This is a genomic window from Lysobacter sp. yr284 (assembly GCF_900107375.1).
Taxonomy (GTDB): Bacteria; Pseudomonadota; Gammaproteobacteria; order Xanthomonadales; family Xanthomonadaceae; genus Lysobacter.
The window spans coordinates 1-57671 of record NZ_FNPT01000027.1 but is presented as its reverse complement, the minus strand read 5'-3'; the positions used below and the strand labels follow the sequence as shown (position 1 = coordinate 57671).

General features: G+C 71.1%; 45 protein-coding genes and 1 riboswitch (1 of these 46 running past the window's edge). Of the genes, 16 read left to right on the top strand and 29 right to left on the bottom strand.

Annotated features, from left to right (window positions below; all coding sequences use genetic code 11):
• Together BLV01_RS23115 and BLV01_RS23110 are read left to right on the top strand one after the other, a co-directional pair.
• Positions 1-54: the end of an acyl-CoA thioesterase gene (locus BLV01_RS23115; protein ID WP_254782744.1), read on the top strand. 327 nt of this gene lie to the left of the window's left edge; only the last 54 of its 381 coding nucleotides appear in the window; the start codon falls outside the window, past its left edge; its stop codon occupies positions 52-54.
• A gap of 110 nt (positions 55-164) precedes the next feature.
• Complete coding sequence (locus BLV01_RS23110; protein WP_091805770.1) at positions 165-1211, top strand: aldo/keto reductase; 1047 nt, start codon at positions 165-167, stop codon at positions 1209-1211.
• Positions 1212-1256: 45 nt separating this feature from the next.
• On the opposite strand, the gene BLV01_RS23105 is transcribed toward BLV01_RS23110, so the two are convergent.
• A complete protein-coding gene (locus BLV01_RS23105) occupies positions 1257-2402 on the bottom strand; it encodes a COG3904 family protein (RefSeq protein WP_175486222.1) in 1146 nt (381 codons plus the stop codon).
• Positions 2403-2847: 445 nt separating this feature from the next.
• Positions 2848-3104: riboswitch (cobalamin riboswitch) on the top strand.
• A gap of 188 nt (positions 3105-3292) precedes the next feature.
• Between BLV01_RS23105 and metE the strand changes: the two genes are divergently transcribed.
• The gene (gene metE / locus BLV01_RS23100) at positions 3293-5572 is read left to right on the top strand and encodes a 5-methyltetrahydropteroyltriglutamate--homocysteine S-methyltransferase (protein WP_091805799.1); all 2280 of its coding nucleotides are present in this window, start codon (positions 3293-3295) and stop codon (positions 5570-5572) included.
• 327 nt (positions 5573-5899) lie between these two features.
• On the opposite strand, the gene BLV01_RS23095 is transcribed toward metE, so the two are convergent.
• Both BLV01_RS23095 and gap read right to left on the bottom strand, forming a co-directional pair.
• The gene (locus tag BLV01_RS23095) at positions 5900-7549 is read right to left on the bottom strand and encodes a diguanylate cyclase (protein ID WP_175486221.1); all 1650 of its coding nucleotides are present in this window, start codon (positions 7547-7549) and stop codon (positions 5900-5902) included.
• 193 nt (positions 7550-7742) lie between these two features.
• Positions 7743-8747 carry a type I glyceraldehyde-3-phosphate dehydrogenase gene (gene gap / locus BLV01_RS23090; RefSeq protein ID WP_091805763.1) on the bottom strand — a complete coding sequence of 335 codons (1005 nt, stop codon included), beginning with the start codon at positions 8745-8747 and terminating at the stop codon, positions 7743-7745.
• A 236-nt stretch (positions 8748-8983) separates the two neighbouring features.
• On the opposite strand from gap, the gene BLV01_RS23085 reads away from it, so the two are divergent.
• The 7 genes from BLV01_RS23085 (at position 8984) to BLV01_RS23055 (ending at position 14848) form a co-directional block, all read left to right on the top strand.
• Positions 8984-9607 (top strand): OmpW/AlkL family protein, encoded by a 624-nt coding sequence (locus BLV01_RS23085; RefSeq protein WP_091805760.1) that lies wholly within the window; start codon positions 8984-8986, stop codon positions 9605-9607.
• A gap of 254 nt (positions 9608-9861) precedes the next feature.
• The gene (locus BLV01_RS23080; RefSeq protein WP_091805796.1) at positions 9862-10713 is read left to right on the top strand and encodes a S1/P1 nuclease; all 852 of its coding nucleotides are present in this window, start codon (positions 9862-9864) and stop codon (positions 10711-10713) included.
• Between the two features lie 237 nt (positions 10714-10950).
• Positions 10951-11847, top strand: a complete 897-nt coding sequence (locus BLV01_RS23075) for an MBL fold metallo-hydrolase (protein WP_091805757.1) — start codon at positions 10951-10953, stop codon at positions 11845-11847.
• 8 nt (positions 11848-11855) lie between these two features.
• Positions 11856-12365, top strand: a complete 510-nt coding sequence (locus BLV01_RS23070; protein ID WP_139179117.1) for a molybdopterin-binding protein — start codon at positions 11856-11858, stop codon at positions 12363-12365.
• Between the two features lie 290 nt (positions 12366-12655).
• The gene (gene modA, locus BLV01_RS23065) at positions 12656-13444 is read left to right on the top strand and encodes a molybdate ABC transporter substrate-binding protein (protein ID WP_091805751.1); all 789 of its coding nucleotides are present in this window, start codon (positions 12656-12658) and stop codon (positions 13442-13444) included.
• Between the two features lie 52 nt (positions 13445-13496).
• Positions 13497-14201 (top strand): molybdate ABC transporter permease subunit, encoded by a 705-nt coding sequence (gene modB / locus BLV01_RS23060; protein WP_091805748.1) that lies wholly within the window; start codon positions 13497-13499, stop codon positions 14199-14201.
• On the top strand, positions 14198-14848 hold the full coding sequence (locus BLV01_RS23055; protein WP_091805745.1) for an ATP-binding cassette domain-containing protein: 651 nt from the start codon (positions 14198-14200) through the stop codon (positions 14846-14848). The genes modB and BLV01_RS23055 overlap by 4 nt, the downstream gene beginning before the upstream one ends.
• 129 nt (positions 14849-14977) lie before the next feature.
• Here BLV01_RS23055 and BLV01_RS23050 read toward each other — a convergent pair whose 3' ends face one another.
• On the bottom strand, positions 14978-16258 hold the full coding sequence (locus BLV01_RS23050) for a TonB family protein (RefSeq protein WP_091805742.1): 1281 nt from the start codon (positions 16256-16258) through the stop codon (positions 14978-14980).
• A complete protein-coding gene (locus tag BLV01_RS23045; RefSeq protein WP_091805739.1) occupies positions 16245-16616 on the bottom strand; it encodes a BlaI/MecI/CopY family transcriptional regulator in 372 nt (123 codons plus the stop codon). The genes BLV01_RS23050 and BLV01_RS23045 overlap by 14 nt, the downstream gene beginning before the upstream one ends.
• Before the next feature lie 92 nt (positions 16617-16708).
• Here BLV01_RS23045 and BLV01_RS23040 point away from each other — a divergent pair, with 92 nt between their 5' ends.
• Positions 16709-18745 carry an acetyl-CoA hydrolase/transferase C-terminal domain-containing protein gene (locus tag BLV01_RS23040; protein ID WP_091805736.1) on the top strand — a complete coding sequence of 679 codons (2037 nt, stop codon included), beginning with the start codon at positions 16709-16711 and terminating at the stop codon, positions 18743-18745.
• 75 nt (positions 18746-18820) lie between these two features.
• On the opposite strand, the gene BLV01_RS23035 is transcribed toward BLV01_RS23040, so the two are convergent.
• The 14 genes from BLV01_RS23035 to BLV01_RS22970 form a co-directional block, all read right to left on the bottom strand.
• Positions 18821-19384, bottom strand: coding sequence for an REP-associated tyrosine transposase (locus BLV01_RS23035; protein WP_254782742.1), 564 nt, complete (start codon positions 19382-19384; stop codon positions 18821-18823).
• 213 nt (positions 19385-19597) lie between these two features.
• On the bottom strand, positions 19598-21595 hold the full coding sequence (gene tkt / locus BLV01_RS23030) for a transketolase (RefSeq protein ID WP_091805733.1): 1998 nt from the start codon (positions 21593-21595) through the stop codon (positions 19598-19600).
• A 913-nt stretch (positions 21596-22508) separates the two neighbouring features.
• Positions 22509-23873, bottom strand: a complete 1365-nt coding sequence (locus tag BLV01_RS23025; RefSeq protein WP_091805730.1) for a dicarboxylate/amino acid:cation symporter — start codon at positions 23871-23873, stop codon at positions 22509-22511.
• A 544-nt stretch (positions 23874-24417) separates the two neighbouring features.
• Positions 24418-26154 carry a BatD family protein gene (locus BLV01_RS23020; RefSeq protein ID WP_091805726.1) on the bottom strand — a complete coding sequence of 579 codons (1737 nt, stop codon included), beginning with the start codon at positions 26152-26154 and terminating at the stop codon, positions 24418-24420.
• Positions 26155-26158: 4 nt separating this feature from the next.
• Positions 26159-27907, bottom strand: a complete 1749-nt coding sequence (locus BLV01_RS23015; protein ID WP_091805790.1) for a VWA domain-containing protein — start codon at positions 27905-27907, stop codon at positions 26159-26161.
• Positions 27904-28917: a vWA domain-containing protein gene (locus tag BLV01_RS23010; protein ID WP_091805724.1), complete on the bottom strand. Its 1014-nt coding sequence runs from the start codon at positions 28915-28917 to the stop codon at positions 27904-27906. Before BLV01_RS23010 ends, BLV01_RS23015 begins: the two co-directional genes overlap by 4 nt.
• 10 nt (positions 28918-28927) lie before the next feature.
• Positions 28928-29389, bottom strand: a complete 462-nt coding sequence (locus BLV01_RS23005) for a DUF4381 domain-containing protein (protein WP_091805721.1) — start codon at positions 29387-29389, stop codon at positions 28928-28930.
• Positions 29389-30285, bottom strand: a complete 897-nt coding sequence (locus BLV01_RS23000) for a DUF58 domain-containing protein (protein ID WP_091805718.1) — start codon at positions 30283-30285, stop codon at positions 29389-29391. Before BLV01_RS23000 ends, BLV01_RS23005 begins: the two co-directional genes overlap by 1 nt.
• A gap of 166 nt (positions 30286-30451) precedes the next feature.
• Positions 30452-31480: an AAA family ATPase gene (locus tag BLV01_RS22995; protein WP_091805715.1), complete on the bottom strand. Its 1029-nt coding sequence runs from the start codon at positions 31478-31480 to the stop codon at positions 30452-30454.
• Between the two features lie 268 nt (positions 31481-31748).
• A complete protein-coding gene (pilQ, locus tag BLV01_RS22990) occupies positions 31749-33791 on the bottom strand; it encodes a type IV pilus secretin PilQ (protein ID WP_091805712.1) in 2043 nt (680 codons plus the stop codon).
• A 75-nt stretch (positions 33792-33866) separates the two neighbouring features.
• A complete protein-coding gene (locus tag BLV01_RS22985) occupies positions 33867-34418 on the bottom strand; it encodes a pilus assembly protein PilP (protein ID WP_091805709.1) in 552 nt (183 codons plus the stop codon).
• Position 34419: 1 nt separating this feature from the next.
• On the bottom strand, positions 34420-35103 hold the full coding sequence (gene pilO / locus BLV01_RS22980) for a type IV pilus inner membrane component PilO (protein WP_091805706.1): 684 nt from the start codon (positions 35101-35103) through the stop codon (positions 34420-34422).
• Positions 35100-35951: a PilN domain-containing protein gene (locus BLV01_RS22975; protein ID WP_091805703.1), complete on the bottom strand. Its 852-nt coding sequence runs from the start codon at positions 35949-35951 to the stop codon at positions 35100-35102. Before BLV01_RS22975 ends, pilO begins: the two co-directional genes overlap by 4 nt.
• Positions 35951-37009, bottom strand: a complete 1059-nt coding sequence (locus BLV01_RS22970; protein WP_057946404.1) for a pilus assembly protein PilM — start codon at positions 37007-37009, stop codon at positions 35951-35953. The genes BLV01_RS22975 and BLV01_RS22970 overlap by 1 nt, the downstream gene beginning before the upstream one ends.
• 611 nt (positions 37010-37620) lie before the next feature.
• Here BLV01_RS22970 and BLV01_RS22965 point away from each other — a divergent pair.
• The 4 genes from BLV01_RS22965 (at position 37621) to BLV01_RS22950 (ending at position 43466) form a co-directional block, all read left to right on the top strand.
• Positions 37621-40188, top strand: a complete 2568-nt coding sequence (locus BLV01_RS22965) for a penicillin-binding protein 1A (protein ID WP_091805701.1) — start codon at positions 37621-37623, stop codon at positions 40186-40188.
• Between the two features lie 373 nt (positions 40189-40561).
• Positions 40562-41215, top strand: coding sequence for a hypothetical protein (locus BLV01_RS22960; RefSeq protein WP_091805698.1), 654 nt, complete (start codon positions 40562-40564; stop codon positions 41213-41215).
• 171 nt (positions 41216-41386) lie between these two features.
• Positions 41387-42394 (top strand): hypothetical protein, encoded by a 1008-nt coding sequence (locus BLV01_RS22955; RefSeq protein ID WP_091805696.1) that lies wholly within the window; start codon positions 41387-41389, stop codon positions 42392-42394.
• A gap of 55 nt (positions 42395-42449) precedes the next feature.
• A complete protein-coding gene (locus BLV01_RS22950) occupies positions 42450-43466 on the top strand; it encodes a hypothetical protein (RefSeq protein WP_091805694.1) in 1017 nt (338 codons plus the stop codon).
• Between the two features lie 106 nt (positions 43467-43572).
• Here BLV01_RS22950 and BLV01_RS22945 read toward each other — a convergent pair whose 3' ends face one another.
• From BLV01_RS22945 to BLV01_RS22900, 10 genes are all read right to left on the bottom strand, one after another.
• The gene (locus tag BLV01_RS22945) at positions 43573-44877 is read right to left on the bottom strand and encodes a citrate synthase (protein WP_250445037.1); all 1305 of its coding nucleotides are present in this window, start codon (positions 44875-44877) and stop codon (positions 43573-43575) included.
• Between the two features lie 593 nt (positions 44878-45470).
• Positions 45471-45716, bottom strand: coding sequence for a type B 50S ribosomal protein L31 (locus BLV01_RS22940; RefSeq protein ID WP_057946400.1), 246 nt, complete (start codon positions 45714-45716; stop codon positions 45471-45473).
• A 225-nt stretch (positions 45717-45941) separates the two neighbouring features.
• Entirely contained in the window at positions 45942-46877 is a 936-nt protein-coding gene (locus BLV01_RS22935) for a nucleoside hydrolase (RefSeq protein ID WP_091805691.1), read from the bottom strand.
• Positions 46874-47341, bottom strand: coding sequence for a DUF4166 domain-containing protein (locus BLV01_RS22930; protein ID WP_139179114.1), 468 nt, complete (start codon positions 47339-47341; stop codon positions 46874-46876). The genes BLV01_RS22935 and BLV01_RS22930 overlap by 4 nt, the downstream gene beginning before the upstream one ends.
• Positions 47342-47478: 137 nt before the next feature.
• Complete coding sequence (locus tag BLV01_RS22925; protein ID WP_175486220.1) at positions 47479-48159, bottom strand: calcium-binding protein; 681 nt, start codon at positions 48157-48159, stop codon at positions 47479-47481.
• A gap of 290 nt (positions 48160-48449) precedes the next feature.
• Entirely contained in the window at positions 48450-50567 is a 2118-nt protein-coding gene (recG, locus tag BLV01_RS22920; RefSeq protein WP_091805682.1) for an ATP-dependent DNA helicase RecG, read from the bottom strand.
• 63 nt (positions 50568-50630) lie between these two features.
• Positions 50631-50969, bottom strand: coding sequence for a hypothetical protein (locus tag BLV01_RS22915; RefSeq protein WP_091805679.1), 339 nt, complete (start codon positions 50967-50969; stop codon positions 50631-50633).
• Between the two features lie 121 nt (positions 50970-51090).
• Positions 51091-53520 (bottom strand): TonB-dependent receptor, encoded by a 2430-nt coding sequence (locus tag BLV01_RS22910; RefSeq protein WP_091805676.1) that lies wholly within the window; start codon positions 53518-53520, stop codon positions 51091-51093.
• A gap of 101 nt (positions 53521-53621) precedes the next feature.
• Positions 53622-54800 (bottom strand): SO2930 family diheme c-type cytochrome, encoded by a 1179-nt coding sequence (locus tag BLV01_RS22905; protein ID WP_091805784.1) that lies wholly within the window; start codon positions 54798-54800, stop codon positions 53622-53624.
• A gap of 18 nt (positions 54801-54818) precedes the next feature.
• Positions 54819-56057, bottom strand: a complete 1239-nt coding sequence (locus tag BLV01_RS22900) for a parallel beta-helix domain-containing protein (RefSeq protein WP_254782741.1) — start codon at positions 56055-56057, stop codon at positions 54819-54821.
• Positions 56058-56226: 169 nt separating this feature from the next.
• On the opposite strand from BLV01_RS22900, the gene BLV01_RS22895 reads away from it, so the two are divergent.
• Positions 56227-57303: an AraC family transcriptional regulator gene (locus tag BLV01_RS22895; RefSeq protein ID WP_091805673.1), complete on the top strand. Its 1077-nt coding sequence runs from the start codon at positions 56227-56229 to the stop codon at positions 57301-57303.
• The last annotated feature ends 368 nt before the right edge of the window (positions 57304-57671 follow it).

Genomic DNA, 57671 nt, shown 5'->3' with positions numbered 1-57671 from the left:
GACGTCGAGGGCAAGCCGACCGCGGTCCCGCCGCTGCCGGCCGCGCAGGCGTAACCAACGCTGCAACACAGCGATCCGGCGCACCGCCGCGCCGGCGCAAGCTGCGGATATTCCGCAGCGCGCGCGGTTTCTACAGTCATCGCACTTCCACCACGGATACCGCGATGCAACTGGACCACTACCGCACCCTCGGCCGCTGCGGCCTGCGCATCAGCCCGATCTGCCTGGGCACCATGACCTTCGGCGAGGATTGGGGCTGGGGCAGCGACGCCACCGAAGCCCGGCGCGTGTTCGACGCCTACCTCGAACGCGGCGGCAATTATTTCGACACCGCGAATTTCTACACCGGCGGCAGTTCCGAAACCCTGCTCGGCCAGTTCGCCCAAGGCCGCCGCGATCGCCTGGTGATCGCCACCAAGTTCTCGCTGTGTACCGATCCCGGCGACCCCAACGCCGGCGGCAACCACCGCAAGAACCTGCGCCGTTCGGTCGAAGCCAGCCTGCGCCGGCTCGGCACCGACTACATCGACCTGCTCTACCTGCACGCCTGGGACGCGACCACGCCGGTCGAGGAAGTCATGCGCGGCTTCGACGACCTCGTGCGCGCGGGCAAGGTCTTGTATGCCGGCGTCTCCGACCTGCCGGCGTGGCAGGCCGCGCGCATGCAGACCCTGGCCGAACTGCGCGGCTGGTCGCCGCTGGTGGCGCTGCAGACCGAATACAGCCTGGCCCAGCGCGACAGCGAACGCGAACTGCTGCCGATGGCGCGCGAACTCGGCCTGGGCGTGAGCGCGTGGTCGCCGCTGGCCTCGGGCGTGCTGACCGGCAAGTACTCGCGCGCCGATCTCGACCCGGCCACCGCCCAGGGCCGGCGCGCGGTGGCGATCGGCAACGGCGCGCTGACCGAGCGCGCGCTCGCGATCGCCGAGGTCGTGGTCGGCATCGCGCGCGAACTCGAACGCCCGGCGGCGCAGGTCGCGCTGGCCTGGCTGCTGCAGCGGCCGGGCGCGATCGTGCCGGTGATCGGCGCGCGCACCGAAGCGCAACTGGTGCAGAACCTGGGCGCGTTGGAGCTCGCTCTGAGCGCCGCCCAGTTGGAACGGCTGGAACGGGCGAGCGCGATCGCGCTGGGGTTCCCGCACGATTTCCTGGCCCTGCCCGGGATCGTCGGCGCGATGTTCGGCGGCGCGCAGGTGCGGCGCGACTGGTAAGCGCCCGCGCCGGCGTCGCCGGCCAGAAGCCGGCGATGCCGGCGTTTACTTCGCGGCCTTCTCGCCCTGCTCCGGCTTGTCGGCGCCCTTGTCCGCGGCGGCGTCCGCCGCGGACAAGGCGGCTTCGTCCAGCAACGGCGGCGGCAGGTCGCGCGCGTACAGGTCGGCCGGGCTCTCGCCGGGGCAGGCCTTGTCGGGGAAGCCGAACTTGGCCTGCAGTTCCTTGGCGCATTCGGGCATCGATTCGAAGCTCTTGCCGGTGCCCATGCACTGCGCGTCGAAGGCGCGGCGGAAGGATTCGCGGCGGCGGACGAAGTCGTCGCCGCACTTGCGCGCCAGGCGGATCCGGTCGAGGTCGTCCTGGGCGGCGTTGGTGCCGTCCAGGCCGTATTGCTTGAGTTCGTCCGGGGTCAGGATGCGCAGGTCGCGGTTGGCCACGGTCATCATCAGGTCCGAGACCGCGGTGGCCACGCCGTTGCGCTCCAGGTAATCGCGCACCTGCTGGTTGATCGCGCGCAGCTCGCGGCTGAGTTCGGCGCGCGAGGTCGCGGTGGAGCGGTCGCGCATCAGCCGGTGGATGCCGACCTTGCCCTCGATCGAGCGGGTGTCGCCGGCCGCCAGCACCAGCACGCAGGCGCTGTGGCAGACCGAGTTCTCGCGCACCCAGATCGCCCAGCCCGACTCGGCGATGGTGTCGCCGGCGCGCAGCGCTTCCTCGACGTGGCCGCCGCTGGAGTCGATGTCGAGGATGCGGGTCGGGATCTCCATGCGCGCGGCCATCGCCGCGACCCGCTGCGCCAGCGCGGTGAAGCCGGCGCCGATCTTGCCCTGGTAGCGCACCCGCACCACCCCGCGCTGCTGGCACGGCGACATCGCGTCGACCAGGCTGAAGAAGTCCAGCGATTCCAGGGTGTCGCCGTCGCCGAAGCGCGGGTAGTCGTATTCGCAGCTGATCCGGGCGGTGCCGCCGTCGAGCTTGGCCGGCGGCCAGTAGGTGCCCTTGAGGATGTCCTCTTCGCTGACCGCCGCCGGCGCCGGCTTGGGCGTCTCGTTCTGGCTGCCCAGGGTCACCGCCGCGGCCGGCGGCGCCGGCGCGTCCCGGCCGCAGGCGGCCAGCGCCAGCGCGCACAGCGAGGCGAACGCGACGGCCAGGAGCCTGCGGGGAAGGAGCGGGGAGCGTTGCGAAAACATGTGTCGAGCCACCGGAGTCGGAATCGCGCGGGACCGTCCTGGCCCGCGCCGCGCGCTGCGCCTGCAAACGTTAGCGGCACGCTCGTCCAAGCTCAACGAGCACAACGCGCGTGGGCGGGCCGGGCTTCATGTTGGCGCGGGGCGGATGAACCTGGGGCGAGGGCGGGCCGGTCGCGCGCGCAACCGACAGGTGCGGCAAAAGCGGCGGAAGCGCGGCGCTCGCAGCGCACAGCGTCCGGCCTGAAAGCCGTTCCGCATGAGCCGGGCGCTTTGCTGCAGGGTGGGACGGCCGCAGGCTCCGGCGGCCGTGCGAGGGCCTTCGGGCCCGACGCTGTGGTCCCCGCTGCGACCGCCCCCGCAGAACGCCGCATGTCATTTGACTTCGCCCGGGCCGCTGCGTACCTTGGCGGCGTCTCGGTGAACATCGCTTCATGCAGATAAAGCGATGGGACACGCCGGCCATGGTTCGCGCCATGGCCGGCCAGAGGGAATCCGGTGCGAATCCGGAGCTGCCCCGCAGCGGTATGGGAAACGAACGGGCCATGGCACTGGGCGGTACGCCTGGGAAGCGGCCTCAGTAGGAGCGGCGAGGCGGTCGAGGCCGGCGCCGGCGCGCGAGTGGATGGACTCGCGCGCCGCACCGGCCACGCCGCCGCGCCCACGTCCCGAGCCCGAAGACCTGCCGCGACCGGAAGGTGCGCCTTCCGTCCGACTCCGGTCCCGCTTCGCCGTCGCGTCCGCGCGGTGCGCGCGGCGGGCCGGCTCGCCCGCGGGGGCGGAGGTCGAAGCCAACGGATCGATCCGCAGTCCGGCGCACCCGCGTGCGGACCGGTGCGGCCGTGGTCTCCTTCGTTGCCCTGCGTCATGCCCACGCATCGCAGGTATTGATCATGATCAGCGTCACCACCCTCGGCTTCCCGCGCATCGGCGCGCGGCGCGAGCTCAAGCAAGCCCTGGAATCGTTCTGGAAGGGCGACCGCGACGCGGCCGCCTTGCAGGCCACCGCCGCCGGACTGCGCGAACGCCACTGGCGCCTGGCCGTCGCGGCCGGCGCCGACAGCGTGCCGTGCAACGATTTCTCGCTGTACGACCACGTGCTCGACACGGCGGTGCTGTTCGACGCCATCCCGGCCTCGCACCGCGCCGCGTTCGAGGACGATCCGCTCACCGGCTACTTCGCCCTCGCCCGCGGCCTGCAGGACGGGCGCCGCGACCTGCGCGCGCTGGAAATGACCAAGTGGTTCGACACCAACTACCACTACCTGGTCCCGCAGTTCGAACCCGGCCAGCGCTTCTGCCTGCGCGCCGACAAGCCGCTGGCCGAACTGGCCCAGGCGCAGGCGCTCGGGCTGGACGCGCGGCCGGTGCTGCTCGGCCCGGTCACCTTGCTCAAGCTCGGCAAGCGCAGCGACGGCGGCGACCCGCGCGAGCTGCTCGACGCGTTGCTGCCGGCCTACGCCGAATTGCTGGCCAAGCTCAAGGCGGCCGGCGCGTCGTGGGTGCAGATCGACGAACCCGCGCTGGCGCTGGACCTCGACGACGCCGACCGCGCCGCCTACCGCCGCGCCTACGACGCCCTGGCCCAGGCCGATTCGCCGCAGCGCCTGCTCGCCACCTACTTCGGCGCGCTCGGCGACAACGCCGCGCTGGCCGCGCAGTTGCCGGTCCAGGCGCTGCACCTGGACCTGGCGCGCGCGCCGCAACAGCTCGAAGCGGTGCTGCCGTTGCTGCCGCAAGACCGCGCGCTGAGCCTGGGCGTGGTCGACGGCCGCAACATCTGGCGCGCCGACCTCGACGCCGCGCTGAGCCTGGCCCGCCGCGCCGGCGCGCGCGCGCGCTGGCTGGCGCCGTCGTGCTCGCTGCTGCACGTGCCCACCGACCTGGAACTGGAACGCAAGCTGCCCGGTCCGCTCAGGCAATGGATGGCGTACGCGAAGCAGAAGATCGAAGAGCTGCGCCTGGTCGCCGGCGCGCTGGCCGGCGACGCCGCGGCCGAAGGCGAACTGGCCCAGGCCGCCAGCGCGCGCGCCGCGCGCCTGGCCTCGCCGCTGCTGCGCAACGCCTCGGTGCGCAAGCGCCTGGCCGCGGTCGAGCCGGCGATGACCCGCCGCGCCAGCGCCTATCCGCAGCGCGCCAGACTGCAGCAGCAGCGCCTCAAGCTGCCGCTGTTCCCGACCACCACCATCGGCTCGTTCCCGCAGACCGCGCAGGTGCGCCAGGCCCGCGCCGAGCACAAGGCCGGGCGCCTGGACGACGCCGGCTACCGCGCCTTCCTCGAAAACGAGACCGTGCAGTGCCTGCGCGAGCAGGAAGCGCTCGGCATCGACGTGCTGGTGCACGGCGAGTTCGAGCGCAACGACATGGTCGAGTACTTCGGCGAACAGCTCGACGGCTTCGCCTTCACCTCGCACGGCTGGGTGCAGAGCTACGGCTCGCGCTGCGTCAAGCCGCCGGTGCTGTTCGGCGATGTGGCCCGGCCCAAGCCGATGACGGTGGACTGGAGCCGCTTCGCCCAGGACCACGCGGCCAAGCCGGTCAAGGGCATGCTGACCGGGCCGGTGACGATCCTGCAGTGGTCGTTCGTGCGCGACGACCAGCCGCGCGCCGACAGCTGCCGTCAGATCGCGCTGGCCCTGCGCGAGGAAGTGCTGGACCTGGAAACCGCCGGTATCGCCGCGATCCAGATCGACGAGCCGGCATTGCGCGAAGGCCTGCCTTTGCGCCGCGCCGACTGGCCGGCGTACCTGGCCTGGGCCGGCGAAAGCTTCCGCCTCGCCGCCAGCGGCGTGGGCGATGCGACCCAGATCCACACCCACATGTGCTACGCCGAGTTCAACGACATCATCGACGCGGTCGCCGCGCTCGACGCCGACGTGATCTCGATCGAGACCTCGCGCTCGCGCATGGAACTGCTCGACGCGTTCGTGCGCTACCGCTACCCCAATGGCATCGGCCCGGGCGTGTACGACATCCACTCCCCGCGCGTGCCCGACGAAGCGGAGATGCGCGAGCTGCTGGACAAGGCGCTGGACGTGCTGGAGCCGGCGCAGCTGTGGGTCAATCCGGACTGCGGCCTGAAGACCCGCGGCTGGCCGGAGGTGCGCGCGGCGCTGCAGGCGATGGTGCGCGCGGCGCAAGGCCTGCGCGAGGCGGCGCGCGCCGAGGCCTGAGCCGGGCGACCCGGCGGATGCGTCGCGCCGCGTGCGCGGCGCATGCGCCGGGGCCGGCGCCACCGACGCGGGCGCTCGCCGATGGGCGGGCGCCCGTCGTTTTTCCTATGGCAGCCACGACATGCGGGTTGCGGCGTCGCCGGGTCGGCGCGGTCGCGGCTTGCGCCGCGCCTGCAGCGGCTGCGGCCGGTTCGTCGCTTCATGCAGGCGCGGCGCGGGCCGCGACCGCGCCAATGCGGCCACGACGAAAACAGCAGCGCCGTCGATACCGCCGCCATTGGCCGCGCAGACCCTCTGCGCTCGCCGCGCCGCGCCACGTCCCCGCGCTCAAAAACAAAACCCGTTGCGCCCGCGCCGCTTGGCCCGGTACAGCGCCTCATCGGCGCGGTCCATCGCCGCGTCCAGCTCGGCCAGGCCGTAGGCCATCGCCATGCCGATACTGCAGCTGAGCCGGCCGTGCTCGCTGTCGCGGTGCTCGATGTCGCGCCGATACAGGCCGAGCAGGATCGCGCGGGCGATGTTGAGCACGCGCGCCCGGCCGACGCCGGGGATCAGCACGCAGAATTCCTCGCCGCCGGTGCGCACCACCGCGTCGTCGCCTTCGCGCACTTCGGCGCGGATCGCCGCCACCGCGGCGCGCAGCGCTTCGTCGCCGGCACGGTGGCCGTAGCGGTCGTTGTAGGCCTTGAAATGGTCGACGTCGAGCAACAGCACCGCGACGCTGCCCACCCGCGCGCCCTGCGCGGCCAGCGCCTGCACGAATTCGTCGCGGCCGCGGCGGTTGAGCGCGCCGGTCAGCGGATCGGTGCAGGCCACCCGGTCGAGTTCGCGCAGCGCCGCGCGCAGTTGCTCGGTGCGCTGGGCCACGTCGTGCTCGCGCTCGGCCAGGCTCTGGCGCAGTTCGGCGTGGGCGTGGTCGAGCCGCGCCGACAGGTCGACGATGGCGGCCAGCACCGGCTGCAGTTCCTCCGGCATCGCCGCCTCGCCGGCGTTGCGGCCCGGCTCCGGCGCGGCGCCGCTGGCCAGCGCGCGCAGCCGCTGCAGCAGCAGCGAGGACGCGCGCGCCAGCGTCCGCGCGTACCACACGAACGCCAGCGCGGCGCCGAGCACCGCCAGCAGCAGCAACTGGCTCATCAGCACCGCGCGCTCCAGCGCCGGGCGCGCGGCCAGCGCCTGCGGCGCCACCGCGTACAGGGTCCAGCCGGCGCGGGTGCGCGCGCCGGCGACGAAGGCGCGGCCGCCGCCGGGCATCACCGGCAAGGCTTGGCGCGCGGCGCCGTGGCCGATCCGGGCCAGCGCGGGCGCGAAATCGCTGTCGGCCGCGCGCTGCATGAACGCCAGGCCGAGGCCGCCGCTGGCGTGGATGACCCGGCCGCTGCGGTCCAGCAGCACGGTCTCGTAGTCGCCGTGGCCGTTCTCGTCGTAGACGTGCGCCGGCGCCAGCGAGGCCTCGATCACGCCGGCGAAGGCGCCGTCGCGGTAGCGCGGCACCGACACCACCACCAGCGGGTCGCGGCCCAGGCCGCGGCCGCGGAAGGCGTTGGAAATATAGTCCCGGCCGTTGCGCGCCGGCTCGCGGAAGTAGTCGCGGTCGGAGACGTCGAGGCCGACCGCGGCCGCGGCCGCGGCGGCCGGCGCGGCGCCGATCACCCGGCCGCGCGCGTCGGTGGCGACCAGGGTCAGGATCGGCGGGTAGCGCCGCTGCAGTTCGGGCAGCTCCACGCTCCAGTCCAGGCGATGGCGCGCGCCGGCCGCGGCCAGCACGTGCAGGCTGGCCTGCAGCGCGGCCAGGCTCTCGTCGAGCTCGTGGGCGAGCACGTGCGCGCTAGCGGCGGTGCGCGCGTCGATCTCGCCCAGTTCGGCGCGATAGCGGGCGAACAGCATCGCCGCGCCGAACGCCAGGCTCGGCAGCACCACCGCCAGCACCAGCAGGCCGAGGAACTGCCGATACAGCCCGCGCCGCATCGCCGGCTGCATGCGATCCGTGCCCGCAGCCGATTTTTTGTGCCTCGCAAAACGAAACAGCCCCGCCGAAGCGGGGCTGTCTGGGTGCGCGGGGCCGGTGCGGAGCCCGCGCCGCCGATCACGGCGACGCGGCGGTGGCGGCGATGGCGGTTGCGGGGTTTCGTCGTCCATGCGCGTCTCGCACGCCCGGGCCCGGTGCGTCGGCTTACTTGCCGACGACCACCTTGACCATTTCCAGGCACTTGTTGGAATAGCCCCACTCGTTGTCGTACCAGCTCACCAGCTTGACGAAGGTGCCGTCCAGGGCGATGCCGGCGTCGGCGTCGAAGATCGAGGTGCGCGCGTCGCCGCGGAAGTCGGTGGCGACGACCTTGTCCTCGGTGTAGCCCAGCACGCCCTTGAGCGCGCCTTCCGACTGCGCCTTCATCTCGGCGCAGATTTCGGCGTAGGTGGCGTCCTTGACCAGTTCGACGGTCAGGTCGACCACCGACACGTCCGAGGTCGGCACGCGGAACGACATGCCGGTGAGCTTCTTGTTGAGCTCCGGGATCACCACGCCGACCGCCTTGGCCGCGCCGGTGCTGGACGGGATGATGTTCTCCAGGATGCCGCGGCCGCCGCGCCAGTCCTTGTTGGACGGGCCGTCGACGGTCTTCTGGGTGGCGGTGGCGGCGTGCACGGTGGTCATCAGGCCGCGCTTGATGCCCCACTTGTCGTTGAGCACCTTGGCCAGCGGCGCCAGGCAGTTGGTCGTGCACGAAGCGTTCGAGACGATCGCCTCGCCCTTGTAGGTCTTGTCGTTGACGCCATAGACGAACATCGGCGTGTCGTCCTTCGACGGCGCCGACAGCACCACCTTCTTGGCGCCGGCGTCGAGGTGCTTCTGCGCGGTGGCCTTGTCCAGGAACAGGCCGGTGGATTCGATGACGACGTCGGCGCCGACCTCGTCCCACTTGAGGTTGGCCGGGTCGCGCTCCTGGGTCAGGCGGATCTTCTTGCCGTTGACCACCAGGGTGTTGCCTTCCACCGCGACGGTGCCCTTGAAGCGGCCGTGGACCGAGTCGTACTGCAGCATGTAGGCCAGGTAGTCCGGCTCCAGCAGATCGTTGATCGCGACGATTTCGATCTCGCCGTCGAAGTTCTGCACGGCCGCGCGCAGCACGTTGCGCCCGATGCGGCCGAAGCCGTTGATGCCTACCTTGATCGTCATTGCGATTAACTCCTGCGGCCGCCGGGGCGGGTCGAAGTGGGGAAACCGCCATTCTAGCAAGGCGGGGCCGGCGTCGCAGTCCGGCGATGCCGCGGCGGAGAGCGTCGGTGAGCCGCGGCGGGACTGCGATGGCAATCAAGGTTTGCAGTTTTCCTGCGCCTTTAGAGTGCGCGGCAGGCTTCGGCCTGTTCAGGAAACCAGGCTTTCCGTACTCATCTGCAAGGGGGACTCAAGGAATGAACCATCGACTGATCGGCGGCCTCGCCGCCGCCGCGCTCGCGTGCGCGGCCCACCCTGCCCTGGCCCAACAGGCCGGGAATTTCACCGTCGGCATCGGCGCCCACCAGGTCCAGCCCAAGTCCAACAACGGCAGCGTGCTCGGCGGCACCGCCCAGCTGGAGATCGGCGACAACGTCCAGCCGACCATCACCTTCGAATACTTCATCCGCGACGACATCGGCATCGAAGTGCTGGCGGCGACCCCGTTCAAGCACGACATCGACATCAAGGGCCTGGGCAAGGTCGCCACCACCAAGCACCTGCCGCCGACGTTTTCGCTGCAGTACCACTGGAACAGCCAGGGCACGGTCTCGCCGTTCGTCGGCGTGGGCGTGAACTACACGACCTTCTTCAGCGAGAAGACCACCGGCCCGCTGCGCGGCGCCAAGCTCAAGCTGGAGGACTCGGTCGGCGTGGCCGCGCATGTCGGCGTGGACTTCATCCTCAACGAGCGCGGCGCGATCCGGGTCGATGCGCGCTGGATGGACATCGGCACCGACGTCAAGCTCAACGGCACGAAGATCGGCAAGGCCAACATCGATCCGTTCGTGTACGGGTTGGCGTACGTCATCAAGTTCTGAGCGGCGCCTGGGCCATGCAGCGGGGCCGCGCCGCTGGGCGGCGCAGCCTCGGCCGTGGCGATCCTAACCAAAAGCGTCGGGGCCCAAGCCCCTCCCACAAAAGCGCAGGCCGGCAAACGCGCAGGCCGCCGCGGCCGGACGGGTGTTGTGGGAAGGGCTTCAGCCCCGACGCTTTAATTGCAGATCGCCATGCCCCCGCGCACCGCCAGCTTCGGACAGCGGCCCGCGCCACCGGCTCCGGTACAGTGCGCGCCATGACCGAACCCCGCGCTTCCGCCCGCCCCGCCCGCCGCCTGCTCGCCGCCGCGCTCGTCCTGATCGCCCTGCCGCTGCCGGCGCTGGCCTGGGGCCCGCAGGGCCACCGTCTGGTGGCCGAACTGGCCTGGGACGAAATGTCGCCCGCCGCGCGCGCCGAGGCGACCAAGCTGCTCGCCGGCGAGCCCGACCCGACCCTGCCCGGCATCGCCAACTGGGCCGACCAGTTGCGCGCCGAAGACCCGGACCTGGGCAAGCGCAGCGCCAAGTGGCACTACGTCAATCTCGGCGAGGGCGACTGCCGCTACGACGCCGCGCGCGACTGCCCCGGCGGCAATTGCGTGGTCGCCGCGATCGCCGCGCAGAGCGCGATCCTGGCCGACCGCCGCAAGCCGCAGGCCGAGCGCCTGCAGGCGCTGAAGTTCGTCGTCCACCTGGTCGGCGACGTGCACCAACCGCTGCACGCCGGCTACGCCCGCGACAAGGGCGGCAACGATTTCCAGATCGCCATTCCCGGCCAGCCCGAGCGCCCCGGCGGCTACGGCGCCAACCTGCACTCGCTGTGGGACAGCCGCATGCTGAGCATGCGCAAGCTCGGCGACGACAAGTATCTGGCCCGGCTGCAGGCGATCCAGGTGCCCGCGGTCAGCGCCCTGGCGCTGCCGCCGCCGGCCGCCGACTGGGCCGAGGAATCGTGCAAGCTGGTGCTGCAGTCTGGGTTCTACCCGCCCACCCACAAGCTGGCGCCGGACTATGTCGCCACCTGGCGGCCGCTGGCCGAGACCCAGCTGCGCCTGGGCGGCGAGCATCTGGCCAAGCTGCTCGACGCCGCGCTGGCGCCGGGGCGCTGACCGCCGCGCCGCGCCGGCCGGCCCGCGACGCCGCTGCCCGACTGCGCCTCGGCGCGACCGCTTAACATGGCCGATCGGCGTTGCGGGTTAACGTTGCGGACCGACGCGACGCGCCGCATCGGATGACGGATCGGCGCGGCGCATCGCGCCGATGACCGCTCGGCACGCCGCCTCGCGTCGGCCGGGCCGCGCGCGAATCGACGAAGAACGCGGCGCCGCCGCACGGAGAGCCGCCCCATGCCGTCCGCCACCGCCGCCGCGCCGCAGGTCAGCGCCTTCCACCACCGCGACACCGGCACCTGGACCTATCTGGTCGCCGACCCGGCCACGCGCGCGGCCGCGATCGTCGATCCGGTGCTCGACTTCGACCCGCGTTCGGGCCGCACCGGCCTGGACAGCGCCGCGCCCGTGCTCGAACGCGCCGCCGCCGACGGCCTGCGCATCGACTGGCTGCTGGAAACCCACGCCCACGCCGACCACCTCAGCGCCGCCCACGCCCTGCGCGAGCGCCTGCGCGCGCACGGCCACGCGCCGCGGCTGGCCATCGGCCGCCGCATCGGCGAAGTGCGGCGGGTGTTCGCGCCGCTGTTCGGCCTGCCCGACGACGCCTCCGACGAACGCCCCGCAGCGTTCGACCACCTGTTCGACGACGACGAAGGCTTCGCCGTCGGCGCGCTGCCGGCGCGCGCGATCCCGGTGCCCGGCCACACCCAGGACAGCCTGGCCTACCTGATCGGCGATGCGCTGTTCGCCGGCGATTCGCTGTTCCTGCCCGACAGCGGCACCGCCCGCTGCGATTTCCCCGGCGGCGACGCGGCGATGCTGTACCAGTCGATCCAGCGCCTGTACCGCCTGGGCGACGCGACCCGCGTGTTCGTCTGCCACGACTACGGCAAGGACGGGCGCGAGCCGGCTTGCGAGACCACGATCGGCGCGCAGAAGCGGGGCAACCTGCACGTGCGCGCCGACACCGGCGAAGCCGAATTCGTCGCCCTGCGCGAAGCGCGCGACCGCACCCTGGCGGTGCCGGCGCTGATCCTGCCGTCGCTGCAGGTCAACCTGCGCGGCGGCGCGCTGCCGCAGCCGGAGGCCAACGGCGTGCGCTACCTGAAACTTCCGCTCGACCAACTGTGAGGATGCGCATGCGCCGCACCGATGCCCGTTTGTTGTCCTTGCCGCTGCTGCTGACCGTCGCTTTCGCCGCGCAGGCGCAGCACCGGCACGGCGACGCCGAATCCAAGGCCGCGCCCGCGCCGACGGGCCCGGTGGAGGTCGCGCTGGACGAAGCGCTGATCGCGCGGCTGCCGCAGGTCAAGGCCGAGGGCGAAGCGCACGGCCGTAAACTCAGCTGCGAAGGCGTGGCCCTGGTCGAACTGCTGCGCGCGTCCGCCGCGATGCCGGCCGCGCCCTTGCGCGGCGCGCAGTTGGCGCGGGTCGCGCAGGTCCGCGCGCGCGACGGCTACCGCGCCGCGTTCTCGCTCGGCGAACTCGACCCGAGCCTGGGCAACCGCCCGGTGGTGCTGACCCGCCGCTGCAACGGCGCCGACCTGCCGGCCGAAGACGGACCGTGGCGCCTGATCGTCCCCGGCGAATCGCGCCCGGCGCGCTGGGTGCGGCAGGTCGAGTCGATCCGGGTCAGCGGCGCCGACTGATCGCGGCGGCCGCTCCCGACCTGATGCCCCGCTCTCGTGGCAGGGCGTCAGGCCCGATGGTCCGCTCTTGTGAGAGCCCTTCAGGCCCGATGCCCTGCTTTTGTGGGAGGGCCTTCAGGCCCGATGCTCTTGTCTCAAATCGCCGCAATCCGGGGGAAAAGCATCGGGCCTGAAGGCCCTCCCACAACAGCCGAGTCCCGCAACGCCCCGGCCCCTGCAGCCACCGTCATCGAACCCTTCCGCCACGCCCTCGGGTTACTCTGCCTCCACCTCCCCGCAGGCCCGCCCCGATGAACCTTCGCCGTCGTTTCCTCGGCGCCCTGTGCGCCCTCGGTCTCGTCTTCGCCGCCGGCGCCGCGCCGGCCCAGGACAAGAACGCGCAGCCGCTGACCGTGTTCGCCGCCGCCAGCCTCAAGGAATCGCTCGACGAGGCCGCCGCCGCTTACCAAAAGCAGACCGGCCAGGCGGTGCGCGCCTCCTACGCCGCCAGCTCGGCGCTGGCGCGGCAGATCGAACAGGGCGCGCCGGCCGACCTGTTCTTCTCCGCCGACCTGGACTGGATGGATTACCTGCAGCAACGCCAGTTGCTCGTCGACGCCAGCCGCCGCAACGTGCTCGGCAACACCCTGGTGCTGATCGCGCCGAAAGACAGCAAGGCCGGGCCGGTCGCGCTCAAGCCTGGCGTGGACCTGCGCCCGCTGCTCGGCGAAGGCCGCCTGGCGCTGGCGCTGACCGCGAGCGTGCCGGCCGGCAAGTACGCGCGCGCCGCGTTCGAGAAGCTCGGCGTGTGGCCGCAGCTGCAGCCGCGCGTGGCCGAAGGCGAGAACGTGCGCGCCGCGCTGATGCTGGTGGCGCGCGGCGAGGCGCCGCTGGGCGTGGTCTACGGCAGCGACGCGCAGGCCGAACCCAAGGTGCGGGTGCTGGCGACCTTCCCCGCCGACAGCCATGCGCCGATCGTCTATCCGGTGGCCGTGGTCAAGGCCAGCCGCCATCCGGGCGCGGCCGCGTTTGCGCAGTGGCTGCGCGGCCCGCAGGCGGCGGCGATCTTCCGCCGCCACGGTTTCGCGCCGCTGCCGTGATCGCGCACGCGACGCCCGCACCGTCCGACGCCGCGATCGCCCTGGCCCGGCGATGAGCGAAGGCTTCGCCGGCTTCAACGCGGCCGAGCTGACCGCGATCGCGCTGAGCCTCAAGGTCGCCGCGGCCGCCACCGTCTGCAGCCTGCCGTTCGGCGTGGCGGTGGGCTGGCTGCTGGCGCGCAAGCGCTTCCCCGGCAAGTTGCTGGTCGACACCCTGATGTACCTGCCGCTGGTGCTGCCGCCGGTGGTCACCGGCTACGCGCTGCTGCTCGGCTTCGGCGCGCAGGGGCCGATCGGGCGCTTTTTGTCCGAACACTTCGGCATCGTGTTCGCGTTCCGCTGGACCGGCGCCGCGCTGGCCAGCGCGATCATGGGCTTCCCGCTGATGGTGCGCGCGATCCGCCTGTCGATCGAAGCGGTGGACCGGCGCCTGGAACAGGCCGCGGCCACCCTCGGCGCCAACCCGTGGCGGGTGTTCTTCGGCGTGACCCTGCCGCTGGCCTGGCCGGGCCTGCTGGCCGGCGCGGTGCTGTGCTTCGCCAAGGCGCTGGGCGAGTTCGGCGCCACCATCACCTTCGTGTCCAACATCGCCGGCGAGACCCAGACCCTGTCGTCGGCGATCTGGGGCCTGATGCAGACGCCCGGCGCCGAGTCGGGCGTGCTGCGGCTGGCGCTGGTCGCGGTGGCGCTGTCGTTCGCCGCGGTGTTCGCCTCGGAATGGCTGGTGCAGCGCCAGCGCGCGGGGACGCAGCGATGAGCGCCGCGGTTTCCGCGCCGGTCGGCGGCTTCGACATCGACATCGAACTGCGCCGCGGCGAGTTCCGCCGCGCGTTCGCGATCCGCAGCGAGCGCCGGGTGATCGCCGTGGTCGGCGACTCCGGCGCGGGCAAGACCTCGCTGCTGCACGCCATCGCCGGCCTGCTGCGGCCGGCGCGCGGCCACATCGTCGTCGCCGGCGAGACCCTGTTCGACCGCGAGCGCCGCATCGACCTGCCGGCGCACCGCCGCCGCATCGGCTACGTGTTCCAGGACGCGCGCCTGTTCCCGCACCTGGACGTGCGCGCCAACCTGCTCTACGGCCTGCGCGGCGCGGCCGCGCGCGAGCGCCGCTTCGAACTGGACGCGATCGTCGAATTGCTGGGCATCGGCCAGCTGCTGGCGCGCGGCACCGCCGGCCTGTCCGGCGGCGAGATGCAGCGCGTGGCGCTGGGCCGCGCGCTGCTGTCGCAGCCGCGCATCCTGCTGCTGGACGAACCGCTGTCGATGCTGGACATGAACCGCCGCGACGAACTGCTGCCGTACCTGCAGCGGGTGCGCGACGAAAGCGGACTGCCGATGATCTACGTCAGCCACTATCCGGAAGAAGTGCGGCGGATCGCCGAGGACGTGCATCGCATCGGTTGAACGCCGGCGCCGTGGCCGGACGCCGCCGCCGCCGCCGCCGCCGCCGCCGCCGGGAGCTTGGGTGCGCGCGCCGAAGCCCGCGCAAGACCGCCGCCACCGCGCCGTGGCCATCGGCGCGGCGACGGGGGCTTACTGCGCGCCGATCCGCAACGCGTCCAGCTCGGGCAGGTCGGACGCCAGTCCCGGCGCATCGCCGCCGGCCGCGGCCGGGTTCGACGTATCGGGCTCGAAATCCACCGGCACCCGCACCCACGACGCGACCGGCCGGCCGCCGACCGTGCGCGGCGTGAACGACCAGTTGCGCGCGGCGGCGATCGCCGCCTGGTCCAACTCGTCGTAGCCGGAGCTGCGCTTGAGCCGCAGGTCGGACACGCGGCCGTCGATGGCCACTTCCAGCTCCAGCATCACCCGGCCGCGATTGCGGCTGCCCTGCGGCCACAGCGGCGGCGCCAACCGCCCGTAACCGACTTCGGTGACGGCGGCGGCCTTGGCGGCGCCGGCCGCGGCCAGCGTCGCCTGCGGCTGCGCCGCCCAGGCCGCCGCCGCGCCGGACAACACCAGCGCGCAGATCGCCATCGCGCCCGCTGCACGACGTCCGCGCGCGGGTTTGTGCTTGGTCAACATCATGATTCGCTCCTTGAGTGGATGGACTTGGCCCCAGTGGCAACTCAGCGGCGCGGGGCCCGGCGCCAGCTGGGTCTTGAACAGCGCCTCGGCATAGGCGCGGCGCGCGCCGGGATGCGCGCGCATCACCCGCTCGTCGCAGGCCAGTTCCTGGTCGTGGTGGAAGCTGCGCGCGCACAGGTGCAGCAGCGGCTGGAACCACAGCAGGCAGCGCAGCGCCGCGGCCGCCGCGCCGGCCCACAGGTCGCCGCCGGCGATGTGCGCGCATTCGTGCGCGAGCATCAGACCGCGCTCGCGCTCGCTGTAGCCGCTGTCGAAATCCACGGGCACGGCGATGCGCGGCCGCAGCAAGCCGAACGCCGCCGGCAGGCCGGCGCGGTGCGGCGCCTGCAGCAGGCCGTCGGCGCGCGGCCGCGCCGACGCCAGCGCGCGCTGGAAACGCCATTGCCGCACGCCCAGCCAGGCCGCCGTCGCCAGCGCGCCCGACGCCCAGGCCAGGGCCCATCCCGCGCCTGCCGTATCGGCGATGCGGTCCGAGGCGCCGGCCAGCGGCGCCCACACCGTCAACGCCGGCAGCACCTCGACATAACCGCGCGGCGCCGCCGGCAGCAGGGTCGCGATCGACGCCGCCGGCACCATGCTCCAAGCGGCATAGGCCGCGCCGGCGCCGAACGCGGCGCGCAGCGGCTTGCGCAGCAGCATCACCGCCAGCGTGGCCGCGCCCGCCGCGACGGCGGCGCGCGCCAGCGCCGGCAACAGCCACGCACACAGTTCAGCGAGCGTCATCGTCGAGTTCCTCCAGCAGCTTGCGCAGTTCGGCGATGTCCTTGCGGCTGAGCTTGCGGTGCTGGCTGAAATGCGCGACCAGCGGCGCGACCCGGCCGCCGAACAGGCGCTGCAGCAACCCCTGGCTCTCGTCGAGCAGCCAGTCCTCGCGCGTGAGCACCGGCGCGTACAGATAGCGCCGCCCGTCCTTCTCGGCGCGGATCGCGCCCTTGTTCAACAGGCGGTTGAGCAGGGTCTTGACCGTGGCCTCCTGCCAGGACTGGGCGTCGGCCACAGCCGCGGCCACCTCTTCCGCGGCCAGCGGATGGCGTTGCCACAGCACCTGCATCACCACCGATTCGGCTTCGCTGATCTGCATCGTTTACATCCGTAATTTTTTCTGAGATTACACCTGTAAACGAATAATGCAAGTCCCCGCCGCGTTGACGGGCCCGATGCGATACTGCGGCGATGAGCCTTTCCCCGCGCCCCGAGCCCGTGCGTTTCCAGTCCCTCGCCGACGCCGTCGACTTCCTCTACTCGCGTCTGCCCGGCCCGCTGCACGTCGGCGCCCCGCTCGGCCTGGGCAAGCCGCATCGCCTGCTCAACGCGCTGTATGCGCGCAGCGAGCGCGAACCCTCGCGACGCCTGCACCTGTACACCGCGCTGTCGCTGGACCCGCCCGGCGCCGGCAAGGGCCTGGAAGCGCGCTTCCTGACGCCGTTCGCGCAACGCCACTTCGGCGACGACTACCCGCGCCTGGCCTATGTGCAGGCGCTCAAGCGCAACGCGTTGCCGGCGCACATGGAAGTGGAAGAGTTCTACCTGCAATCCGGCGCGCTGCTGCGCTCGCAGGCGGCGCAGCGCCGCTACGCCAGCCTCAACTACACCCACGTCGCGCGCGCGCTGGCCGAGCGCGGGGTCAACGCGGTGGTGCAGAAGGTCGCGCCGGATCCGGCCGGCAGCGGCCGGCTGTCGCTGTCGTGCAATACCGACCTGACCTTCGACGCCATCGACGCGATCGTCGCCAGCGGACTGCCGCGGCCGGTGCTGATCGCCGAGGTCGATCCGCTGCTGCCGTGGCTCGACGGCAGCGCCGCGGTGGACGCCTCGTTCTTCGATGCGGTGGTGACGCCGCCGGGGCCGTATCCCAAGCTGTTCGGCCTGCCGCGGCAGCCGGTCAGCGATGCGGACTACGCGATCGGCTTCCATGCCAGCACCCTGGTGCGCGATGGCGGGACCTTGCAGATCGGGATCGGCACGCTGGCCGATGCGCTATGCCATGCATTGGTGTTGCGGCATACCGACAACGCGGCGTACTGGCGGGTGTTGCAGGCGTTGGGGTACGAGAAGGCTGGCGAATCGAGCGGTGCGGGAAGCGCGCCGCTTGAGCGGCCCGCTTCGGCGGGCGTCGACCTATCCGGCACCGGTAACGCGACGGCGCCGGTTGCGCCGCTCGATCCCTTTGAGGTTGGGCTTTTTGGCTGCAGCGAAATGCTCAACGAAGGCTTCCGCCGCCTGGTCGAAGTCGGGGTGATCAAGCGCAAGGTCGTCGACGACCTCGAACTGATGCGCAGGCTGCACGAGGGCCGCGCCGACGCCGCCGACCTGGAACGGCTCGAACGCGAGGGCGAATACCTGCAGGGCGGCTTCTATCTGGGCTCGCAGGACTTCTACGACTGGCTGCGCGAGATGCCGCAAGACCAGCGCCGCGGCATCAGCATGCGCCGGATCAGCGAGGTCAACGAACTCTACGGCGGCAACGAAACCCTCGAACGGCTGCAACGCCGCGATGCGCGCTTCTTCAACAGCTGCATGATGGCCACCGCGCTCGGCGCGGCGGTGTCGGACACGCTCGACGACGGCCGCGTGGTCTCCGGCGTCGGCGGCCAGTACAACTTCGTCGCCATGGCCCACGCCCTGCCCCACGCGCGCTCGGTGCTGATGCTGCGCGCCACCCGCGACAACGGCGGCGACACCCGTTCCAACGTGGTCTGGAACTATCCGCAGGCGACGATTCCGCGCCACCTGCGCGATGTCTACGTGACCGAGTACGGCATCGCCCGCCTGCGCGGCAAGACCGACGAAGACTGCATCCTGGCGATGGCCGCGATCGCCGGCAGCGGCTTCCAGTATCCGCTGCTGCAAACCGCGATCGGCGCCGGCAAGCTGGCGCCGATGCACTACCGCCTAAGCGAGCGCAACACCCCGCAGCGCCTGCGCGCCGCGCTGGCGCCGCTGCGCGCGCAGGGCGTGCTGCCGGACTACCCGCTCGGCAGCGACTTCACCGCGGTCGAGCAGCGCTTGGTCAAGGCGTTGGCGTGGCTCAAGGCGAATACGGCCACGACCGGCGCGAAGGCGCGCACCGTGCTCAAGGCGCTGACCTCCGGCGGCGCGGCGGATGCCGAAGCGATGCAGCGCATGGGGCTGGAGCGGCCGGCGGGGTTCGCCGAGACGCTCGAGGCGCGGTTGGTGGGGTTGGCGTTGCGCGAGACTTCGGCGAACTGATCGGACGGCGTCGGGCCTGAAGGCCCTCCCACAAGAGCCATCCTCCATTAAAGCGCCGATTGTCGGGATGCGCGCTCATGGCGCCGGAACCGACGGCTGTTGTGGGAGGGCCTTCAGGCCCGACGCCGTTCGGTCGGTCCAGACCGCCCCCCAGTACGGATAGTCGCCGACTCGCCGCACCAACCCGGCGCGCTTGGGATTGGCGACGATATAGCGAGCCGCCGGCAACAGTTCCTCTTCTGTGCGCAAGGCGCGGTCGTGGAATCCCGGCATCCACACGAAGCCCTTTCGATTCAACGCACGATTGACCATCCGCGCCGCGCGCCCTTTCATCGAAGCCACCACGCTCTCCAGGCGAACTTCGCTGTTCAACTGAATCAGTCCGTGCCAGTGATCCGGCATCAAGACCCAGCACAGCAATTGCGCGCCCAGCCACCTGTCCGGATCGGCGATGGCGTCCGCTGCGATCCGCGCGACGTGGTCGCTGGCGAACATCCGCCTGCGGCGGATGCAGATCGTGGTGACCAGGTAGATCCGTTGCTGCTCCGGCCCGCGTCCGCGACGCAATGCATGGTAGCCGGGAGAATCCGAGGGCGAGTTCATGCCCGCAGCATTCGGCATCCGGGCCGCTGCGATCATCGGGCTGCGCCGTTGGTGCCGGTAGGAAAGTACTGCTTTAGCTGGTCGGAAAGCGTCGGGCCTGAAGGCCCTCCCACAAGAGCGCTGCAGTATCACCTGCTCTTATGGGAGGGCCTTCAGGCCCGACGCCTTCCGATCAGGTCGCGCAAAAGAAAACGGGGCGCAGCGCGCCCCGTTCCTCGACACGTTCGCAGCCCTCAGGCCACGCCGTCCTCAGCCCAGCTTCTTCACCGTAGCCACCACCCGGTCCACGGTGAAACCGAAGTACGGGAACAGCGCTTCGGCCGGCGCCGAGGCGCCGAAGCGGTCGATGCCGACCACGTCGCCGTCCAGGCCGACGTACTTGCGCCAGAAGTCGCTGACGCCGGCTTCGATGGCGACGCGCTTGCGCACCGCGTTGGGCAGCACCGACTCGCGGTAATCCAGCGGCTGGCGGTCGAACACGTCGGTCGAGGGCATCGACACCACGCGCACCTTGACGCCTTCGGCGCTCAGCGCGTCGGCGGCCTGGGTCGCCAGGCCGATTTCCGAACCGGTCGCCAGCAGGATCACCTCCGGCGCGCCGTCGCTGTCGCGCAGCACGTAGCCGCCGCGCGCGATCTGCGCCACCTGCTGCGCGTCGCGCGGCTGGTGCGGCAGGTTCTGGCGCGAGAACACCAGGCAGCTCGGGCCGTCCAGGCGCTCGATCGCCGCCTTCCACGCCGCCGCCGACTCGACCGCGTCGCACGGGCGCCACACGTCGTTGTGCGGGATGTAGCGCAGGCTGGCGAGGTGCTCGATCGGCTGGTGGGTCGGGCCGTCCTCGCCCAGGCCGATGGAGTCGTGGGTGTAGACGTGGATCACGTGCGCGCCCATCAGCGCACTCATGCGCACCGCGTTGCGGGCGTAGTCGCTGAACACCAGGAAGGTGGCGTCGAACGGGATGAAGCCGCCGTGCAGGTTCAGGCCGTTGCTGATCGCGCTCATGCCGAACTCGCGCACGCCGTAGTAGACGTAGTTCGCGTTCGGGTCGGTGGTGGCGACCGACTTGCTGGCCTTCCACAGGGTCAGGTTGGAATGCGCCAGGTCGGCCGAGCCGCCGATCAATTCCGGCAGCAGCGGCGCGAAGGTCTCGATCGCCATCTGCGAGGCCTTGCGCGAGGCGATGGTCTGGCCGTCGGCCTGCAGCTTGGCGAGGTAGGCGTCGGCCTGGGCGGAGAAGTCGGCCGGCAGCTCGCCGGCGATGCGGCGCTTGAGCTCGGCGGCCTCGGCCGGGAACTGCGCGGCGTAGGCGTCGAAGGCCTGCTGCCACTGCGCCTGCGCGCCGGCGTGGTCGCGGTTGCGCCAGCCGGCGTAGATGTCCTGCGGGATCTCGAATTCGGCGTACGGCCACTCCAGCGCGGCGCGGGTCGCGGCGACTTCGTCCTTGCCCAGCGGCGCGCCGTGCGAGGATTCCTTGCCGGCCTTGGCCGGCGAGCCGAAGCCGATGGTGGTGCGGCAGCAGATCAGGGTCGGCTTGTCGCCGTGCTTGAACGCGGTCTCGATCGCGGTCTTGATCTCGACCGGGTCGTGGCCGTCGACCTTGCGGATCACGCGCCAGCCGTAGGCCTCGAAGCGCGCCGCGGTGTCGTCGGTGAACCAGCCGTCGGTGTTGCCGTCGATGGAGATCTTGTTGTCGTCCCAGAACGCGACCAGCTTGCCCAGGCCCCAGGTGCCGGCGAGCGAGGCGACTTCGTGCGAGATGCCTTCCATCAGGCAGCCGTCGCCGAGGAACACCCAGGTGCGGTGATCGACGACGTCGTGGCCTTCGCGGTTGAAGCGCTGGGCCAGGATCTTCTCCGCCAGCGCCATGCCGACCGCGTTGGCCAGGCCCTGGCCGAGCGGGCCGGTGGTGGTTTCCACGCCCGGGGTCTCGAAGTTCTCAGGATGGCCCGGAGTGCGCGAGTGCAGTTGGCGGAAGCGCTTGAGCTCCTCGATCGGCAGGTCGTAACCGGCCAGGTGCAGCAGCGCGTACTGCAGCATCGAGCCGTGGCCGTTGGAGAGGATGAAGCGGTCGCGGTTGAACCACTTCGGATCGGCCGGGTTATGGCTCAGGAAGTCGTTCCACAGCACTTCGGCGATGTCGGCCATGCCCATCGGCATGCCGGGATGGCCGGAGTTGGCGGCCTGCACCGCGTCGATGGCGAGGAAACGGATGGCGTTGGCAAGATCGCGGCGGCTGGGCGTCGTCATGGGGCTCGGGCGGCTGAGGCTGGGAAGCGGAGCGGAGAACCGGCCCTGGGCGGGCGGCGGGCCGGCGAAGAGCCGCCATTGTCCCATCCCGGGGCGGCCCTGTCGCCCCGAACCCGTTCAGGGGCCGCCCGGAGCCATCGATCCGCCTCCCACCGCCCCGAACCGGCAGATTCGGCACGCAAGCCCGAGCAGCCGCCGCACGAACCGCGCCCCAGCAAAACCACACCGCCACGCCCCCGGAAGCCGCAGCGCCCCACCGTCGTCCCGGCGAACGCCGGAATCCATCCTGGACTTGCCGTTTCCATTTCCGTCGCCGTTGGCTATTGCCGCTGCGGCTGCTGTTGCCGTTGCTGTTCGCCCGGACGCAACCCCACGCAAAGCACACGTCCCGCAGCCCCGGAGGGCGTGCGCATGGATGCGCACGCGCGCCATGGGGCAGGATGCCCCTTATGGCGCGGCCCCGCGCCACGATGAGCCCTAGTGGCTTTTGATTCGAAACAGGAGAAGCACTTTCTTTGGTTACTTTCTTTGTTGCTTTGGACAAAGAAAGTGACCCGGCCGCTTGCGGACGGAAGCTCTTGATCGAGGCTTGCCGTCACTCGCCGCTTCGGCAAAAGCCGGAGCGACAGCAGAATCAAAATGGATTCCGGCTTTCGCCGGAACGACGGTCGTGGAGTCCGTACGCGACGACAGGAGCGCACGAGGCCACGACCACGACCAGGAACGCGAACGCGTCCACGACTGCGACCGTGAACGCAACCGCAACCACGACCGCAGCTACAGCGCAAGAACGACCCCTGCGCAACAGCTGCGCTTTCGCAGTCGCGACTTGCGTCGCTCCTACAGGAAGCGGCCGCCACAACGAAAAAGCCCGCCAAACGGCGGGCTTTTCGCGAACGCAACGACGTCTCCGTCAATCCGCCAGCGTCTCCGCCGGCGGATCCTCCACCCCGCGCGACACCATCGAGGCGATGGCGATGTCGCCGGTGACGTTGAGCGTGGTCCGGCACATGTCGAGGAAGTGGTTGACGCCCAGGATCAGGCCGATGCCCTCCGGCGGCACCTTGACCATCGCGCAGATCATCGCCACCACCGGCAGCGAGCCCGACGGAACGCCGGCGGTGCCGATGCCGCCGAGGATGCACACCAGCATCACCATGACCTGCTGGCCCAAGGTCAGGTCGACGCCGAAGAACTGGGCCAGGAAGATCACCGTCACGCCCTCGAACAGCGCGGTGCCGTTCTGGTTCGCGGTCGCGCCCACGGTCAGCACGAAGCGCGAGATGCGCCGCGGCAGCTTGAGTTCGTCGGCCACGCGCAGCGCGGTCGGCAGGGTCGCGTTGCTGGAGGCGGTGGAGAACGCCAGCACCATCGCTTCCTGCGCGCCCTTGAAGAATTCCAGCGGCGAGCGGCCGCCGATGAACTTGATCGCCAGCGAGTAGGTCACGAACATGTGGATCGCCAGCGCCGACACCACCACCGCGACGTACTTGGCCAGCTTGAACAACAGGTCCCAGCCGAACTGCGAGGACAGGTTGAACATGAAGCAGAACACCGCATACGGCGCCAGCTTGATCACCAGCCCGATCAGGGTCATGGAGATCTCGAACAGGCCCTGCACGCCTTCGCGCAGCGTGTCCACGGCCTTGGAGCGGGTCAGCACCATGCCCACGCCGATCATCAGGGCGAAGAACATCACCGCCAGGATCGCGTCGTCGGCCGCGGCCTGGATCACGTTGCTGGGCACGATCGACACCAGCATCTGGATGCCCTTGGGCGCGTCGGTGCTGCCCTTGACGATGCTCTGCGCGCGCTCGGCGTTCTCGCTCATCAACTGCTGCGCCTGCGCCGGGTCCATGCCGGCCCCGGGTTTGAACACGTTGACCATCACCAGGCCCAGCACCACCGCCAGGCCCGACATCACGATGGTCAGGCCGAGCGTGCGCCAGCCGACCCGGCCGAACGAGCGGATGTCGCCCATCTCGCTCACGCCCATGACCAGGGCCGAGAACAGCAGCGGGATCACCAGCATGAAGATCAGGCGCAGGAAGATCTCGCCGGCCGGGCCGGTGATCACCTCGGTGAACAGCTTCAGCAGCGACTCGCAGCGCCAGCCGGTGGCGCCGGCCTCGCAGGCCTGCCCGGCAAGCTGCGCCCAGGTGATGCTCCCGACGCCCGCGGCGTAGACGATCAGGCCCAGGCCGAGGCCGGCGAGGAAGCCGATCGCCATCTTCCAGTGCAGCGGCAGCTGCTTGCGCGCGTTCTGGGTTTCGCTCATGGATACGCTCGTTATCGCCGGGCCAAAACAATCGGCAGGATACACCAGGGGTCCGCAAACGCCCGGACGGTGGGGTTTGGAAGCGCCGCAGCATCCGCGCGGCGCTCGCCTGTGGCAAGGGCTTCAGCCCTGACGCCTTCCGCTCGGGTCGCTGCGATCTGCGACAAAAGCGTCGGGACTGAAGTCCCTCCTACAACGGCGCAAGGCGGCGCCGGCCGACGTCTCTTGTGGGAGGGGCTTCAGCCCCGACGCCTTCCGCTCCGGTCGCCGCGATCTGCCACAAAAGCGTTGGGACTGAAGTCCCTCCTACAACGGCGCAAGGCGGCGCCGGCCGACGGCTCTTGTGGGAGGGGCTTCAGCCCCGACGCCTTCCGCTCAGGTCGCCGCGATCCGCAACAAAAGCGTTGGGACTGAAGTCCCTCCTACAACGGCGCAAGGCGGCGCCGGCCGACGGCTCTTGTGGGAGGGGCTTCAGCCCCGAGGCCTTCCGCTCGGGTCGCTGCGATTCGCAGCAAAAGCATCGGGACCGAGGTCCCTCCCGCACTCACTTGCCCGGCGGATACAACGGCGGCAGCGGCGAAGGCGGCGGCGCTGCGCCTTGCCGCCAGTGCGGCCCTTGCGCGAACGCGGCGCGCAGGCGGTTGCGCGCGTCCACGCCGTCGCCGCCGCCCCAGCGCGCGCGGCGCAAGGCCTGCACGGCGTCGCGCTGGGCCGGGTCGGCCAGGCGCTCGACGAGTTCGTCGTCGTCGGCCGCCGGCGGCCGCGCCAGTCCGCGCAGGACGCTGGCGATATGGTCGAAGTCGCCGCGGTCGATCAGTTCGCGCAAGGCCGGCAGGTTCAGCGCCAACGACGCCGGCGCCGCCGCGCCCGCAGGTGCGGCGCCCGCCTTGAGCGCCGGCGCGGCCGCCAAGCGCGGCTGCGCGCGCAGTTGCAGCGCCCACACCAGGGTGCCCAGCCACAGCAGCGCGAACAGCACCGCGGCGATCGCCCAGCCCTTGTGCACTGCGCCGGTACCGCCGCCGGAGGCGGCCGCGTCGATCGCGGCCGGCGCCGGGTTCGCGCCGGCCTCGCCCTGGGCGCCGGCGCCGCGCGCGGCGGCCACGGCCGGATTGGTCGGCGCCGCCTGGGTGCCGCCGATGCCCTGGCCCACCGTCCAGCTCAGCGGCGGCAGCGTGGCGCTGCGCGCGGCGCGCGCGTTCACGTCCCACCAGTCCAGGCGCAGTCCGTCCAGGCGCACTTCGCCTTCGCGCGAAGGCACCAGCGAGAACTTGCGGCTCAGCTTCACCCGCGGCCGCCCGCCGACGAAGGTCTCGTCGGCCTGGACCGGATCGGCGAACACCTGCACGCCGTCGATCGGCGGCAATTGCAGCTCCGGCATCTGCGCCAGGCCGGCGCCGTCGACGCTGGCCTCGATGGTCAGGCTGGCGGAATTGCCGACCCGCAACTGCTGCGGCGTGGAACGGTAGCTCAAGGTCAGGCTGCGCAGCGGCAGCCACGGCTGCGGCGCGTCGGCCGGCACCGGCCGCACCTGCAGGGTGCGCGCGCGGCTGACCGCACGGCGGGCGTCGCCGCCGCTGCCGGTGAGCTGCTCGATCAGGGTCGTGCCGACCCGGCCCTCGAACACCGCCGCCGGCATGGTCAGCGGGCCGCTGCGCTCGGGCACCAGCAGGAAGCGGCGCTCGACCACGGTGTAGCGCTGGCCGTTGGCGGTGCGCTCGTACTGCAGGTCGTCGCCGACCTTGGTCAGCGAGGCGCCGTCGGGCACCGGCTGGTCGATCTTGCCGCCGAGCACCGGCGTGGCCGCATACAGCCGCACCACCCAGCCGACCGCCTGCTGCACGTAGGGGCTGCTGTCGTCCGGCGCGGCGTCGATGAACACATCGCTGGTGGCGACCGCTTCGTCCGGCACCGCGGCCGGCGTCGGTTCCACGTACAGGTCCACCGGCGCGGTGCGCTGGCCGGCGACCTGCAGCGGCGGCACGCTCATGCGGCCGCTGCGCAGCGGCCGCAGCACCGCGCTGTAGCGGCTGCGCGCGACCATGCCCTGCGCGCCCGGTTCGATCCGGGTGTCGACGCTGGTGCCGACCAGTTCGAAGTTGGCCGACAACGGCGCGTAGTCCGGCGCGCCGCCGACCCGGCCGGTGACCTCGACGTTCAAGGTCGCCGTCTCGCCGGCGCGGATGCTGTTGCGGTCGAGCCAGGCGCGCACCTGCGCCGCGGCGCCGGCGCTGAAGCCGGCGAGCAGCAGGCACAGGGCGAATTTGAGCAGGTAACGCGACATCGCCTCAGTCTCCCTCCAGCGCCGACATCTGCCGGCGCGCGTACTCGATCTTGAACCGTTCCCGCAGCAGGCTGCCCGGGTCGTCGGGAACGCGCTTGAGCCAGGCGTCGTTGGCCTGCTGCCGCTCGCGCTGGGCCGGCGTGCGCGCCGGCTCGCGCGCGCCCGGCGGCGGCTGTTGCGCGCGCTGGCGCTCCAGCTCGCGCTGCATGCGCTCGCGCTGCTCCTGGTCGGCGCGGCGCTGCTGCTCGGGATCGTCGGCGGGCTTGGACCGGTCTTGCGGCTTGCCGTCCGGGTCGGGCTTCGGCGGCGGCGACTGCGGCTTGCCGTCGGGCGGTTGCTGCGAATCCGACGGCTGCGGCTTGGGATCGTCCTGCTTGGAACCCGGCGAGGGTTTCTGCTGCTGCCCCTTGCCGTTCTGGTTCTGCGGCGGCGGCCGCTTCATCGCCGCCTCCACCGCGCGCTTGTTGGCGAGGGCATCGGCCATGCCCGGCTGCTGCTTGAGCGCGCGGTCGTAGGCGGCGATGGCCTCCGGATAGCGGCCCTGGCGCGCCAGCGCGTTGCCGAGGTTGTACTGCGCGTCGGCGCCCTGGCCGCGCTTGTAGAGTTCGCTGGCCTGTTCGAAGCGCCCGGAGCGATAGGCCTGGTTGCCTTCGACGATGCGCTCGTGCGCGCTCTGGTCGGCGCGCTGCCACAGCGACTGCGCGCGCGCCGGCGCGGTCGCCAGCGGCAGGCCCAGGCACAGCAGCAGCGCCAGCGCGCCGGCGCCGCTGCGGCGGCGGAACGCCAGCAACGCCAGCAACAGCAACGGCGGCAACAGCCAGTAGCCGTCGTCCTCGCGCGCCAGCCGCTTCTCGCCGGCGCCGGCGCCGACGCGCGCATCGCCGCTGCCGGCGTTGCCGATCTGCAGTTCGCGCAGGTCGCGGTCGTCGGCGCTGAGCGCGGCGTAGCGGCCGTTGCCGGCGCGGACCAGTTCCTGCAGCGACGCGGTGTCGAGCCGGACCTTGACGATGCGGCCGTCGGGGCGCTGGAACGCGGCGCCGCCGGCGCTGCCCAGGCCCAGCACCGACACGCTGTAGCCGTCGCCGGCGGCCTTGCCCGCGGCGCGGTCGGCGGCGCTGTCGCCGCGGTCGGTGATCAGCACGATGCGGCCGCGCTTGAAGCCGCTCTGGCGCAGCAGCCGCGCCGACCAGGCGATGGCGCGATCGCCGCGCTGGCCGTCGCCGGGCATGATGTCCGGCGCCAGCGAATCCAGGAACACCGAGATGTTGTCGGGATCGTCGGTCAGCGGCGCCACGGTGTACGCGTCTTCGGCGTAGACCACCAACGCGATCTGGCCGCCGCCGGCGCGCGCGCGCAGCAGCGCGGCGAGCTTGGCCTTGGCCTGGGCCAGGCGGCTGGGCGGCAGGTCGCCGGCGAGGCTGCGGCTGGACAGATCCAGCGCCACCACCATCGGCGTGCTGCCCTGCCACAGCGGCTGCTCGCCCTGCGACCAACTGGGCCCGGCCAGCGCCGCCACCGCCAGCGCATAGCCCAGCGCCGCCGCGGCCATCGCCAGTTGCGAACGCCGGCCCGGCGCGCGGTCGAGCAGGTGCGCCAGCAGGTGCGCGTCGACCGCGCCCTGCCAGGCGTTGCGCTGGCGGCGGCTGCGCCACCACCACCCGCCCAGCAGCGGCAGCGCCAGCAGCGCCCACAGCCACTGCGGGCGCAGGAAGGTCAGCGGCGCCAGGTGTTCGAACCACGCCGAAGGATTCATGCCGGCCTCCGTCGCGGCCACGCGAACGCCAGCAGGCCCAGCGCCAGCGCGGCGCCGAGCGGCCACGGATAGCGCTCCAGCCGCGGCCGCACCGCCTTGCCTTCGCGCTGGACCGGTTCGAGCCGGTCGATCTCGGCATAGATGCCGGCCAGCTCGGCGGTGTCGCGGGCGCGGAAGAAGCGGCCGCCGGTGAGGTCGGCGATGCGGCGCAGCGCCGCTTCGTCGACCTCGGCGCCGCCGCTGGTGGGCAGGCGCACGCCGAACAGGGTCAGCACGCCGTCGCCGCCGAAGGCGATGGTGTGCACGCGCACGCCTTCGTCGCGGGCGATCTGCGCGGCGCGCATCGGATCGGGGGTGCCGGGCGTGTTGACGCCGTCGGTCAGCAGGATCAGCACGCGCTCGCGCTCGGGCAGCTGGCGCAGCCGCCGCACCGCCAGGCCGATGGCCTCGCCGATCGCGGTCTCCTGCCCGGCCAGGCCGACCAGGCTGTTGCCGAGCTGGTCGCGCACGGTGTCGCGGTCCAGGGTCAGCGGCGCCAGCACGTAGGCGCGGTTGCCGAACACCACTAGGCCGACGCGGTCGCCGACGCGGCGGTCGAGGAAGTCCGCCAGCACCGCCTTGGCCGCGGTCAGGCGGTCGACGTTGCGCCGGCCCAGGGTCATGTCCTGTTCGCTCATGCTGCCCGACAGGTCCAGCGCCAGCATCATGCCGCGGCCGACCTGCGGCGGACGGATCGGATCGCCGAGCTGTTGCGGCCGCGCCGCGGCCAGGCACAGCAGCGCCCAGGCCAGCCACAGCAGCCAGCCGCCACCGCCGCCGCGCAGGCCGCGCCCGCCGGCCGCGGCGACCGCGTCCAGGCGTGCGCCGAACGGCACCTTCAGCGCCGCCGAACCGTCGCGCGCCGGCGGCAGCAGCCAGCGCGCCAGCAGCGGCAACGGCAACGCCGCCAGCCACCACGGCCAGGCGAACAGCTCGCGCCACTCGGCGATCAATGCGCCCACCCCGGTCATCGCGGCCCACTCATGCGCGCACGCCCATCCATTGCAGGAACCGCCGCCGCGCCAGTTCGCGCAGCGCGGCCGCCTGGGCCGGATCGACCTGGCGCCGGTAGCCGCCTTCCAACAGCAGCCGGCCGGGACCTTCGGCGAAGTCGCGGCGCTTGCTGCCGCGATCGAGGAATTCCAGCCAGGCCTGGCCGTCGAGGGTCTCGGCGGCGCGGTCGCGGCGGCGGCCGGCGCGGCGCAGCAGTTCGGAGATCGCCGCGACCTGCGCGACCGGCGTGGTCGCCGCGGCCAGGGCTTGGTCGAACACGCGCTCGGCCTCGCGCCGGCGGCGGCTGCGGCGGCGTTGCCACCACCACAGCGACAGCGCCAGCGCGGCCAGCACCGCCAGCAGCAGCCACCAGCCCGGCGCCAGCGGCCACAGCGACGGCGCGCCCGGCAGGTGCACGTCGCGCAGCGGCAGTTGTTTCGGCGAGGCCATCAGGCCACCAGCGGCCGGGTGCGGCCCAGCAGCGGCAGCCAGGATTCGCTGGCCGCGTCGGTCGACAGCGCCTGCACGCGCACGCCGCGCGCCGGCAGTTTTTCCAGCGCGGCCTGCACCGGGGCGACGAAGCTGGCGTGCCAGCGCTGGCGCTGGGCCGGCGCGCCGAGGTCCAGCTCGATGCGCTGGCCGTCGTGGCTGAACGGCAGCGCGGCCTTCGGCGGCGCCGCTTCGATCGGATCGGTCAGCAGCAGCACGATCACTTCGTGGTGTTGGGCCAGCACCGCCCAACGCCGCTGCGGCAGCGCGGCGACGCTGCCGGGCTCGGCCAGCACCACCATGCGCGAACCCGGACGCAGCAGGCGCGCGGCGTGGTCGAGCGCGACCTCCAGCCCGGCGTCCTCGGCCGGCGGCTGCGCATACCAGCGCACCATCGCGTCGAGCACGCGCAGCGCGCCGCGCGGACCGCTGCCCGGATTCACCGGCGGCTCGCGCAGGCTGCCGCGCAGCGCGGCGATGCGGTCGCCGTCGCGCGCCGCGGCCCAGGCCGCGACCGCGCCGGCGCGCGCGGCCTGCACCGACTTGAAGCGCACGCGGGTGCCGAAGTACAGCGCCGGCGAGGTGTCGGCGACGATCAGGCTAAGGCGCTCGCGCTCGGCCTGGAACAATTTGGTATGGGCGCGGCCGGTGCGCGCGGTCAGCCGCCAGTCGATGTGGCGGGCGTCGTCGCCGTTGGAGTATTCGCGCGACTCGGCGTACTCCATGCCGCGCCCGCGCAGCGGCGACAGCGCCTGCCCGCTGACGCCGTGGCGGCCCTGGCGCGCGCTGCGGCGGCCGGCGACGGCGGCGCGCAGCGCCACCAGTTCGGCCAGGCTGGGAACGACCCCGTCGCTCATCGAGTCCTCTCACTCCGATCCCTGGGTGAACGCGACACGCTCGTCCGCGCAAGCGCGTCCGCCGCGATCGCCGCTGCCGCGGATCGCGAAGCTGCGATCGCGAAATTCCGATCCCGAAACTGCGATTTCAAAGCTCGATCCGCAAACACGATCCCGCCCCATGGCCTCAAGGCAACGGCACCTTCTTGAGCAATTCGCCGAGCAGGCGATCGCCGTCCCAGCCTTCGGCGGTGGCCTCGTAGCTGGGCAGGATGCGGTGGCGCAGCACGTCCGGGGCGATCGCGCGCACGTCGTCGGGGGTGACGAAGTCGCGTCCGGCCAGCCAGGCATGCGCGCGCGCGCAACGCTCCAGGGCGATCGAGCCGCGCGGGCTCGCGCCCCAGGCGATGCGCCGGGCCAGGGTGGCGTCGTAGCGGGCGGCGTCGCGCGAGGCCAGCACCAGCTCGACCAGATAGCGCTCGACCGCAGGAGCGACGTGCAGGTCCAGCACCGCCGAGCGCGCGGCGAACACGTCCGCCAGCGGCATGCGCTGCACCGCCACCGGCGCGGGCTTGAGCGTCTGCCGGGCGCGCTCGCGCGCCAGGCGCAGGATCTCGGCCTCGGCCGCGGCCTCGGGATAGCCGATGCGCACGTGCATGAGGAAACGGTCGAGCTGGGCCTCGGGCAGCGGGAACGTGCCCTCCTGCTCGATCGGGTTCTGGGTCGCCATCACCAGGAACAGCGGCGGCAGCGCATAGGTGGCGCGGCCGACGGTGACCTGGCGCTCGCCCATCGCCTCCAGCAGCGCCGACTGCACCTTGGCCGGGGCGCGGTTGATTTCGTCGGCGAGCAGGATCGGATGGAAGATCGGCCCGGCCTGGAACTCGAAGCGGCCTTCCTGCGGGCGCCACACCTCGGTGCCGGTGAGGTCGGCCGGCAACAGGTCCGGAGTGAACTGGACGCGGGCGAAGTCGGCCTCCAGGCGCGCGGCCAGCGCGCGCACCGCGCTGGTCTTGGCCAGCCCGGGCGCGCCCTCGACCAACAGGTGGCCGTCGGCGAGCAGGGCGATCAGCAGGCGCTCGATCAGTTCGGCCTGGCCGACGATCTCGACGGCTAGGGCATCGCGCAATTGCCTGAACGCGTCGTGCAGGCGGGCGACATCGGCGGGAGAAGTGGCGGCAACAGGGGCTTGGGCGTGATCGGTAGCGCTGTCCATCCGGTATCCATGGCGGCGAAGCGGGCAAACGAAGGCATTACTTTAGCGGGCAATACGGCATCGGTACGGCGATTCTGACCGAAGTTCGCCCCGCAGGTTCAACCCGCGGGCCCGATCAGGCCCCGGCGCGGCCGCAGCGGGCGCGCCGGAAGCGGGTTTTGGCCGGGAACGGCAAACCCGGCGACGGGTCGCAGCGCCCGCCGGCGCGGCCGGCCCGCACAAATGCGAAGAGGGCCCGAAGGCCCTCTGCGCGTGCGCCGCGGCGCGATCAGCGCTGCGCGACCTTCATCACCTTGGGGGTCACGAAGATCAACAGCTCGGCCTTGTCCTTGCTGCGGGTCTTTTTCTTGAACAGATTGCCCAGGAACGGGATGTCGGCGAGGAACGGCACCTTGCTCAGGTCGCTGCGGTCGCGGAACTCGTACACGCCGCCGATCACGACGGTCTGGCCGTCTTCCACCAGCACCGCGGTGTTGATGTTGCGCTTGTTGATCTGCGGCACCTCGCCGATCGAGGTGTTGACGTAGCGGCTGATCTCGTCCTTCTTGACGTCCAGGTTCAGGAACACGCGGCCGTCGTTGGTGATGGTCGGGTTGACCTTCATCTCCATCAGCACGTCCTTGAACTGCACGTTCGGGATCGGAATGCTGTTGCCGCCCTGCTGCGGCGAGATCGTCACGTAGCCGACCTCCTCGCCCTGGCGGATCACCGCCTCGCGCTGGTTGCTGGTCACCACGCGCGGGTTGGACACGACTTCGCCGCGGCCCTCGGTCTGCATCGCGCTGAACTCCATGTCCAGGTCGACGTACTTGCCCAGGATGGTGAAGGCGATCGCGCCGGCCGGGTTGAGCCGGGCCAGGTTGGTGTTGAGGCTGGCCGGGAACAGGAACGCCGGGTTGGTCAGGGTCTGCAGCAGCGAACGGGCCTGGTCGTTCAACGTGGCGTACTTGGCCGGATCGGAGTCGCGGAACGTCGAGGCGTCGTCGGTCAACTGCCTCGCCTGCTGCCGGATCAAGTCGTTCTTGGCCGCGATGTTGCGATAGTTGTTGATGCTCTCCAGCGTACCGCTGGTGATCACGTCGCCCTTCTGGCCCGACACGCCGAAGCGCGCGCCCAGGTCGCGGGCGAAGCTCTCGCTGGCGATGACGATGCGGGCCTCGATCAGGACCTGGTCGACCGGGCGGTCGATGACCTTGATCAGCTCCTTCATCTGCGCGACTTTCTTGGGAATGTCGCTGATCATCAGGGTGTTGGTGCGCTCGTCCGCGACCAGCCGCCCGCGCGGAGAAAGGAAGCCGTTCTCGTTGCTGTTGTTGCTGTTGGACGCGCCGCCGGAGCCGCCGCCGATGCCCTTGGCCTCGGTCAGCGCCTTATAGATCTGCGCGGCGTTGTGGTAGTTGATCTGCACGTACTCGGTGGCCAGGTCGACGCGGTTGTCGAGGGCGATGCGCGCGTCCTCGCGGTCCTGCTCGTACTTGGCGACCTCGGCCTGCGGCGCGACCCACACCACGTTGCCGCTGCGGCGCTTGTCCAGGCCCTTGGCCTGCAGGACGATGTCCAGCGCCTGGTCCCACGGCACGTTGACCAGGCGCAGGGTGACGTTGCCCTGCACGGTGTCGGCGGCGACGATGTTGAGGTTCGACTCCTCGGCGACCAACTGCAGCACGGTGCGCACCGGCACGTCCTGGAAGTTGAAGGTCACCGGGCGGCCGGAGTAGCTGCGCGCGGCGACCGGCGCGCTGCCGCCGATGGTGCCGGACGTCGGCGCGGCGGCCGCGCCCGCGGCGGGCCTGGCGCCGACCGCGCCGACCGCGCGATTGCCGGTCTGGGCGGTGCGCGGCACCACTTCGACGATGTAGTCGCGGCCGGTCTGGTAGGCCATGGTGTCGACCGCGCCGGCGGTGTTGAGCACCAGTTGCGAACCGGTGCCGGCGCTGCGCGCGTCGATGCGCTGCACCGGCGTGGCGAAGTCGGCGACGTTGAGCGGACGCTGCAGCGCCGCCGGCAACTGCGCGTTGCCGACGTCGATGGTGACCTGCGAGCCCTGGCTGCGCATGTCGGGCAGCGCGCCGTCGCCGCTGAAGCGCACGATCAGCTTGCCGGAGCCGCCGTCGCCGCGCTTGAAGTCGATGTTGGCGACCGAGATGGTGCCCGGCAGCTGCTTGGCGGGGTCGTTGCTCGGCGTCGGCGCGACCGCCGGGGCCGGCGCGAGCGCGGGCTTGGCGGCGGCAGCGACCGGTTCGGCGGCGTTGACCGCGCTGATGCCGGCGAGCAGGCCGAGCGCGAGCCCGGCCAGACGGGGCGCGGCCATGCGGGCGCCGGATGCCATGGGGCGTCGGTCCGACCGCATGTGGTTGGCGTTGAATACGATCATCATGCAATCCCCTTATTGATCTTCCAGCGCGACGGAGGCCGGTCGTTCCAACCAGCCGCCAGCGCCATCCGGCACCAGTTCCACCAAGTCGATGCGCTCCTCAGACACGCCGGTCACGCGACCGTCGTTCTGCCCCATGTACGCACCGGGTCGAACACGATAAGTCACTTTGTCGGGCGCCATCACCAGCGCCACGATGTTCTTGCCCGTACCCAGGGTACCGACCATGTCCAGGCCGTCGAGCGGGAACGCCTCGAGCGGCTGCTTGCGGCGCACCTTGTCCGGACGCAGGCCGGAGCTGCTGTCTTCGTCGGTGAAGGCGGTGCTGAACGGATCGCGCAGGTCCTGCGCGGCATATTCGAAGGTTTCGAACTGCTGCATCACCGGCAGCGGATCCAGCGGCGGCGCCGGGCGCGCCTTGACCTCGGCGACCCACTTCTCGAGGTTGGGCGCTTCGCCGGGCGTGCTGGTGATGCTGCGGAAGCAGCCGGTGGCCGACAGCGCCAGGACCACGGCGCACGCGGCGAACAGGCGGGACGGCTTCGACACGGAACTCGCTCGCATGTCAGTTGCCCTCCTTCTTGGCGCCGTCCGACCCGTCGGCGGGCGGGCTCTGTGCAGCCATCTCTTCCTCGTCCAGGTAGCGGTAGGTCTTGACCGTGCCGGCCAGTTCCAGCGGGCTGTTCGGGGTGATCCCGCCCATCGCGTCCTTGCTGTTGTTGCCCTTGGGCTTCAGCGAGATGTCGTGCATGGTCATGATGACCACGCGCGGCAGCGAGGCCACGCCGCTGACGAAGGCGCCGAACTGGTGGTAGGTGCCGACCATGCGCAGCGCGATCGGCTTCTCGGCGTAGAACTCCTTGGGAACTTCCGCGCCGGGCTGGAACAGTTCGTTGGAGATGCCGGTGGCCAGCGCGGTCTGCGAGATGTCGACGATCAGGTCCGGCATCTCGGTCTTGCTCGGCAACTGACGCAGCATCTGCTGCAGCTGCTGCTCCATCTGGGTCAGCTGCTGCTTGAGCGGCTCGAGGTTGGCGGCGCGGCCCTGCTTGGTCTCGAAGGTCTGGCGCAGCTCGGTTTCCTTGCCTTCCAGGCTTTCCAGTTCGGTGCGCTTGTCGCTCACGAACAGGTACCAGGCCAGGCCGACGATCACCAGGCCGACCACGGCGCAGAACACGATCTGCGCCTGCCGCGGCCAGCTGCCGATGTTGTTGAAGTCCAAGTTCTTCATCGAAGCCTTCTTGCTCACGACGCGGCTCCAGTCTTGGTGGGGGCGGCGGCCGGCGCGGCGGGCTTGGCCGGTGCGGCGGCGGGCTTGGCAGCCGGCGGCTGCGCCGGCGCGGCGGGCGCCTGGCCGGGCTTGGCCGCGGCCGGAGCCGCAGGCGCGCTGCCGGGAGCGGCGGCCGCAGCGTTGCCGGCCGGGGCGGCGGGCGCCGGCGCGGGCGCGGCGGTGCCGGCGGCCGGGGCGGCGCCCGGCGCGGTGGCCGCGGCGGCTTCGGCCGGAGCGGCCGGCGCGTCGGGAATGCCGTCGCCGTCCTCGTCCTTGGGCGCGTTCGGATTGGCCAGCTTGACCGTCAGCTTGAACTCGTACGGCAGGCCCTTACCGCCGCCGTCCTTGGCCTCGATGATGGTCAGGTCCGGCTTGCTCATCCAGCCGGAGACCTCGAGGTTGCGCATGTAGGTGCTGACGCGCGCGTTGGACTGCGCGCGGCCTTCCAGGGTCAGGGTCTCGGCGTCCTGCTTGATCGCGGTCAGCACCGCGCCGTCGGGAATGGTGCGCACCAGCGAATCGAACAGGTGCACCATCTGCGAGCGGTTGGACTGCAGCTTCTCGATCACTTCCTTGCGCGCGAGCAGCTTGGCCTTCTTCTTGTCGAGCTCCTCGATCTCCGCGATCTTCTTGTCGACCTCGGCGATCTGGCCGTCGAGGAAGCTGTTGCGCTTCTGCTGGCCGCTGATTTCGTTGCTGTAGTAGAAGACGATCAGGAACGACAGCGCCGCCGCGGCCAGGGCCGACAGGCCCAGCATCGCGCCGAATTCCTTCTGCCGTGCCTTGCGGCGCTCGGCGCGCCACGGGAGCAGGTTGATGCGTGCCATCAGTCGAAGCTCCTCAGGGCCAGGCCGCAGGCGATCATCAGCGCGGGAGCGTCCTGCGCCAGCGCGTGCGCCTGCACGCGCGGCCCCAGGGTCATGTGCGCGAGCGGATTGGCCACCGTGGTCGGGATGCCGAGTTGCTCTTCGACCATCTCGGCGATGCGCGGGATCGAGGCGCCGCCGCCGGCCAGGACGATCTGGTCGACGCGGTTGAACTCGCTGCCGGCATAGAAGAACTGCAGCAGGCGGCTGACCTGCTGAACCATGGCTTCCTTGAACGGCTCCAGCACCTCGGCCTGGTAGCTCTCCGGCAGCCCGCCCTGGCGCTTGGCCAGGCCGGCTTCCTCGTAGCTCAGGCCGTAGCGGCGCATGACCTCGTCGGTCAGCTGCTTGCCGCCGAACACCTGCTCGCGGTGATAGAGGCTGCGGCCGTTGCGCAGGACGTTCAGCGTGGTCATGGTCGCGCCCGAGTCGACCAGGGCGACCAGGCCGTCGCGCGGCCCGCTGAGGGTGTCGGCGAGCAGCGCGAACGCGTTCTCGATCGCGAAGGCTTCCACGTCCATGACCCGCGGGGTCAGGCCGCCGAGCTCCAGCGCCGAGGCGCGCACTTCCACGTTCTCCGAACGCGACGCGGCCAGCAGCACCTGGATCATGTCCGGGCTGCCCGGCATCGGGCCGAGGACTTCGAAATCGTGGTTGACCTCGTCGATCGGATACGGCACGTAGTTCGCCGCTTCCAGCTCGACCTGCGACTCCAGGTCGTCTTCGTCCAGGTCGGCCGGCATGCCGATGACGCGGGTGATCACCGAGGAACCGGCGACCGCCGCGGCGGCGTGCTTGGCGCGGGTCCCCGATCGGGCGACGGCGCGTTTGATCGCCTCGCCCACCGCTTCGACCTCGACGATGTTCTTTTCCACCACCGCGTTCGGCGGCAACGGCTCGACCGCGTAATGCTCAACGCGGTAGCGATTGCCCGCACGCGAAAGTTGCAATAACTTTACCGCGGTCGAACTGATGTCCACGCCGACGAGAGCCGGCTGGCTTTTTGTGATGAGTCCCACAGTTATCTCCCCATGCCACAAGCGCTTACGCGCACTTCGTGTGGCCCCGGCTTAGATAACGGACTTTTCACAGGCTGGCAACCACTTCTTTCACGATTGCCAACCAAGTCGTGCTTTTTTGACCTTTGGCGTCACGTGACCGCCACGGTCAGTCCACCTGGGTGACACATACCGCTGGAGCCCCCGAAACCGCGATTCAGGGCGCGGTTCGCGCGCCCGGGGCCGGATGCGCTGCGTCCGCGCCGGGCTTGCGCGCCCGGGTTCGCCCGATCCTGCCGGCGGGTGCGCACCGCGATCCGTGCCGGCGCCTGCAATTTCCCAGCGAACCGCCACCGCGCAGTGCGCGCGCGCTCACAGCTCGCGCAAGCCGTGCCAGCCACGGGTGAGACTGCGTGAGCGCCAGCGCGCCCGGCGGCGGCCCGGCGCCGATCGCGCGGCGAGCGGCCCGCCCGCCGGTCCCGCCCGCCGCCGCCCGCGGGCGCGGCCGGCCTGGCCCGCCCCGGGGTGCCGCACCGCGTCACCCCGGCCGCGGGCGGAACGCGACCCGGGTCGCGTTCCGCGCTCATCTATACTTCCCCGCCACGACCACACGACACCCGGAAGCCCAATAGATGTCCCGACTTCGCCGTTGGCTGCGCTGGGCGCTGTACGCGTTCATCGGTGCGGCCCTGCTGGGCGCGATCGCGCTCGGCACGCTGTACTACCTGATCGTGCCCAAGCTGCCGGACGTTGAGACCCTGCGCACGATCGAGCTGCAGGAGCCGATGTACGTCTACGCCCGCGACGGCCGCCTGATGGCGATGTTCGGCGAGACCCGGCGCTACCCGGTGGCGATCGAGGACGTGCCCGACCGGCTCAAGAACGCGTTCATCGCGATCGAAGACTCGCGCTTCTACACCCACCACGGCATCGACTACAAAGGCATCGGGCGCGCGGTGTGGCTGCTGGCCACCACCGACGACAAGCGCGTGCCCGGCGGCTCGACCATCACCCAGCAGGTCGCGCGCCAGTACTTCCTGAGCTCGGAATACAGCTACAAGCGCAAGCTCGGCGAAATGCTGCTGGCGATGCGCATGGAGCGCGAGCTGAGCAAGGACGAGATCTTCGAGCTGTACTTGAACAAGAGCTTCTTCGGCAACCGCGCCTACGGCGTCGGCGCCGCCGCCGAGTTCTACTACGGCAAGAAGATGAACGAGCTGAGCCTGGACGAGATGGCCTCGCTCGCCGGCATCCCGAAGTTCCCCTCCAGCGGCAACCCGCTGAGCAATCCCGACCGCGCCAAGATCCGCCGCGACTACATCCTCGACCGCATGGCCGAGCAGAACTTCGTGACCCGCGCCGAAGCCGACGCGGCCAAGGCGGTGGCGATGCACGCCAGCCCGCACGAGCGCCCGGTCGAGGTGTACGCGCCGTACGTGGCCGAGATGGTCCGCCAGGAGATGGTCGCCCGCTACGGCGCCGAGGCGCTGACCAAGGGCTACCACGTCACCACCACCATCGACCCGCAGCTGCAGACCGCGGCCGACAAGGCGATCCGCGAGGGCCTGTCGGTGTACGACCGCCGCCACGGCTGGCACGGCGTGGAGCAGCACTTCGAACTGGCGCCGAGCGAGGACGCCACCGCCGCCAAGGTGCGCCTGCGCGGCATCCCGGCCCAGGCCAACCTGTTGCCGGCGGTGGTGCTGTCGGCGGCCGGCGGCCAGGCCAGCGTGGTGCTCGCCGACGGCACCGAACTCGCCCTGGGCGAGAAGCAGGGCTTCCTCGGCCGCAGCCCCGGCAGCCTGCTCAAGCGCGGCGACCTGGTGCGGGTGGCGCGGATCGAGACCGCCGCGCCGGCGCCCGCCGCCGCGCCCGCCGCGACGCCCGGCGAAACCGCCGCGCCGCCGGCGGCGCCGCCGACGATCAGCTACCGCCTCGACCAGCTGCCGCAGGCGCAGGCCGCGCTGGTCTCGCTGGAACCGGGCGACGGCGCGCTGCGCGCGCTGTCCGGCGGCTACAGCTTCGCCGGCGCCAAGTTCAACCGCGCCACCCAGGCGCGGCGCCAGCCGGGTTCGAGCTTCAAGCCGTTCGTGTACGCGGCCGCGTTCGAACGCGGCTACAACCCGGCCTCGATCGTGCTCGACGCCCCGGTGGTGTTCAAGGACCGCCGCGGCCACATCTGGCGCCCGCAGAACGACAGCGGCAACTTCGCCGGCCCGATGCGCGTGCGCGAGGCGATGGTGCAGTCGCGCAACCTGGTCTCGGTGCGCCTGCTCGACGCCATCGGCGTCGACTTCGCGCGCAAGTACATCAGCCACTTCGGCTTCGACATCGAACAGCTGCCGCCGAACCTGTCGATGTCGCTGGGCACCGCCTCGCTGACGCCGCTGTCGGTCGCGCGCGGTTACGCCACCTTCGCCAACGGCGGCTTCCGCGTCGATCCGTGGTTCATCGACGAGGTCAAGGACCGCGCCGGCGCGGTGGTGTTCAAGGAAAAGCCCGCCACCGCCTGCCCGCAGTGCGTCGGCCGCGGCGGCACCGCCAGCGCGGCGCTGCCGGCCAACAACATCGTCGACGGCTTCGACCTGGGCCCGGCGCCGGGCGCGGTCGCCGGCGCCAAGAAGCCCGATCCGAAGAAGGAAAAGGACAAGAAGGCCAAGCCCGAGGAGCCGGCGAAGAAGCTCACGCCGCAGGAGATCGCGCAGATCAAGGTCGCGCCGCGCGCGATCGACGACCGCATCGCCTACCAGATCGTCTCGATGCTGCGCGACGTGGTCAAGCGCGGCACCGGCACCGCGGCCAAGGTGCTCGGCCGCGACGACGTCGGCGGCAAGACCGGCTCGACCAACGACCACCGCGACGCATGGTTCTCCGGCTTCGGCGGCCCCTACGTCACCACCGTCTGGGTCGGCCGCGACAACTACAAGTCGCTGGGCTACCGCGAATACGGCGGCAAGGCCGCGCTGCCGATCTGGATCGACTACATGCGCGCGGCGCTCAAGGACCAGCCGCTGCACGACAACGAGCCGCCGGAAGGCATGGTCAAGGTCTCGGTCGGCGCCAGCGGCGCGCTGATCCCCGACGGCGCCGGCGGCATCGTCGAGTGGGTCAAGGCCGAGGACCTGGAGCGGATGCAGACCTACACCGACTACGGCAGCGAAGACCAGGCGCCGTCGGAAGAATCCTTCGACATCTTCTGACCGCGGCCCCATCGCGAAAACCCGAAGCCGCACGCCTCGCGCGTGCGGCTTTTTTTCTGCCCGTGCTGGGGCGTTCGCGGGAAAGCCAGCGGCTTTTGTGGGAGGGCCTTCAGGCCCGATGCTCCGAGCGGTTGTGGGAGGGCCATCAGGCCCGACGCTTTCCGGTCAGGTCGCGGCGATCAGAAAGAAGAGCATCGGGCCTGAAGGCCCTCCCACAACCGCCTGAACACAGCCCCGCTTGCCCGATCTGGCGCCTCGCCGCACGGCCCGGCGTGGACATTGCCGCGCCGCGCGGACGTGCTAGCTTTGGCCTGCCGGTGCACCCCGGCCGCGGCGAGCGCCCTCGCCGTGACGTGCCCGCCCGGAGGTCGAGATGCACCAGGCCCGACAGCACGCACACCAGCATGCGCAGACCCGCACCCGCGAGCGTCGCCGGCGCGTGGCCCACGAGGCGGCCCGGCTGATGGCCGAAAGCGGCTACCGCGATTACCACCAGGCCAAGCTCAAGGCCGCCGAACGCCTCGGCATCTTCGACGACGCCTCGCTGCCGGCGAACCGCGAGATCGAAGACGCGCTGCGCGAGTACCAGCGCCTGTTCCAGCGCGAGCACGCCGACGGCCTGCGCCAGCGCCGCGAGGCCGCGCTGCGGGCGATGGAGTTCTTCGCCGGCTTCGAACCGCGCCTGGTCGGGCCGGTGCTCGACGGCACCGCCGACGCGCGCAGCCCGGTCGCCCTGCATCTTTACTGCGACGATTTCGAAGCGGTGCCGCGCTTCCTGGAACAGCACCACATCCCGGCCGAAACGCGCGAACGCCGCTTGCGCCTGGACCGCGAGCGCGCCGAGGACTTCCCGGTGTGGGTGTTCAGCGCCGAAGAACTGGGCTTCGACCTGACCGTGCTGCCGCTGGACGTGCTGCGCCAGGCGCCGCTGTCCAACGTCGACGAGAAACCGATGCGGCGCGCCTCGGCCGCGCAGTTGCGGCAGATCCTGGCCGAAGAGGAAATCTCGCTGTTCGAGCGCGGCTGAGCGCCGGCGCGATCGCCATCGCACCGCAAGGCTCCTGCGGGAAGCACTTGAGTCCCGACGCTTTCGCGCCGGATCGCGGCGAGCGGATCGATAGGCGTCGGAACTGAAGTCCCTGCCACCAAAGCTCGGCAACGGCCGCGACCGCGGCTCACTCGACCGGATCGAAGCGACATGCAAGGACTGCAACCGCGCACCGCCCACGCTGCCGACCGCCGGCGTTCCTGGCGCCTCATCCATCTCGCGCTCCTGGCCGCGGCCATGGCGCCGGCGACGTGGGCCGCCGCGGCGACCACCCAGGCCGGCGGCGCTGCAGCGTCGACTACCGCTGCCAAAACCGGCGCCGCTCCAGTTCCACGCACCGCCGCGCCGGCCAACGCCGGCACCACCGTCGCCGACGTGATCGCACGCCTGCGCGCCCGCGCCGCCGCCTCGCAGCGCAGCCCGGCGGTGCGCGCCGATTACCTCGCCCTGTTGCGCGCGCAAGGCCTGAGCGAGCAACAACTGCCCTACCCCGACTTCGCCTGGCTCCGGTTGCTGTTCGAAGCCTCGCGCGACGGCGGTTACTGGAACCTGCGCTGGGCGATCACCGACCGCGAACCCAATTCGGACGCGATCTGGCGGCAATGGCAGGCGCTGCGCGCGCCGGCGCCCGACCGCGCCACCGCGGTGGCCGAGTGCGACGAACTGTCGGCGTTCTACGCCACCCTCGCCCGCCTGGGCGGCGTCCACGGCGTCGGCCTGCTGTGGCCTACGTCCAACCACACGGTCGCGGTCTGGAGCCGCCCCGGCCCGCCGCGCGAAACGCGCATCGTGGTGCCGACCACGCTGATCTTCCTCGGCCGCAACGACAGCTTCGGCAGCCGCGGTTTCGACCCATGGAAGCAGAAACGCATCTATCCCTACACCCGCGCCGACATCGCGCCCGCGCAGCGGCTGCCGCCGGCGCTGGCCGGGTTCCTGATCGCGCAGGCCGACCGCTACGCCGACGCCTCCGGCCTGGGCCTGCAACGCCTGCGCGAGTTGCGCGAAGGCGTGCTCAAGGGCGCGCTCGGCGCCGCCGACGCCGCAAGCCAGGCGCGCCGGCAACGCGACGCCCTGCCGACGAGCGCCGCCGCCGATCGCGCCGCGTACGCGCACTTCATCGAGGCCATGCGCGGGCGCGGCCCCGAGCTGGACTGAACCGCGCGCGGCAGCGGTGCGTGGAATACTGCGGCGACGCCGCAAGGACCGCACGATGACCGCTCATGCAACCCGCCGCCGCAGCGCCAGCGCACTGTCGCTGGCCGCAGCGCTGTGGCTCGCCGTTGCGGCGTTCGCCGCCGCGCCCGGCGCCTTCGCCGCGGAACCGGCGCACTACCTGCAACTGGACCCGCACTGGGTCGGCGAGCCCTACCAATGGCAGCTCGAGGACGGCACCGTGCTCCAGCGCGGCGTGACCGACGAGAGCGCGCGCGCCGCGGTGTCCGCCCGTCCCGGCCAGGAACGCTATGCGCTGGAAACCCTGGCGATGCGCTCTCCGGTGCGGATCGCGGCGGAGTGCTGGAAGCGGCCGCAGGCGCGTTTCGACGCCTGCATCGAACGCGGCGAGGCGGGGCCGTCGCGCGCGCGCCAGCACGCCGAGGCCGACTCCGACCGCGCCCTGGACGAAAACCTGCGCCGGCGCAGCGCGCGCGCCGCCTGGACCGGCCTGGACGAACGCACCGTGGCCCGGCGCCTGCGCCGCGCGCTCGACGCGCAGGCCGCCTGGGACGCCAGCGCGCAGGCGCGGCAGCCGCCCGCGCGCCTGGATTGCGCCACCGCCGGCGCCGGCCTGCCGCCGCTGGCGGACGCGGGCCAGCGCCGTTTCCGCGCCGCGCTGGACGCCGGCGCGCGCACGCCGGCCGGCGAGGCCGAGCTGATCGCCGCCGCGCGCCTGGGCCACTGGCGTGCGGCCGCCGCGCTGGCCAAGCTCGCGCTGTACGACGACGACTGGGAATCGGCGCAGACCCTCGCCGCCTGGCTGCTCGAACGCGGCGCGCCGGCCGGCTACAACGCGCTGGCGCGCAGCCTGGACGTGGCGGGGAGCTACGAACACGGCCGCGCCACGCCCGGCGAACGCGACCTGGTCGCACGCCTGCGCCGGCGCGCGGCGCTGAGCGGCGATCCCGGCGCGCAGATGGATCTGGCCGACGAATTGGAAGCGAGCGACCCCGCCGGCGCGCAACGCCTGCGCGACTGCGCGCGCCAGCGGTTTCCCGACATCGACGGCTGAGCCGCTGCTCGCGCGCCGCGCGCGCAAACGAAAACGCCCCGCATAAGCGGGGCGTTTGGCCAGCGTCGAGCGCTTGCGATCCGCGCGAGGCGGATCGCGGCGCGGCTCAGCGCTTGTCGGCGGCGACGTAGTCGCGCACGCCGTGGCCGGTGTAGATCTGGCGCGGACGGCCGATCTTGTTTTCCGGGTCGTTCTGCTGTTCCAGCCAGTGCGAGACCCAGCCGGCGGTGCGGGCGATGGCGAACATCACGGTGAACATCTCCACCGGGATGCCGAGCGCCTTGTAGATGATGCCCGAGTAGAAGTCGACGTTCGGGTAGAGCTTGCGCTGGACGAAGTAGTCGTCCTTCAGCGCCGCTTCTTCCAGCTTCATCGCCACGTCCAGCAGCGGGTCGTTGATGCCCAGCTCGCCGAGCACGTCGTGGGTCATCTTGCGCACCAGCGCGGCGCGCGGGTCGTAGTTCTTGTAAACGCGGTGGCCGAAGCCCATCAGGCGGAAGCCCGATTCCTTGTCCTTGGCCTTCTCGACCGCCGACTTGACGTTCTCGGGACGGCCGATCTCGTTGAGCATCTTGAGCACGGCTTCGTTGGCGCCGCCGTGCGCCGGCCCCCACAGCGCGGCGACGCCGGAGGCGACGCTCACGTACGGGTTGGCGCCGGTGGAACCGACCAGGCGCACGGTCGAGGTCGAGGCGTTCTGCTCGTGGTCGGCGTGCAGGATGAACAACAGATCCATCGCCTTGGCCGCGACCGGGCTCAGCTCCAGCGGCTCGCTCGGCACTTCGAACAGCATGTGCAGGAAGCGCGTGGTGTAGTCCAGGCTGTTCTTCGGGTAACGGATCGGCCAGCCGATCGAATAGCGGTGGCAGGCCGCGGCGATGGTCGGGACCTTGGCGATCAGGCGGATCGCGGCCAGGCGGCGCTGTTCCGGATCTTCCAGGTCGAGTTCGTTGTGGTAGAAGCTCGCCATCGAGCCGAGCATGCCGACCAGCATCGCCATCGGATGGGCGTCGTGGCGGAAGCCGTAGAGGAAGGTGCGGAAGGCCTCGTGCATCATCGTGTGATGCGTGACCTCGTGCTCGAACTTGGAGAATTCGCCCGCGGTCGGCAGTTCGCCGTTCATCAGCAGGTAGGCGACTTCGAGGAAGTTCGACTTCTCGGCCAGCTGCTCGATCGGGTAGCCGCGGTACAGCAGCACGCCGGCGTCGCCGTCGATGTAGGTGATGGCCGACTTGCAGCTCGCCGTCGCGGTGAAGCCCGGGTCGTAGGTGAACATCCCGGTTTCCTTCGGCAGCTTGCCGATGTCGACGCAGGAGGCGCCGAGGGTGGGATGCTGCACCGGCAGGGCAAAGTTCTTGTCGCCGGCGGTGACGCTCACCTGGTCCAGGCGTTTGTTGGAATCTTCGGACACGAAACACTCCTCAGTCTGCCTGCCGCAGGGATGGCCGCGACAGGAGGGCAACGGGGGGTCGCAAGCACGTTGCGATAGTGAATTATCGCACAACGCATTCCGAGCCCATGCTCGGACTTTGGTCGCGGCGCCGGGTCTGGCGCGATGGATCGTTGCGCCGGCGCGGCGGCGAACGGCGGCCACCGGTCAGTATTCGACCGCCCGGTTGCCGGGATGTGGCGGCTCGATTCGCGGGGCGCGGCGGCAGTGGGCGGAGCGGAGCGGCTTCGAGGCGTTGGGCGGCTGCCGGGCATGGCCGCGGCGGTCGGCTTGCCGGACCGGCCGGCTCGCCGCGCCCTGTCCGCCGGCAAGCGCGGCGCCCAGCAGGAGCAGCGGCTTTGGGGGCTTCAGCCCCGATGCCTTCCGATCCGGTTGCCGCGACCCGAGAGGAAAGCATCGGGGCTGAAGCCCCTCCCACAAACGCGGCCGGGCTGAATCAAATGGGCGGCCGAAACGGACCCAAACGCAAACGGCCGCCCTTGCGGGCAGCCGTTGTGCGTACAGCGAAGCGCTTGCTGCAAGTTCCGGCCGGATCGCTCCGGCGCGGCACGCGATTACTTCTGCGCGCCGTACCGCTTGCGGAACTTGTCGACGCGGCCGCTGGTATCCATGATCTTGTGCTTGCCCGTGTAGAACGGGTGCGAGGCCGACGAGATATCGACCTTGATCAGCGGGTACTCGGCACCGTCGAGCTTGATCGTTTCCTTGCTCGACAGGGTCGAACGGGTCAGGATCTGGAAATCGGTGGTGACGTCCTGGAACACGACGTCGCGGTATTCGGGATGGATGCCTGCCTTCATGGCACTCAACCTTAAGGTGTGCGGGAAAGTCGGGCAGTATAGACATGCATGGGTGGGTCGCGCAAGTCCACGCGGCACAAAGAAATTGATCGCAGCGCCGATTGAGAACCCTGGGCACCCGGCCTGCCCCGGCCCGGATGCCGCGCAGTTGCCGCCCGATCCTGCCGGTCCAACGCGCCGCCCAGGCCGGACCGGAAAATCCGATCCGGCCCCGCCCGCGCCGCCTCAGCCCGCGGCCAGCGCCGCCGCGATCAAGCGCTCGAACCGGGCCTGGTCGTATTTCATCAGGATCGACACCTTGTCCGCCCGCCCTTCCTGCCGGCGCCAATCGACCACGGTCGCGCCGCGGCTGTGGGTGCCTTCCAGCTCGATCGACACCGGCCGGTCCTGCACGTCGAGCGCGCCGTCGGGTTCGAGCGCGAACGCCATCGCCAGCGCGTCGGCGGCGTGCCACTCGTCGCCGCGGCGGTCGATCGACCACAGCCGGGTCTTCTCGGAAATGCGCTCGTAGAAACGCCCGCGCTCGGAACCGGCGGCGAGCCAGCCGACCACGCGATCGTGGTGCAGGCCGTGGGCCATCACCGCTTCCCAATCGGCCAGGTCGATGCGCTCGAACGCCTCGAACACGATGTGCGCGGCTTCCGGATCGAAATAGACGTTGAACTCCGCGGCCGGGGTGATGTTGCCCTGGCAGGTCACCGCGCCGCCCATCACCACCAGGCGCGCGATGCGCTGCGGCAGGGTCGGGTCGAGCTTGAGCGCGAGCGCGACGTTGGTCAGCGGGCCCAGCGCCACCAGCAGCAGTTTGCCGGCGTGCTGGTGCGAGAGGCGGATGATCGCCAGCGCCGCGTGCTCGGCTTCGACCTGGCGCTTGGCGGCCTCGAAGCCGACGTCGCCGAAACCGTCCTGGCCGTGCACGTAGCCGGCGTCGGGCGAGGGATGCAGCAGCGGCGCGTCGGCGCCGGCGAACACCGGGATGTCCTGGCCGGCCACTTCGCACAGCTTCAGCGCGTTGGCCACGGTGTGCTGGAGGCCGACGTTGCCGGCGGCGATGGTCAGGCCGACGATCTCGTGGCGCGGGTCGTTGAACGCCATCAGCAGCGCCAGGGCGTCATCCACGCCGGGGTCGGTGTCGATGAGCAGGGGAATGCGATCGGTCATGAAGTCACTCGTTGTGCGGAACAGTGCGCAGCGACGTTCGCCGCGCCGGCCGAAGCGGCCGAGGGGGCCGTAACGGCCGGGACAGCGTGCAGTGCGCCTGGGTAGCGCAGCAGTTCGCCGAAGGGAAACCACGAGAAGGCGACGGCGAAGCGATAACGCTCTTCGCCGTCGATGCGCTCGATGCGCGTGCGGGCATCGGTGCGCGAAAACAGGAAACGCGGCAGCGGCAAGTCGCGCGCGCGCAGGCCGAGCGGGATGCCGAGCGTACGCGCCAGGCGTTGGCCGATAACTCCGGCGAGGCCGCGACCGGTGCGCAGTTCGATCCCGCCGGCCAGGGCGCCGCCGTCGCGGTGCAGTGTCTGCAGCAAGGGGGGCAGCCGGTCGAAGGCCGGGCAGAACCCTCCGATCGCCGCGTTGTGGGGCTCTCCCGGCATCCGGGTCGGGCTCTCCTGCTGGCGGGACACTATGCCCTAACTCGGGCGAGCGGGGAAATCGCCGGAATCGTCGAATTCGCCGGGTTTTGCCGGCTCGGGCGGTTGCCTGGGCCGGGGCCGGGCGGATGCGCCGGGACGGGGGCGTCGCTCCCGCCCCGCGCGCCGGCTCAGAGCCCCTGGCCCGGCGGCAGCCGCGACAGGATCTCGGCGGTGTCCCAGGCCGCGCCCTGGGCGAACCAGAACTCGTCGACGCCGCGCGGCCAGGGATCGTCGCCACCGGGGAAATAGTCGACCACGGTGACGCTGTCGGCGTTGCCGTAATGCACGACCAGGTCGTCGCCGGAACGCTCGACCGTGGTCGTGGCGGGATCGACGTCGGCCTGGAAATGCAGGACCGCGATGAACTGGCCCCAGGGATCGCTGTGATAGACCCGGTCGTGGCCGTCGCCGGCGGAAAACACGAAGAACGGATTGCCCTGGCCGCTGTGCAGCGCATCGTCGCCGGGACCGCCGGTCAGCACATCGTCGCCGTCGCCGCTGTCGAGCATGTCGTCGCCGGCCAGACCGTAGAGCGCATCGTTGCCGTCCAGGCCTTCGATGGTGTCGGCCTGGGCGGTGCCGTAGAGCGTGTCGTCGCCGGAACTGCCGACGATGCTGGCCAGGATGCGCGCCGAGGGCGCGGCCGGGCTGCGCGGCGACGCGGAAAACAGGCTCGGCACCGCGCGCCGCAAGCGCGCCTGCTGCGCGCGTGCGGACGCGCCGGATGCGAGATCGGCGCTGCGGCGCACCTCGGCGGCCGGCGCGCGGGCGGCATCGGTGCCGGGCGGGAGATCGGAAAGCAGGGGCATGACAGGCTCCTTGTCGAAGACGCGGATCGATGGCGCGACGGTCGCGCCTGCGCACGCCGCCATCCGTGGCGTCCGCAAGCCCGATCATTGCAGCACGGCGCCGGCGCAGGCGTTGCGACGCACGCGCAGTGGCGATGCGGGCAGCGTCGCCGCGATGGCCGGATCAGGCCCGGCCCGTCTCCGGGCGATGGATCGAAGGGCCGACGCCCATCGCGACCGCGACCGGCGAGCCGCGCCTCAACGCGTCGCCGGGCCAAGCGCCGGCCAAGCCGCCGGCCGAGCCGCCGCGCTTACGCCGACGCGTAGCGCGCCGCGCCGCCGACCCAGCGCGCGACGATCCGCTCGGCCAGTTGCGGCGATTGCGCCAGCAGGCGCTCGCCGACCTCCTGCACCAGCGGCAGCAGGTCGGCGTCGCGGCCCAGGTCGGCGACGCGGAAGCCGGCCAGGCCGGTCTGGCGGGTGCCGAGCAGTTCGCCGGGGCCGCGCAATTCCAGGTCTTTCTGCGCGATCACGAAACCGTCGTGGGTCTGCCGCATCGTTTCCAGGCGCTGCCGCGCCAGCCCCGACAGCGGCGCGCGGTACAGGAGCACGCAGCTCGACGCGGCGCTGCCGCGGCCGACCCGCCCGCGCAGCTGGTGCAATTGCGCCAGGCCCAGGCGTTCGGCGTTCTCGATGATCATCAGCGAGGCGTTGGGCACGTCGACGCCGACTTCGATCACGGTGGTGGCGACCAACAGGTCCAGCTCGCCGTCCTTGAACGCGCGCATCGTCTCCTGCTTTTGCTTCGCCTTCATCCGCCCGTGGACCAGGCCCACGCGCAGCGGCGCGAGCTGTTTCGACAGGTCCTCGAACGTGCTCTGCGCGGCCTGCGCGACCACTTCGTCGGATTCGTCGATCAGCGTGCACACCCAGTAGGCTTGGCGACCTTCGGCGCAGGCGGTGCGGATGCGCTGGACCAGCTCGGGCCGGCGCTCCTCGCTGAGCGCGACGGTCTGCACCGGCGTGCGCCCCGGCGGCAGTTCGTCGATGGCCGAGACGTCCAGGTCGGCGTAGGCGGTCATCGCCAGCGTGCGCGGGATCGGCGTGGCGGTCATCACCAGCTGGTGCGGCACGATCGCATTCGCGCCGACCGCGCCGCCGACGCCCTTGTCGCGCAGGGCCAGGCGCTGGTGCACGCCGAAACGGTGCTGCTCGTCGACGATGGCCAGGGCGAGGTCGTGGAAGGCCACGCCCTCCTGCATCAACGCGTGGGTGCCGACCACGACCTGGGCGCTACCGTCGGCGACCGCTTCCAGCGCCTGCTTGCGCGCCTTGCCGGTGACCTTGCCGGCCAGCCACGCTACGCGCAGCCCAAGCGGCTCCAGCCACTTGCGCAGGTTGCTCAGGTGCTGCTCGGCGAGCAGCTCGGTCGGCGCCATCAGCGCGGCCTGGCGGCCGTGCTGCACCGCCAGCATCGCCGCCAGCGCGGCGACCACGGTCTTGCCGCTGCCGACGTCGCCCTGCACCAGCCGCAGCATCGGCGAGGGCTTGGCCAGATCGACGCGGATCTCGTCGAACACCCGCCGCTGCGCGCCGGTCAGCTTGAACGGCAACGACTTGCGCAGTTTCTCGGCCAGCGCCACCTGCTTGAGCGGACGCGCCTTGTGCGCCTGCTGGGCGATGCGCTGGCGGCGCAGGCTGAGGTGATGGGCCAGCAGTTCCTCCAGCGCCAGCCGCCGCTGCGCCGGATGGCGGCCGTCGATCAGCGCGGCGACGTCGGCGTCGGCCGGCGGCCGGTGCACGGTCAGCAGCGCTTCGCGCAGGGTCGGCAGTTGCAGGCGCTGGCGCAGTTCGTCGGGCAGCAGTTCCAGCGCCGCGTCGTCGGGCAGGCGGTCGAGCGCATAGCCGATCAGCTTGCGCAGCGTCGCCGGGCCGATGCCTTCGATGGCCGGATAGACCGGGTCGAGCGCCTGCCCGAGCTCGACCTGCGCGCCGTCGTCGAGGATGCGGTAGCTGGGATGGACGATCTCCAGCCCGTGCTGGCCGGGCTTGGGCGTGCCGTACAGCCGCACCCGCGCGCCGACCTGGAACTGGGCGACCTGGGCGGCGCGGAAATGGAAGAAACGCAGCACCACGTTGCCGTGCGAATCGTCGCCGACCGCCACCCGCAGCATCGGCCGGTAGCGAAAGCCGCGCTCGACCGCCTCGACCCGCCCTTCCACCTGCGCCGGTACGCCCGGCCGCAGGCTGGCGATCGCGGCGAGCTGGGTGCGGTCTTCGTACTGGCGCGGCAATTGCAGCCAGAAATCCTGCAGGGTCAGCAGCCCGCGCGCCGCCAGCTTTTCGGCCACGGCCGGCCCGACCCCGGGCATGCGCGGCAGCGGTTGCGTGTGGAGATCGACGGTAGGCCCGTCCTTACGGCTCTGCATGGGCGTAAGGATAGGGCGGGAGCCGCGGACCGGAAAGCCGCGGCGGCGCCGCGCGCGGCCGGCTCAGAACGTCTTCAGCTGGATCGACGACAGCGCGGCGAAGAACGCGGCCAGTGCGGCGGTGGCCAGCAGCGCCGCCAATACACCGCCGAACGAGGCCGCGCCGCGCGCCCAGCGATAGCCGACGAAGAAGATCGCGGCCAGCATCGACACCGGCAAGACGACGAACACCAACTCGCCGACCGCGCTTGCGGCCGAGCCGGCGCGCCACTCCAGCAGCGCCGACGCCGCCCGCCACAGGGCCAGCAGCATGCACAGGCCCGACAGGGCGGCGAACGGGTAACGGCTCATCCGCCGCAGTCGCGACGGCAGCGGTTCGTACTTGCGGTAATGCCTGCTCATGGATCGCCCCCCGGTCCGGGACGATGGATAGCCGAGCGCGCGCCGCATGTCCAGCCGCGGCCCCGGCCGGCGCCGCGCGGCAAGCGGGCGGCCGCAGCCGCCCGCCTGGCGATCCGCCGGATCAGTACCGCGCGCTGAACTCCATCCCGTACGTGCGCGGCTCGGTCAGGCGCGCGCCGACCGTGCCGAGCACGTTCTTGCCGTAGGTGCCCAGCGAGTTGACGTACTGGTTGTCGAACAGATTGTTGCCGTACACCGCCAGGCCCCAGCGGTCCTGCGGCGAGGTCCAGGCGATGCGCAGGTCGGTGCGGTTCTGCGCCTCGCCCAGGTCCAGCGCCGGGCTCACCCCGCAGCGGTTCTGCGCGCGCGACTCCTCGCTGCAACGCACCTTGCCGCGGTAGGAATGGCGCAGGGCGATGTTGATGTCGCCGTTGGCCTCCATCGGGATGCGGTAGTGCAGGCCGCCGGCCGCCGACCAGTACGGCAGGCCGGTGGGATCGCCGCTGGCGTCGATGCCGTCGGAGGTGACGTAGGTCTTGTAGGTCGAGTCGATGAAGCTGGCGTTGAAGTCCAGGCCGAAGTTGTCGGTGGCCTGCCAGCGCATGTCGAAGTCCAGGCCGTAGGCTTCCAGGTCCGAGGTATCGACGACGAAGCGCGGGATGTCGGTGCTGCTGTCCAGCCGCACCGCCTGGCGGTTGTCGTAGACGTAGTAGAACAGCGAAGCGTTGAGCTGCATGCGCTGCTGCGGGAACGAGGTCTTGATGCCGGTCTCGAAGTTCCAGACGTCCTCGTTCTCGAAGCTGCTGCCGATCTGCAGCGAGTTGAAGCCGCCGGCCTTGTAGCCCTTGGCCAGCGAGGCGAACACCATGGTCTCGTCGCTGATGTGGTAGTCGACGACGAAGCGCGGGCTCAGGTCGCTCCAGCTGTTGGAGGTGCGGCGCAGCACGCCCTTGTTGAGCATCGCCGGCGGGTCGATGAAGGCGACGTCGAAGACGAAGAAGTCGCGCGGGATGCCGATCACCTGGAACGCGCCCAGCGCGTCGAGCTGGTCGAGCGCGGCGTCGAGCCCGGGCGAGGAACGCGGATTGTTGAGCCAGCTGAATTTCTTCTCGTCGCGGGTGTAGCGCAGGCCCACGGTGAGGTTGAGCTTGTCGCTGACGTGCCAGATCACGTCGCCGAACACCGCGTAGGCCTTGGTGTCCAGGGTGTTGCGGAAGGTCTCGTTCCAGTTGTGGCCGAGCAGGCGGATCGGGATGCCGAGCTGGGCCAGGCCGGCGTCGACTTCGCCGAACAGGTAGCCCGACTGGGTCGGCGCCATGCCCAGGTTGTGCACGATGGTGTCGACCGAGTCGGTGGTCGCGTTGACCTCGCTTGTCTGGCGCGCGCTTTCGTCGAAGTAGCTGGCGCCGGCGATCCAGTCGAGCTTGTCGGTGCTGCCGTTGAACTTGAACTCCTGGTAGAAGCTGCGGTTGCTCTCGGTGTTGGTCGAGTCGACGTACAGGTAACGGCGGTTGGTGCCGTCCTCCTCGACCCGGTTGACCGAGTCGTAGTCGCGCCAGGAGGTGGTCGAGGTGAAGCCGCCCCAGTCGGTGCCGTGGTCGACGATCAACGTCACGCCGTCGAAGCGGCGCGATTCCTCGTTGCCTTCGGCGTCGCTGACGGTGCCGATCTTGCGCGGGTCGAGGTAGCCGCGCTCGTCCACCGGCAACGGCGCCAGGCCCGGCGCCGGCGGCAGCGCGACGATGCCGGTGGTGGCCTGGCCGAGCTGGTCCAGGCTCTCGTGGTCCCAGCTGATCAGCGCGCTGGTGCGCTCGCCGAAGCGGGTCTTGAACGCGGCGCGGGTGGCCCAGTTGTTCTCCGGGTTGAGGTCGCGGCCGGTTTCGGCGTCCTGGATCCAGCCGTCGGCGTGGTTGACCAGCGCGTTGAAGCGGAACGCCGAGTCCTCACTGACCGGCAGGTTCAGCGTGCCGTCGACGTACTGCTTGCCGTAGTTGCCGATGCGCAGCTTGGCCTTGACCTCGGTGGCGCGGGTGTCGGGCTTGCGGGTGATGATCGAGATCGCGCCGGCCGCGGTGTTGCGGCCGAACAGGGTGCCCTGCGGACCCTTGAGCACTTCGATGCGCTCGACGTCGGTGAACGGCAGCAGCACGCCGCCGCCGCGGCCGGCGTAGACGCCGTCCACGTACACGCCCACGGCCGGGTCGGTGCCGATGCCGAAGTCGTCGGTGCTGATGCCGCGCAGCTCGAACCCCGGCTGGGTCGGCTGCAGGCTGTCGACCACCAGGCCGGGCACGAAACTGTCCAGGTCGCCCAGGTCCTGCGCGGCGACCTCGTCGATCAGTTGGTCGGTGACCACCTGCAGGGCGATCGGCACGTCCTGCAGTTCCTGTTGGCGGCTCTGCGCGGTGACGGTGATCTTGTCCAGTTCCTTGGGCGCGGGCGCCGCCTCCTGAGCGAAGGCGGCCGGCGCGGCCAGGGCGAAGACGCCGCCGCACACGGCGGACAGCACGGTATTGGTCGCGATGACCAGGCGGTGTTTGCGCAACGACATCGAAAGCTCTCCCCTCTCGTTCGTTCTTGCGTTCGTCGGTTGGTGCCGGCGCGTTCGTCCGACGCGCCTTGTGGTTTCGGTGTTCCTCGCTATCGGCCGGCTCAGCCGCACTGCCCCTGTTGCGCGGCGATCCAGTCGCGGATCAATTGCACTCCCTCTTCGTGCACGACGCTGCGGCCGAGCTCGGGCATCATCACCGAGGGGTCGTCGCTGCGCATACGGTAGATCAGGATCGATTCGTCCGGCTTGCCCGGCACCACGCCGAAGCGGTGGTCGCCGGTGCCGTGGCCGGCCGCGATCGGCAGCTTGCACCGGCCCAGTCGCAGCGGCTCCTGCGTCGCCGCATTCAACCACAGTCCCGAGGTGTTGCCCGGGCCCTTGGGGCTGTGGCAATGGCCGCAATTGATGTCGAGGTAGGCGCGCGCGCGCGCCTTCACCGGCGCCGACGGGTCGTGCCAGTCCGCGTCGCGCGGCGCCTGCTGCGGCGCGGGCGCGCCTTGCAGGTAGCCGGCCTGGGTCCAGCGCGCGATCTGGTTCTGCAGGCCGCCGTCGGGGTAGTCGAAATCGCGATTGAGATGGCGCGCCTTCGGCCCGATCGGGTGCAGCGCCTTGGATTTCATGTCGGTGCCGTGGCAACCCGCGCACTGGTTCTGGTCGGGTACGGCGTAGTCGGCGTTCTCGCGGCCGCCGTCGGCGGCGATCAGCTCCAGCGACACCAGTTCGCCGCCGCGCATCAGCTTCGCCCGGGTCTGCTCGCGGTTCCACACGTACGGCAGCGCCACCCAGCCGTCCTGGCGACGCAGCAACAGGCGGGTTTCCACCAGCCGCACCCGATCCATCCGCAAGCCGCCGCCGCGCAGGTCGGGGCCTTCGTCGTAGCTGCGCAGCACCGTCTCGCCTTCGCCGCGCGGGTAGTAGAAGGTCTTGCTGAAGACGGTGCCGACCGGGAAATCGAATTCCTCGTCCGCGGCGTAGTTCGCCGCCTGGCCCTTGGGCATCCACACCGTGCGCAGCTTGTGCGCGTAGTCGGAGAACAGCGCGGTGTTGAGGTCGTAGGGCAGCACCTCGCGGTTGAGCTGCAGGCGGCCGCCGGCCACGCGCAGCAGGTTCCAGTCGGCCAGGTCTTCGGGCTGGCCGTCGGCGAAGAAACGCACCGGCGCCCAGGCCGCGTCGGCGGCGAGCGCCGCGGGCGCGGCGCCTTCGGCGGCGGGCGAAGGCGCCTGCGGCTTGCTGCAACCTGCGACCAGCAACGACAACAGCACGGCAACGACGTGACGCATCGACAGTGCGGGCATCGGTCAGCCGCGCTTGAGATCGATGGCCGGCAGCTTCGGCAGCTCGCACGCGTAGGGCTTGGTGTCCTGGCTCGGGCTCTTGTAGCCGCCGGGGCCGTCGGCGTTGACCACGCCGGACACGTCGCGGATGCACAGCTGCGGCCCTTCCTTGCGCTGCGCGTTGGCGTAGCCGTCCCACAGCACGTCGGGCAGACGGCCGCTCAGGCCGAACAGCGCGGTCTTGAGCGCCTTCAGGTCGAAACCGTCGGGCGAATCGCCGCCGCCCTTGAGCCGGTTGCCGTAGATGTTGATGCGCTCGGGGTACGGATCGAACTCGCTGGAGGCCTTGTCGTCCTTGTAGCCGGTGGAATAGACGCTGGAGACGATGATGTTGGTGGTGGCGTTGTCGCTGATGTCGTTGTCGAAGATCTCGACATCGTCGTTGGAGTTGACCACCACGCCGCTGCCGGCCGGCACGCTCGCCACCGGCGTGCCCTTGGCGCCGAAGTTGGCGGTGTTGTTCTTGAACACCTTGTTCTTGTAGACCCGGATCGCCCCGCCCTGCTGCGACAGCGCCGGCATGTTGAACACCAGGATGCCGCCGGTGTTGTTGGTGGCGGTGTTGTCGTAAACGTCGGCGTTGACCGTGTTCTCGATCTCGATGCCGGCGACGTTGAACTCGGCGCGGCTGTTGCGCACGATCACGTCGCGCGACTGGCCGACGTAGATGCCGGCGTCGGACGCGCCGATCGCCACCGAGTTCTCGATCAGCACGTTGCGGGTCTTGACCGGATACAGCCCATAGCCGCCGTTCTTGGTGCTCGGCCCGCCGGTCCACTCCACCCGCACGTTGCGGATGGTGATGTGCTCGCCCTCGTTGACCTTGAGCCCGTCGCCCTTGCTGTCCTCGATGGCGATGTTCTCGATGACGAAGTTGCTGGCGTTGACCAGCAGCCCTTCGGCGCCGGCCTTCTGGCCCTTGAAGCTGAGCACCGACTTGTCCGGGCCGGCGCCGCGGATGGTCACCCCGTCCACGCGCAGGGTCAGGCTGCGGTCGAAGCTGTAGCGCCCGGGCGGGACTTCGATCACGTCGCCGGCCTTGGCGTCGAGCAGCTTGGTGCGGAAGGTCTCGGCGAAGGCGGCGTCGCCGGCGGCGACTTGCGCGGTCGGCGTGTGCTGCGCCTGCTCGGGGCCGCAGGCGGCGGCGGCGATGGCCAGGGCGAGGACGCAGGCGCGCAACGGCAGGTACATCGGCTGGTTCATGGGACTCCCCGGGGCGGTGGCGGCGCCGCGTCGCGCGTGTTGCGGCGCGGCATGCCGGCGATGGCTAAGTGACGAGTCTCCGACGCCGTCGCGAGCGCGCGTGAGGGCGATTGCGGCACACTAGGGGGGCATTCGCGGTCAACCGTGCGGCCGAGTATCGTGAGGGGCGATGCGCCAGCCATCTGATCAAGACGGCATCGCCAAGGGCGATGCCAAGGGCGACGTCGCGCTGATGTCGCCGAACCTGCTGTGGGGTCTGCTGGAAACCGCGGACCGGATCGGCGCGCCCAGCGACGACTGGTTCGCCGGCACCGGGCTGAGCCGGGCCCAGGTCAGCGACCCCGGCGTGCGCCTGCCCGACCGCCCGACCGCGGTGGTGATCGAGCGCGCGCTCAAGGTGCTGCCGCCGAGCATCGGCCTGGACATCGGCCGCACCCAGCACGTGGGCAACTTCGGCCTGCTCGGCCTGGCGATGACCACCGCGGCGACCTTCGGCGAAGCGCTGCAGATCGGCCTGCGCTTCACCCCGGTGGTCGGCAGCCTGATGCGTTTCGTCGAGAGCGCGTCGGAATCGGGCACCCTGGCGCTGGCCGGACAGATGACCATCGCCTTCCCCTCGATCCATCGCTTCGTCACCGAGGAATTCTTCAGCAGCTGCCTGGCCCTGGCGCGCGGCCTGGTCGGCGACACGCTGCGGCCGCAGCGCCTGGAATTCAGCTATCCCGAGCCCGAGTACCGGGCCAAGTACGACGACGTGTTCGGCTGCCCGCTGGCCTTCGACCAACCGCAGAACCGGCTGGTGCTGGACGCGGACTGGCTGGTCGCGCCGTTGCCGACCCACAACCCGATCGCCTCGAAACAGGTGCTGGCGCTGTGCGAGGCGCAGATGCCCTCCGGCGCGGTGCCCGGCGAGGCCACCGCCGCGGTCGAGCGCCTGCTGCGCGCGCAACTGCCGCAGGACCCCAAACTCACCGACATCGCCGCGCAGATGCACGTCAGCGAACGCACGCTACGGCGGCAGTTGACCGGCGAAGGCACCAGCTTCCACGAGATCCACGACCGCTTGCGCATCGACCGCGCCTACGCCCTGCTGCGCGAGCGCGGGCCGAGCATCGCCAGCGTCGGCGCGGCGATCGGCTACAAGGACCCGCGCGATTTCCGCCGAGCGTTCAAGCGCCTGACCGGCGAGACGCCGCGGGCGTTGCGCGAGCGGCTGTGGGCGGAGATGGCGCGCGAGCGCAGGTAGGGCGCGCGTGGCGGCATCGCCTTTGTAGGCGCTGCGCAAGCTGCGGCCGCGTCGATCCGACTGCGGCGCAAGCACAACCTTTGGCCGATCCGGCGAAGGCCGGGATCCAACAGCCGTTGCCGTTGCCGTTGCCATTGCTGTTGCTGTTGCTGTTGCTTTTGCCCTTCCCTCCACCTCGCCCGAGGCCGCCGTCGCGCAGACCCGGAGGGCGCGCGCATGGATGCGCGCGTACGCCGTAGGGGCAGGAAGCCCCTTACGGCGCAGCCCGGCGAAAGGTGCTGGACCTAGTGGCTCGTGACTTTAAACAAGCGTTTTTCTTTGGTTACTTTCTTTTGGCGCGCTGCCAAAAGAAAGTAACTCGGCCGCTT

Excerpts from the sequence above, each read along its gene's own strand:
- BLV01_RS23110 (WP_091805770.1), top strand. The coding sequence starts at position 165 with ATGCAACTGGACCACTACCGCACCCTCGGCCGCTGCGGCCTGCGCATC.
- BLV01_RS23105 (WP_175486222.1), bottom strand. The coding sequence starts at position 2,402 with ATGTTTTCGCAACGCTCCCCGCTCCTTCCCCGCAGGCTCCTGGCCGTC.
- metE (WP_091805799.1), top strand. The coding sequence starts at position 3,293 with ATGATCAGCGTCACCACCCTCGGCTTCCCGCGCATCGGCGCGCGGCGC.
- BLV01_RS23095 (WP_175486221.1), bottom strand. The coding sequence starts at position 7,549 with ATGCAGCCGGCGATGCGGCGCGGGCTGTATCGGCAGTTCCTCGGCCTG.
- gap (WP_091805763.1), bottom strand. The coding sequence starts at position 8,747 with ATGACGATCAAGGTAGGCATCAACGGCTTCGGCCGCATCGGGCGCAAC.
- BLV01_RS23085 (WP_091805760.1), top strand. The coding sequence starts at position 8,984 with ATGAACCATCGACTGATCGGCGGCCTCGCCGCCGCCGCGCTCGCGTGC.
- BLV01_RS23080 (WP_091805796.1), top strand. The coding sequence starts at position 9,862 with ATGACCGAACCCCGCGCTTCCGCCCGCCCCGCCCGCCGCCTGCTCGCC.
- BLV01_RS23075 (WP_091805757.1), top strand. The coding sequence starts at position 10,951 with ATGCCGTCCGCCACCGCCGCCGCGCCGCAGGTCAGCGCCTTCCACCAC.
- BLV01_RS23070 (WP_139179117.1), top strand. The coding sequence starts at position 11,856 with ATGCGCCGCACCGATGCCCGTTTGTTGTCCTTGCCGCTGCTGCTGACC.
- modA (WP_091805751.1), top strand. The coding sequence starts at position 12,656 with ATGAACCTTCGCCGTCGTTTCCTCGGCGCCCTGTGCGCCCTCGGTCTC.
- modB (WP_091805748.1), top strand. The coding sequence starts at position 13,497 with ATGAGCGAAGGCTTCGCCGGCTTCAACGCGGCCGAGCTGACCGCGATC.
- BLV01_RS23055 (WP_091805745.1), top strand. The coding sequence starts at position 14,198 with ATGAGCGCCGCGGTTTCCGCGCCGGTCGGCGGCTTCGACATCGACATC.
- BLV01_RS23050 (WP_091805742.1), bottom strand. The coding sequence starts at position 16,258 with ATGACGCTCGCTGAACTGTGTGCGTGGCTGTTGCCGGCGCTGGCGCGC.
- BLV01_RS23045 (WP_091805739.1), bottom strand. The coding sequence starts at position 16,616 with ATGCAGATCAGCGAAGCCGAATCGGTGGTGATGCAGGTGCTGTGGCAA.
- BLV01_RS23040 (WP_091805736.1), top strand. The coding sequence starts at position 16,709 with ATGAGCCTTTCCCCGCGCCCCGAGCCCGTGCGTTTCCAGTCCCTCGCC.
- BLV01_RS23035 (WP_254782742.1), bottom strand. The coding sequence starts at position 19,384 with ATGATCGCAGCGGCCCGGATGCCGAATGCTGCGGGCATGAACTCGCCC.
- tkt (WP_091805733.1), bottom strand. The coding sequence starts at position 21,595 with ATGACGACGCCCAGCCGCCGCGATCTTGCCAACGCCATCCGTTTCCTC.
- BLV01_RS23025 (WP_091805730.1), bottom strand. The coding sequence starts at position 23,873 with ATGAGCGAAACCCAGAACGCGCGCAAGCAGCTGCCGCTGCACTGGAAG.
- BLV01_RS23020 (WP_091805726.1), bottom strand. The coding sequence starts at position 26,154 with ATGTCGCGTTACCTGCTCAAATTCGCCCTGTGCCTGCTGCTCGCCGGC.
- BLV01_RS23015 (WP_091805790.1), bottom strand. The coding sequence starts at position 27,907 with ATGAATCCTTCGGCGTGGTTCGAACACCTGGCGCCGCTGACCTTCCTG.
- BLV01_RS23010 (WP_091805724.1), bottom strand. The coding sequence starts at position 28,917 with ATGACCGGGGTGGGCGCATTGATCGCCGAGTGGCGCGAGCTGTTCGCC.
- BLV01_RS23005 (WP_091805721.1), bottom strand. The coding sequence starts at position 29,389 with ATGGCCTCGCCGAAACAACTGCCGCTGCGCGACGTGCACCTGCCGGGC.
- BLV01_RS23000 (WP_091805718.1), bottom strand. The coding sequence starts at position 30,285 with ATGAGCGACGGGGTCGTTCCCAGCCTGGCCGAACTGGTGGCGCTGCGC.
- BLV01_RS22995 (WP_091805715.1), bottom strand. The coding sequence starts at position 31,480 with ATGGACAGCGCTACCGATCACGCCCAAGCCCCTGTTGCCGCCACTTCT.
- pilQ (WP_091805712.1), bottom strand. The coding sequence starts at position 33,791 with ATGGCCGCGCCCCGTCTGGCCGGGCTCGCGCTCGGCCTGCTCGCCGGC.
- BLV01_RS22985 (WP_091805709.1), bottom strand. The coding sequence starts at position 34,418 with ATGCGAGCGAGTTCCGTGTCGAAGCCGTCCCGCCTGTTCGCCGCGTGC.
- BLV01_RS22975 (WP_091805703.1), bottom strand. The coding sequence starts at position 35,951 with ATGGCACGCATCAACCTGCTCCCGTGGCGCGCCGAGCGCCGCAAGGCA.
- BLV01_RS22965 (WP_091805701.1), top strand. The coding sequence starts at position 37,621 with ATGTCCCGACTTCGCCGTTGGCTGCGCTGGGCGCTGTACGCGTTCATC.
- BLV01_RS22960 (WP_091805698.1), top strand. The coding sequence starts at position 40,562 with ATGCACCAGGCCCGACAGCACGCACACCAGCATGCGCAGACCCGCACC.
- BLV01_RS22955 (WP_091805696.1), top strand. The coding sequence starts at position 41,387 with ATGCAAGGACTGCAACCGCGCACCGCCCACGCTGCCGACCGCCGGCGT.
- BLV01_RS22950 (WP_091805694.1), top strand. The coding sequence starts at position 42,450 with ATGACCGCTCATGCAACCCGCCGCCGCAGCGCCAGCGCACTGTCGCTG.
- BLV01_RS22940 (WP_057946400.1), bottom strand. The coding sequence starts at position 45,716 with ATGAAGGCAGGCATCCATCCCGAATACCGCGACGTCGTGTTCCAGGAC.
- BLV01_RS22935 (WP_091805691.1), bottom strand. The coding sequence starts at position 46,877 with ATGACCGATCGCATTCCCCTGCTCATCGACACCGACCCCGGCGTGGAT.
- BLV01_RS22925 (WP_175486220.1), bottom strand. The coding sequence starts at position 48,159 with ATGCCCCTGCTTTCCGATCTCCCGCCCGGCACCGATGCCGCCCGCGCG.
- recG (WP_091805682.1), bottom strand. The coding sequence starts at position 50,567 with ATGCAGAGCCGTAAGGACGGGCCTACCGTCGATCTCCACACGCAACCG.
- BLV01_RS22915 (WP_091805679.1), bottom strand. The coding sequence starts at position 50,969 with ATGAGCAGGCATTACCGCAAGTACGAACCGCTGCCGTCGCGACTGCGG.
- BLV01_RS22910 (WP_091805676.1), bottom strand. The coding sequence starts at position 53,520 with ATGTCGTTGCGCAAACACCGCCTGGTCATCGCGACCAATACCGTGCTG.
- BLV01_RS22905 (WP_091805784.1), bottom strand. The coding sequence starts at position 54,800 with ATGCGTCACGTCGTTGCCGTGCTGTTGTCGTTGCTGGTCGCAGGTTGC.
- BLV01_RS22900 (WP_254782741.1), bottom strand. The coding sequence starts at position 56,057 with ATGAACCAGCCGATGTACCTGCCGTTGCGCGCCTGCGTCCTCGCCCTG.
- BLV01_RS22895 (WP_091805673.1), top strand. The coding sequence starts at position 56,227 with ATGCGCCAGCCATCTGATCAAGACGGCATCGCCAAGGGCGATGCCAAG.